Source organism: Solemya velum gill symbiont (genome assembly GCF_002020255.1).
Taxonomy (GTDB): domain Bacteria; phylum Pseudomonadota; class Gammaproteobacteria; order Chromatiales; family Chromatiaceae.
In genome coordinates this window covers 1-56,799 of the sequence record NZ_MPQG01000017.1, presented here as the reverse complement: position 1 = coordinate 56,799, position 56,799 = coordinate 1, and the positions used below count along the sequence as shown (strand labels likewise).

At 49.2% G+C, this 56,799-nt stretch carries 51 protein-coding genes, 3 tRNA genes and 1 pseudogene; 34 read left to right on the top strand and 21 right to left on the bottom strand.

The genetic code is table 11. The features are described from left to right. Positions 1 to 224 precede the first annotated feature (224 nt). Positions 225 to 989 (top strand): phytanoyl-CoA dioxygenase family protein, encoded by a 765-nt coding sequence (locus BOW06_RS10935; RefSeq protein ID WP_078453474.1) that lies wholly within the window; start codon positions 225 to 227, stop codon positions 987 to 989. Then, complete coding sequence (locus BOW06_RS10930; protein ID WP_043117442.1) at positions 982 to 1,575, top strand: GNAT family N-acetyltransferase; 594 nt, start codon at positions 982 to 984, stop codon at positions 1,573 to 1,575. The genes BOW06_RS10935 and BOW06_RS10930 overlap by 8 nt, the downstream gene beginning before the upstream one ends. Before the next feature lie 208 nt (positions 1,576 to 1,783). On the opposite strand, the gene BOW06_RS10925 is transcribed toward BOW06_RS10930, so the two are convergent. From BOW06_RS10925 to trxC, 9 genes are all read right to left on the bottom strand, one after another. Next, on the bottom strand, positions 1,784 to 2,611 hold the full coding sequence (locus BOW06_RS10925) for a universal stress protein (RefSeq protein WP_078454749.1): 828 nt from the start codon (positions 2,609 to 2,611) through the stop codon (positions 1,784 to 1,786). 195 nt (positions 2,612 to 2,806) lie between these two features. After that, positions 2,807 to 2,882, bottom strand: a tRNA-Glu gene (locus BOW06_RS10920). A 4-nt stretch (positions 2,883 to 2,886) separates the two neighbouring features. After that, the gene (locus BOW06_RS10915; RefSeq protein ID WP_043117444.1) at positions 2,887 to 3,078 is read right to left on the bottom strand and encodes a hypothetical protein; all 192 of its coding nucleotides are present in this window, start codon (positions 3,076 to 3,078) and stop codon (positions 2,887 to 2,889) included. A 45-nt stretch (positions 3,079 to 3,123) separates the two neighbouring features. Continuing rightward, positions 3,124 to 3,199, bottom strand: a tRNA-Ala gene (locus tag BOW06_RS10910). Positions 3,200 to 3,270: 71 nt separating this feature from the next. Then, the gene (gene greA / locus BOW06_RS10905) at positions 3,271 to 3,750 is read right to left on the bottom strand and encodes a transcription elongation factor GreA (protein ID WP_043117445.1); all 480 of its coding nucleotides are present in this window, start codon (positions 3,748 to 3,750) and stop codon (positions 3,271 to 3,273) included. An 18-nt stretch (positions 3,751 to 3,768) separates the two neighbouring features. Beyond that, positions 3,769 to 6,990: a carbamoyl-phosphate synthase large subunit gene (gene carB, locus BOW06_RS10900; protein ID WP_043117446.1), complete on the bottom strand. Its 3,222-nt coding sequence runs from the start codon at positions 6,988 to 6,990 to the stop codon at positions 3,769 to 3,771. Positions 6,991 to 6,998: 8 nt separating this feature from the next. Further along, positions 6,999 to 7,238 carry an HP1242/YdcH family protein gene (locus BOW06_RS10895; protein ID WP_043117447.1) on the bottom strand — a complete coding sequence of 80 codons (240 nt, stop codon included), beginning with the start codon at positions 7,236 to 7,238 and terminating at the stop codon, positions 6,999 to 7,001. 29 nt (positions 7,239 to 7,267) lie between these two features. Then, entirely contained in the window at positions 7,268 to 8,398 is a 1,131-nt protein-coding gene (gene carA / locus BOW06_RS10890; RefSeq protein WP_043117448.1) for a glutamine-hydrolyzing carbamoyl-phosphate synthase small subunit, read from the bottom strand. A gap of 115 nt (positions 8,399 to 8,513) precedes the next feature. Next, positions 8,514 to 8,954 (bottom strand): thioredoxin TrxC, encoded by a 441-nt coding sequence (gene trxC / locus BOW06_RS10885; RefSeq protein ID WP_043117450.1) that lies wholly within the window; start codon positions 8,952 to 8,954, stop codon positions 8,514 to 8,516. 195 nt (positions 8,955 to 9,149) lie between these two features. Here trxC and BOW06_RS10880 point away from each other — a divergent pair, with 195 nt between their 5' ends. From BOW06_RS10880 to thrC, 7 genes are all read left to right on the top strand, one after another. Beyond that, complete coding sequence (locus tag BOW06_RS10880; RefSeq protein WP_043117452.1) at positions 9,150 to 9,737, top strand: DUF302 domain-containing protein; 588 nt, start codon at positions 9,150 to 9,152, stop codon at positions 9,735 to 9,737. A 165-nt stretch (positions 9,738 to 9,902) separates the two neighbouring features. Next, on the top strand, positions 9,903 to 10,763 hold the full coding sequence (gene trxA / locus BOW06_RS10875; RefSeq protein ID WP_078453441.1) for a thioredoxin: 861 nt from the start codon (positions 9,903 to 9,905) through the stop codon (positions 10,761 to 10,763). 8 nt (positions 10,764 to 10,771) lie between these two features. Further along, the gene (locus tag BOW06_RS10870; RefSeq protein WP_043117456.1) at positions 10,772 to 11,077 is read left to right on the top strand and encodes a DUF1244 domain-containing protein; all 306 of its coding nucleotides are present in this window, start codon (positions 10,772 to 10,774) and stop codon (positions 11,075 to 11,077) included. Positions 11,078 to 11,087: 10 nt separating this feature from the next. After that, entirely contained in the window at positions 11,088 to 11,930 is an 843-nt protein-coding gene (locus BOW06_RS10865; RefSeq protein ID WP_043117458.1) for a glycosyltransferase family 2 protein, read from the top strand. Beyond that, entirely contained in the window at positions 11,927 to 12,742 is an 816-nt protein-coding gene (locus BOW06_RS10860; RefSeq protein WP_052132225.1) for a 5'-methylthioadenosine/S-adenosylhomocysteine nucleosidase family protein, read from the top strand. Before BOW06_RS10865 ends, BOW06_RS10860 begins: the two co-directional genes overlap by 4 nt. Beyond that, positions 12,739 to 13,728, top strand: a complete 990-nt coding sequence (locus BOW06_RS10855; RefSeq protein WP_078454748.1) for an SPL family radical SAM protein — start codon at positions 12,739 to 12,741, stop codon at positions 13,726 to 13,728. Before BOW06_RS10860 ends, BOW06_RS10855 begins: the two co-directional genes overlap by 4 nt. 53 nt (positions 13,729 to 13,781) lie before the next feature. Next, positions 13,782 to 15,254, top strand: coding sequence for a threonine synthase (thrC, locus tag BOW06_RS10850; protein WP_078454751.1), 1,473 nt, complete (start codon positions 13,782 to 13,784; stop codon positions 15,252 to 15,254). A gap of 104 nt (positions 15,255 to 15,358) precedes the next feature. On the opposite strand, the gene BOW06_RS10845 is transcribed toward thrC, so the two are convergent. Next, entirely contained in the window at positions 15,359 to 15,961 is a 603-nt protein-coding gene (locus BOW06_RS10845) for a c-type cytochrome (RefSeq protein ID WP_043117461.1), read from the bottom strand. Between the two features lie 148 nt (positions 15,962 to 16,109). After that, positions 16,110 to 16,418, bottom strand: a complete 309-nt coding sequence (locus BOW06_RS10840; RefSeq protein ID WP_043117463.1) for a c-type cytochrome — start codon at positions 16,416 to 16,418, stop codon at positions 16,110 to 16,112. Between the two features lie 278 nt (positions 16,419 to 16,696). Between BOW06_RS10840 and BOW06_RS10835 the strand changes: the two genes are divergently transcribed. Continuing rightward, positions 16,697 to 16,772 (top strand) — tRNA-Asn (locus tag BOW06_RS10835). 98 nt (positions 16,773 to 16,870) lie between these two features. Here BOW06_RS10835 and BOW06_RS10830 read toward each other — a convergent pair. Beyond that, entirely contained in the window at positions 16,871 to 20,164 is a 3,294-nt protein-coding gene (locus tag BOW06_RS10830) for a PAS domain-containing hybrid sensor histidine kinase/response regulator (protein ID WP_078454747.1), read from the bottom strand. 23 nt (positions 20,165 to 20,187) lie between these two features. Continuing rightward, positions 20,188 to 21,288, bottom strand: a complete 1,101-nt coding sequence (locus BOW06_RS10825; RefSeq protein WP_078455043.1) for an FIST C-terminal domain-containing protein — start codon at positions 21,286 to 21,288, stop codon at positions 20,188 to 20,190. A gap of 473 nt (positions 21,289 to 21,761) precedes the next feature. Here BOW06_RS10825 and BOW06_RS10820 point away from each other — a divergent pair, with 473 nt between their 5' ends. From BOW06_RS10820 to BOW06_RS10795, 7 genes are all read left to right on the top strand, one after another. Next, positions 21,762 to 22,133: a hypothetical protein gene (locus tag BOW06_RS10820; protein ID WP_043117466.1), complete on the top strand. Its 372-nt coding sequence runs from the start codon at positions 21,762 to 21,764 to the stop codon at positions 22,131 to 22,133. 53 nt (positions 22,134 to 22,186) lie between these two features. Continuing rightward, positions 22,187 to 22,651, top strand: coding sequence for a hypothetical protein (locus BOW06_RS10815; protein WP_052132227.1), 465 nt, complete (start codon positions 22,187 to 22,189; stop codon positions 22,649 to 22,651). 160 nt (positions 22,652 to 22,811) lie between these two features. Next, entirely contained in the window at positions 22,812 to 22,994 is a 183-nt protein-coding gene (locus tag BOW06_RS10810; RefSeq protein ID WP_043117467.1) for a hypothetical protein, read from the top strand. Beyond that, positions 22,991 to 23,161, top strand: coding sequence for a hypothetical protein (locus BOW06_RS13105; RefSeq protein ID WP_179115169.1), 171 nt, complete (start codon positions 22,991 to 22,993; stop codon positions 23,159 to 23,161). Before BOW06_RS10810 ends, BOW06_RS13105 begins: the two co-directional genes overlap by 4 nt. Before the next feature lie 350 nt (positions 23,162 to 23,511). After that, positions 23,512 to 24,207 (top strand): hypothetical protein, encoded by a 696-nt coding sequence (locus tag BOW06_RS10805; protein ID WP_078454745.1) that lies wholly within the window; start codon positions 23,512 to 23,514, stop codon positions 24,205 to 24,207. 513 nt (positions 24,208 to 24,720) lie between these two features. Beyond that, positions 24,721 to 26,577 carry a DNA primase family protein gene (locus BOW06_RS10800; RefSeq protein ID WP_043117468.1) on the top strand — a complete coding sequence of 619 codons (1,857 nt, stop codon included), beginning with the start codon at positions 24,721 to 24,723 and terminating at the stop codon, positions 26,575 to 26,577. A gap of 203 nt (positions 26,578 to 26,780) precedes the next feature. Then, positions 26,781 to 27,959 carry a tyrosine-type recombinase/integrase gene (locus BOW06_RS10795; protein WP_078454744.1) on the top strand — a complete coding sequence of 393 codons (1,179 nt, stop codon included), beginning with the start codon at positions 26,781 to 26,783 and terminating at the stop codon, positions 27,957 to 27,959. A gap of 448 nt (positions 27,960 to 28,407) precedes the next feature. Here BOW06_RS10795 and BOW06_RS10790 read toward each other — a convergent pair whose 3' ends face one another. Further along, positions 28,408 to 29,052 carry a protein kinase domain-containing protein gene (locus BOW06_RS10790; protein ID WP_179115414.1) on the bottom strand — a complete coding sequence of 215 codons (645 nt, stop codon included), beginning with the start codon at positions 29,050 to 29,052 and terminating at the stop codon, positions 28,408 to 28,410. 153 nt (positions 29,053 to 29,205) lie between these two features. Here BOW06_RS10790 and nirB point away from each other — a divergent pair, with 153 nt between their 5' ends. The 7 genes from nirB (at position 29,206) to BOW06_RS10755 (ending at position 37,740) form a co-directional block, all read left to right on the top strand. Continuing rightward, positions 29,206 to 31,641, top strand: a complete 2,436-nt coding sequence (gene nirB, locus BOW06_RS10785; protein ID WP_078455045.1) for a nitrite reductase large subunit NirB — start codon at positions 29,206 to 29,208, stop codon at positions 31,639 to 31,641. Between the two features lie 24 nt (positions 31,642 to 31,665). After that, positions 31,666 to 31,980 carry a nitrite reductase small subunit NirD gene (nirD, locus tag BOW06_RS10780; RefSeq protein WP_078453446.1) on the top strand — a complete coding sequence of 105 codons (315 nt, stop codon included), beginning with the start codon at positions 31,666 to 31,668 and terminating at the stop codon, positions 31,978 to 31,980. 4 nt (positions 31,981 to 31,984) lie between these two features. Continuing rightward, complete coding sequence (locus BOW06_RS10775; protein ID WP_078454741.1) at positions 31,985 to 34,189, top strand: molybdopterin oxidoreductase family protein; 2,205 nt, start codon at positions 31,985 to 31,987, stop codon at positions 34,187 to 34,189. A gap of 1 nt (position 34,190) precedes the next feature. Next, entirely contained in the window at positions 34,191 to 36,092 is a 1,902-nt protein-coding gene (locus tag BOW06_RS10770; protein WP_043117479.1) for a DmsC/YnfH family molybdoenzyme membrane anchor subunit, read from the top strand. Positions 36,093 to 36,103: 11 nt separating this feature from the next. Beyond that, a complete protein-coding gene (locus tag BOW06_RS10765) occupies positions 36,104 to 36,442 on the top strand; it encodes a TusE/DsrC/DsvC family sulfur relay protein (protein WP_052132229.1) in 339 nt (112 codons plus the stop codon). Positions 36,443 to 36,602: 160 nt separating this feature from the next. Further along, positions 36,603 to 37,061, top strand: a complete 459-nt coding sequence (locus BOW06_RS10760; protein WP_043117482.1) for a hypothetical protein — start codon at positions 36,603 to 36,605, stop codon at positions 37,059 to 37,061. A gap of 49 nt (positions 37,062 to 37,110) precedes the next feature. Further along, positions 37,111 to 37,740, top strand: a complete 630-nt coding sequence (locus BOW06_RS10755; protein WP_052132230.1) for a TatD family nuclease-associated radical SAM protein — start codon at positions 37,111 to 37,113, stop codon at positions 37,738 to 37,740. A gap of 11 nt (positions 37,741 to 37,751) precedes the next feature. Here the strand turns inward: BOW06_RS10755 and BOW06_RS10750 are convergent, their stop codons facing one another. Further along, positions 37,752 to 38,567 carry a nickel-binding protein gene (locus BOW06_RS10750; RefSeq protein ID WP_043117483.1) on the bottom strand — a complete coding sequence of 272 codons (816 nt, stop codon included), beginning with the start codon at positions 38,565 to 38,567 and terminating at the stop codon, positions 37,752 to 37,754. A gap of 224 nt (positions 38,568 to 38,791) precedes the next feature. Between BOW06_RS10750 and BOW06_RS10745 the strand changes: the two genes are divergently transcribed. Then, on the top strand, positions 38,792 to 39,355 hold the full coding sequence (locus tag BOW06_RS10745) for a YSC84-related protein (RefSeq protein ID WP_043117484.1): 564 nt from the start codon (positions 38,792 to 38,794) through the stop codon (positions 39,353 to 39,355). Positions 39,356 to 39,443: 88 nt separating this feature from the next. Here BOW06_RS10745 and ypfJ read toward each other — a convergent pair whose 3' ends face one another. Together ypfJ and BOW06_RS10735 are read right to left on the bottom strand one after the other, a co-directional pair. Next, a complete protein-coding gene (ypfJ, locus tag BOW06_RS10740; protein ID WP_043117486.1) occupies positions 39,444 to 40,361 on the bottom strand; it encodes a KPN_02809 family neutral zinc metallopeptidase in 918 nt (305 codons plus the stop codon). 141 nt (positions 40,362 to 40,502) lie between these two features. Further along, positions 40,503 to 40,937 carry a hypothetical protein gene (locus BOW06_RS10735; RefSeq protein ID WP_043117487.1) on the bottom strand — a complete coding sequence of 145 codons (435 nt, stop codon included), beginning with the start codon at positions 40,935 to 40,937 and terminating at the stop codon, positions 40,503 to 40,505. Between the two features lie 228 nt (positions 40,938 to 41,165). Between BOW06_RS10735 and BOW06_RS10730 the strand changes: the two genes are divergently transcribed. Further along, positions 41,166 to 42,107: a glycosyltransferase family 2 protein gene (locus BOW06_RS10730; RefSeq protein WP_078459498.1), complete on the top strand. Its 942-nt coding sequence runs from the start codon at positions 41,166 to 41,168 to the stop codon at positions 42,105 to 42,107. A gap of 30 nt (positions 42,108 to 42,137) precedes the next feature. Here the strand turns inward: BOW06_RS10730 and BOW06_RS10725 are convergent, their stop codons facing one another. Continuing rightward, positions 42,138 to 43,457, bottom strand: a complete 1,320-nt coding sequence (locus BOW06_RS10725) for an NDP-hexose 2,3-dehydratase family protein (protein ID WP_078454739.1) — start codon at positions 43,455 to 43,457, stop codon at positions 42,138 to 42,140. A gap of 154 nt (positions 43,458 to 43,611) precedes the next feature. Between BOW06_RS10725 and BOW06_RS10720 the strand changes: the two genes are divergently transcribed. The 3 genes from BOW06_RS10720 to BOW06_RS10710 are packed head-to-tail and all read left to right on the top strand — an operon-like array spanning position 43,612 to position 46,232. Beyond that, entirely contained in the window at positions 43,612 to 44,349 is a 738-nt protein-coding gene (locus BOW06_RS10720; RefSeq protein ID WP_078453451.1) for a class I SAM-dependent methyltransferase, read from the top strand. Positions 44,350 to 44,382: 33 nt separating this feature from the next. Further along, the gene (locus BOW06_RS13100) at positions 44,383 to 44,994 is read left to right on the top strand and encodes a hypothetical protein (RefSeq protein ID WP_078454737.1); all 612 of its coding nucleotides are present in this window, start codon (positions 44,383 to 44,385) and stop codon (positions 44,992 to 44,994) included. After that, on the top strand, positions 44,991 to 46,232 hold the full coding sequence (locus tag BOW06_RS10710; protein WP_078454736.1) for an ATP-binding protein: 1,242 nt from the start codon (positions 44,991 to 44,993) through the stop codon (positions 46,230 to 46,232). The genes BOW06_RS13100 and BOW06_RS10710 overlap by 4 nt, the downstream gene beginning before the upstream one ends. On the opposite strand, the gene BOW06_RS10705 is transcribed toward BOW06_RS10710, so the two are convergent. Further along, positions 46,229 to 46,663: a DUF805 domain-containing protein gene (locus BOW06_RS10705; RefSeq protein WP_078453453.1), complete on the bottom strand. Its 435-nt coding sequence runs from the start codon at positions 46,661 to 46,663 to the stop codon at positions 46,229 to 46,231. The genes BOW06_RS10710 and BOW06_RS10705 overlap by 4 nt on opposite strands. A 225-nt stretch (positions 46,664 to 46,888) precedes the next feature. On the opposite strand from BOW06_RS10705, the gene BOW06_RS10700 reads away from it, so the two are divergent. The 4 genes from BOW06_RS10700 to BOW06_RS10685 are packed head-to-tail and all read left to right on the top strand — an operon-like array spanning position 46,889 to position 51,902. Further along, positions 46,889 to 47,680 carry an N-formylglutamate amidohydrolase gene (locus BOW06_RS10700; protein WP_230208754.1) on the top strand — a complete coding sequence of 264 codons (792 nt, stop codon included), beginning with the start codon at positions 46,889 to 46,891 and terminating at the stop codon, positions 47,678 to 47,680. Next, on the top strand, positions 47,677 to 49,569 hold the full coding sequence (locus BOW06_RS10695) for a peptidase MATCAP family protein (RefSeq protein ID WP_078454735.1): 1,893 nt from the start codon (positions 47,677 to 47,679) through the stop codon (positions 49,567 to 49,569). The genes BOW06_RS10700 and BOW06_RS10695 overlap by 4 nt, the downstream gene beginning before the upstream one ends. Continuing rightward, positions 49,569 to 50,621, top strand: coding sequence for a glutathione synthetase (locus tag BOW06_RS10690; RefSeq protein WP_078456575.1), 1,053 nt, complete (start codon positions 49,569 to 49,571; stop codon positions 50,619 to 50,621). The genes BOW06_RS10695 and BOW06_RS10690 overlap by 1 nt, the downstream gene beginning before the upstream one ends. A 57-nt stretch (positions 50,622 to 50,678) precedes the next feature. Beyond that, a complete protein-coding gene (locus BOW06_RS10685; RefSeq protein ID WP_078454733.1) occupies positions 50,679 to 51,902 on the top strand; it encodes an APC family permease in 1,224 nt (407 codons plus the stop codon). A gap of 286 nt (positions 51,903 to 52,188) precedes the next feature. On the opposite strand, the pseudogene BOW06_RS13370 reads toward BOW06_RS10685, so the two are convergent. Further along, positions 52,189 to 53,859 (bottom strand): annotated as a pseudogene (locus BOW06_RS13370) (putative bifunctional diguanylate cyclase/phosphodiesterase). 501 nt (positions 53,860 to 54,360) lie between these two features. Continuing rightward, entirely contained in the window at positions 54,361 to 54,981 is a 621-nt protein-coding gene (locus tag BOW06_RS10670) for an alpha/beta hydrolase (RefSeq protein ID WP_078453456.1), read from the bottom strand. A gap of 369 nt (positions 54,982 to 55,350) precedes the next feature. On the opposite strand from BOW06_RS10670, the gene BOW06_RS10665 reads away from it, so the two are divergent. After that, complete coding sequence (locus tag BOW06_RS10665) at positions 55,351 to 56,304, top strand: sensor domain-containing diguanylate cyclase (RefSeq protein ID WP_078454730.1); 954 nt, start codon at positions 55,351 to 55,353, stop codon at positions 56,302 to 56,304. Positions 56,305 to 56,799 lie beyond the last annotated feature (495 nt).

Sequence of the window (56,799 nt, the reverse complement as noted above, 5' to 3'; positions counted from 1 at the left end):
TCTGGACGATTTCTTCCGGTTTGTGTCGTTTGATTCCCATTTTCGGTCCTCCGTTTTACTCATCATAAGGGTGGACCAACTTATTGGGGGAGGATCAAGAATATTTCTTGCTGTCTAATCAGGTTGGACGACCGCTACCGACCCAAAGCGGTCATTGGTTTTTCTTCTACTATCATTTTTCTATCTGATAGTATGTGTTCAACAAATGTGAATGAGTAGTTATTATGAATGTAAATACCAAGGGAACAGGCTCTAACGCAAATAACCGACCAGACAAGCAAGTTAACGTACGTGAATCTTATCTAAATGATGATTATTTGGTAATTCGACAAGCTCTTGATCAAACATGCGTTGACATTCTTGCAGGTGAATGTGACCGTTTGTCAGCCGATGAAGAAAATTTCGACCAACTTATTGCTGCCAGAAAGAACTTGGACGGCAGACTTGTCAGGGATCGACTTGATCCTTTAAGCAGAATCTCGGAAGTCTTTAAAGAACTCTCAAATAATAACGCGATCACTTCCATTGTAAGTAACTTATTTGATGGCGATTGCCATCTTTTTAAAGATAAACTTATTTACAAGCCACCTGGTACTACTGGCTACCTGCTCCATCAGGACTACACTCGATATTCCTTCACGGGAATTCCTGCATCAGACATTCTCTCAGTTATGATTCCAATTGACCCGGCAACTGAACAGAGCGGCGCAATCACTATCTTTTCAGGTTATACAGACAAAATTCTTCCGGCACCACCTGGTGATCCTTATGCAGCTGATCCCTCTGCCGTTAATTTAGATGAGGGAATTATGATCGAATTAGAGCCTGGTGATCTTTTGCTTTTCCATAGTGCTGCGCCTCACCTTAGCGGCCCTAATTTAACTCATCACCCAAGGCGTGCGGCATTTATAACGTACAATCATGGCAAGTATGGGCAGCAGTACAATCACTATTACGCTGGTCGTGAGTCTACATATAGTAATGAATAAACTTCCTTTAAATCCGATCACGCTACATGGGAAAATTAGTGTATTGCAACCAATGGAATCATGTCACCACGATGTTCTGTTTTCTGCAATCAGAAACCCGGAAATGCAGCGATATTTATTATTACCACTTGATGAAGAACGAACTTATACAGAGTGGTTTGACAACGCACTAAGCGAAATGAACCAAGGCGAATCTCTTGCCTTCGTAATTCGTGATATTGGTGAAGGCAATATTGTCGGGTGTACTCGCCTGATGAATTACAACACAATTCATTCAAGTGTCGAAATAGGCTGGACTATGATAGCTCTTGAATGTTGGAGAAAAGGTTATTCGAGGGAGAGTAAGTTACTTCTTCTATCTCATGCTTTCGAGCAATTACAGATAATGAGAGTTCAAATCACCACTGACATTAACAATAGTGCAAACATGCAGCTTCTTGAGTCATTAGGCGCACATCTGGATGGCATTCTGAGGAAAGAGCGCAGGTTACCTAACGGAACTTTCAGGGATTCTGCATATTTCAGTGTGTTAGCTGAAGAGTGGCCTAGTATCAAAATTAATAATTCTGATTGTTTTACAGTGTAATGACATTTACCTGTGACGAATGTATTGTTTTTGAAGGATAACTACCTGCCCTTCCCATTAGGCTGGATGTCCGCTTTTGGCCGGAAGTAGACAATTGGCAGGAACTTCTGAACCGACAAGAATGAACGATCACTAACGAACCAATGCGGACGCATAAGTTGCTTTGATCCGTTCTATTGATCCGTTGCATTGGTTCTCAGATACTGCATCAATGAGACATTATCACTGAAACCAGCATGCTCGACAGCAATGTTTTGGTAACACCGCCAAAAATCTTTTGCTGCAGACTTGGCGTTCCATAACCGCCCATCACCAGTAAATCGATATCATTTTCAGCAATTGCATTTTCAATGACGACGGCGACGTCCGATGTGCCTGCATAGACCCGCTTCAAGGAGACATTCACGCCATGGTGCTGCAAATGTTCCACCAGGTGATCTGCCAGTACCTCTCCCTTGGCTACTTTTTTCACTTCTGTTCTGACCACGAGAATGCTGATTTCGTCGATCTCTTTCAGTATCGGCAAGGCATCGTGAACGGCACGGGTCACTGATGGTGTGCCATCATAGGCAATCATCGCTTTACGGCATGGAACGCGATGCGCACCGATGTAGGGCATGAAAAAAACCGGGCGACCTGATAACAGCAAAACCTGCTCACCCAACTCCTGCTGCATGCTTGCATGAGGACTAGCCGGGTTGGCCTGGCGCAAGACGACCAGGTCAAAATTGCGTGCAAACTGGGCAACTTTTTTTACAGCCACCGCTGTTTTTTCAGAAATTGTGCGGCTGTCAGACTCAATTTTGTACTCTTTTGCCAACGCAATAAACGCAGCAATACGCTCTTCCGCTGCCTCTTTCGCCATCACACTACGCACTGTAGGATCTTTCACCCGGATGCCCGGGGGCACGATTGTATTGAGCGTGACAGCAGTGACTCGGGCACCTTGGCTTGCCGCCATTTGCAAGACTGTCGTTGTGCGCTCATGATTTGATTTGCCGTCATCCAGATACAGCAGAATATCCCTGTAGCTCATAATGTCTCCCAGCCTGACCGTGGAATTCCGGCAATCACCACGCCATGTGATGATTCCCGGTGAAAACCGGATTATAAAGTGCCCATTCCATAATGGACAGGATCAAGTCGCTACCTAGTAGCAGACAGGTTATGACCACGAATTGATTACTGGCATAAAAAAACCGCTTACGTTTCCGTAAGCGGTTGATCTATATGGCGTCCCCTAGGGGTTTCGAACCCCTGTTACCGCCGTGAAAGGGCGGTGTCCTAGGCCTCTAGACGAAGGGGACAAAGCTAGTTGTCCGGTCTGCTCAGCTGGGTAGCTGTCAGACCTCCAAGTGTCAGTACAAATCCGACCGGGATAATAGAGAGCAATGTAATTGCCTCGTCATCCTGATCTAACAGTAGCAATGTAAAACCTGCTACCAGTCCGATCGCAATCAGGAGAATCCCGATCACTGTTGCGACAGTTCCAGCGCGGTGCATTGTACCTGTTTCACCCCGGGAATCAAGCAATTCCCGACAAAAATTTGGTGGAGCTAAGCGGGATCGAACCGCTGACCTCAACACTGCCAGTGTTGCGCTCTCCCAGCTGAGCTATAGCCCCGGGAAGCCGCATATTATCGACACTTGACCTGTCCGTGTCAATGACTTGGGGGCTTTTTTTATTGCCCGGGCTCAGGGCTCGTAACGTACCTCGACAACCTCGAACTCACGCGTACCGCCGGGGGCATTCACCTCGACACTGTCATCCACTTCTTTACCGATGAAAGCACGCGCAATAGGTGAATTGACTGAGATCAGGCCGGTTTCAATATCCGCCTCATCCTCGCCAACGATCTTGTAGGTAATCTCTTCATCCATCGCGACATCATAGACAACGACAGTGGCACCAAAAATGACACGGCCTCCGGCATCCATTTCGGTGACATCGATAATCTGCGCATGTGAGAGCTTGCCCTCGATGTCCTTGATACGACCCTCGATAAAGCTCTGTTGCTCACGTGCTGCGTGGTACTCGGCATTCTCCTTAAGATCACCGTGCTCACGCGCCTCGGAAATCGCCTGGATCACCGCCGGACGCTTGATTGTTTTAAGAACTGTCAGTTCCTCGCGCAGCTTTTCAGCTCCGCGTACTGTCAATGGTACCTTGCTCATACTCTTCTCTTTCCCAGCTCAGCTGACTGATGCGTGTAATTCACGCAAGGTGCTGACCGTCATTTCCTGCTTGTGCTGCAATGCCATGCAAATGGCCTCGCCACCGGATATCGTCGTTGTATAGGCAACCTTGCGCTGCAGGGCGGAACGCCTGATTTCAGCAGAGTCTTCAATCGCCTGCTTGCCCTCGGTGGTATTGATGATCAGATCGATCTCGTCGTTCTTGATCAGGTCAACAATGTGCGGACGCCCCTCGGCCACCTTGTTGACACCTCTACATTCGATACCGGCCTCCCTGATGGTACGCGCAGTACCATGGGTAGCAAGAATCTCGAATCCGAGATCTATCAGGTCACGTGCAATCTTTGCTGCACGTGGGCGGTCATTGTCACGTACGCTCAGGAAAGCGCGGCCATCAGTCGGCAGTTCCATGCCGGAACCTGATTCAGCCTTTGCATAGGCCTCGCCAAAAGTTTGACCTGTACCCATGACTTCACCGGTTGATTTCATCTCCGGGCCAAGCATGGTGTCGACAGCAGGGAATTTCACGAACGGAAAGACAGCTTCCTTGACCGCATAGTAGTCAGGGATGCGCTCTTCAAGCATACCCTGCTCCTGCAGCGAAACACCCGCCATACAGCGTGCCGCAATTTTTGCCAGTTGCAGTCCGGTCGCCTTGGAAACAAAAGGTACTGTACGTGATGCGCGTGGATTCACTTCAAGGATGTAGATATCATCACCCTTGATCGCGAACTGGGCGTTCATCAGCCCAACGACGTTCATCTCGATCGCCATGGCACGCATCTGTTCGCGCAAACGATCCTGAATCTCATTTGAAAGCGTATAAGGTGGCAGTGAACATGCAGAGTCACCGGAGTGCACACCTGCCTGTTCGATATGCTCCATAATTCCGCCTATCAGAACATCCTTGCCGTCACAGATGGCATCAACATCGACCTCGATAGCGTCATCAAGAAAACGGTCCAGCAGTACCGGTGAATCGTTCGAGACAGAGACTGCCTCTCTCATGTAGCGGCGCAGGTCATCCTCTCCATAGACGATCTCCATGGCGCGGCCACCGAGTACATATGAAGGACGTACGACCAACGGGTAACCGATCTCTTCTGCCAGTACAACAGCCTGCTCGGTTTCCGAGGCAGTGCGGTTGGGCGGCTGCTTGAGAGCCAGCTTGTCGACCATTTTCTGGAAACGCTCACGATCTTCCGCGGCATCGATAGCATCAGGACTGGTGCCGATAATTTTTGCACCTGCCTGTTCGAGCGCCTCGGCCAGCTTCAGCGGCGTCTGACCGCCGTACTGAACGATAACGCCTTCAGGCTGCTCCTTGTCGATGATCTCGAGCGTATCCTCGAGCGTCAGTGGATCAAAATAGAGACGGTCCGAGGTGTCATAGTCGGTTGAAACAGTTTCAGGGTTACAGTTGACCATGATGGTCTCGTAACCATCCTCGCGCATCGCAAATGCCGCATGCACGCAACAGTAGTCGAACTCGATTCCCTGGCCGATACGGTTAGGTCCACCGCCGAGCACCATGATTTTCTTCTTGTCCGATACATCAGCCTCACACTCCTCCTCGTAGGTGGAGTACATATAGGCGGTATTGGAAGCAAACTCTGCGGCACAGGTGTCCACACGCTTGTAGACAGGACGGATATTGAGTGCCTGGCGCTTCTTGCGAACCTCGCTCTCCCTGACATTAAGCAGGTCAGCGATACGTGCGTCTGCAAAACCCTTGCGCTTGAGGTTGAACATGGTACCTGCATCCAGTGCACCCAGGCTTGAAGCTGCAATCTCAATCTCGCTCTTGATGATGTCCTCGATCTGTACCAGGAACCATGGGTCAATCTTGGTGATATCGAAGACTTCTTCAAGCGTCATGCCGCGACGGAAAGCGTCACCGACATACCAGAGTCGCTCAGGACCAGGCTGGCGCATCTCGTTTTGCAGTTTCTTGAAATTCTCCTTGGTGCCGTCATCGGGATGAATCTCGTCAAATCCGTTCTTGCCTGTCTCAAGGCCACGCAGTGCTTTCTGCAATGACTCCTGCAGGGTACGGCCAATTGCCATCACCTCACCCACTGATTTCATCTGCGTGGTCAGGCGTGCATCGGCTTTGGGGAATTTTTCAAATGCAAAACGTGGAATCTTTGTAACGACATAGTCGATTGACGGCTCGAAAGATGCCGGTGTGACACCACCGGTAATCTCGTTACGCAGCTCGTCGAGCGTATAGCCGACAGCCAGCTTGGCTGCCACCTTGGCAATCGGAAAACCGGTCGCTTTTGATGCCAGTGCAGATGAACGCGATACACGCGGATTCATCTCGATGATAATCATGCGCCCGTTATCAGGGTTGATCGAGAACTGTACGTTCGAACCACCAGTGTCGACTCCAATCTCGCGCAGTACCGCAATCGATGCGTCACGCATGATCTGGTACTCCTTGTCGGTCAACGTCTGTGACGGCGCTACTGTTATCGAGTCGCCTGTGTGCACACCCATTGGATCAAGGTTCTCAATCGAGCAGACGATGATGCAGTTGTCGTTGCTGTCACGTACAACTTCCATCTCGTACTCTTTCCAGCCGACAATCGACTCTTCAATCAGCAGTTCGCTGGTTGGCGAAAGATCGAGACCGCGCTTGCAGATCTCCTCGAACTCTTCCTTGTTGTAGGCGATACCACCGCCGCTGCCACCCATGGTGAACGAGGGACGAATGATGGTCGGGAAACCGATTGCAACCTGCACCTGGAATGCCTCTTCCATGCTGTGTGCAATCGCGGAACGCGGCATATCGAGACCGATTTTCTTCATTGCCTGGCGAAACAGGTCACGATCCTCGGCCTTGTCGATCGCTTCACGCGAGGCACCGATCATCTCGACATCAAATTTTTTCAGCACACCTTCTCGCACAAGATCGAGCGCACAGTTGAGTGCAGTCTGCCCACCCATGGTCGGCAGCAGCGCCTGCGGACGCTCCTTCTCGATAATCTTTTCAACTGTCTGCCAGTTGATCGGCTCGATATAGACAACGTCGGCCGTGTCCGGGTCGGTCATAATGGTTGCCGGGTTTGAATTAACCAGCACCACGCGGTAACCCTCTTCACGCAACGCCTTACACGCCTGCGCTCCCGAATAATCGAACTCGCAGGCCTGACCGATTACGATCGGACCGGCGCCGATAATGAGGATTGTCTCTATATCTGTACGTTTAGGCATGGAAGTGATCAGGCCTCGTGGAGCTTATGAAAAATCTCGTCTTTAAGTGCGAGACGCTCTTTTTTGAGCTGCTCGACAACTTCATCGCTGGTTGGCTCGCTGCCGTCTTCCATGCGATAGACCTGCTTGTCCAGCTCTTCATACTTCTCCATCAGTGATGAAAAGTAGTTATCACTCATCTTCAGCTTGTGCAGCTGTTCATGATATTCCGGAAACTCGGTAACAAGGGGGTGATGTGAAAGTGGCACTTGCGTACTCCTGGATAACTTGGATTAATTTATTTCTGCGACATCAGTTCGATGAAGTGATCGAAAACCGGCGCAACATCGTGCGGACCCGGGCTCGCTTCCGGATGCCCCTGAAAACTGAAGGCGGGCTTGTCGGTACGATGAATACCCTGCAGCGAACCGTCGAACAGCGACTTGTGCGTGGCACGAACATTCTCAGGCAGGCTCGATTCGTCAACCGCAAAGCCGTGGTTCTGGCTTGAGATCATCACAACGCCCTTGTCGAGATCCTGTACCGGGTGGTTTGCACCATGGTGCCCGAACTTCATCTTGACTGTCTTTGCGCCGCTGGCAAGCCCAAGCAGCTGATGACCGAGGCAGATACCGAATATCGGCTTGTCGGTTTCCAGCAACTCCCTGATTGCTTCAATCGCATAAACACATGGCTCCGGATCGCCCGGACCATTGGAGAGAAAAATACCGTCTGGAGACAGGGCCAGCACATCGGCAGCCGGTGTCTGTGCCGGTACCACGGTGACGCGGCAGCCGCGCTCGACCAGCATGCGCAGAATATTGCGTTTCACACCATAGTCGTATGCGACCACGTGGTAGTCCTGCTGCTGTGGATCGATAGCCTGGTGACCATTTTCAAGTGACCAGGTGGTCTCGTTCCAGTTGTAGATATCGCTGGTCGTCACTTCCTTTGCGAGATCCATGCCCTTGAGACCGGGAAAATCCTTCGCCTGTGCCAGCGCTTCCTCTTCAGTGAGCGCGTCACCAACCGAGAGGCAGCCGCTCTGAGCGCCTTTTTCACGCAGAATTCGTGTCAGTCGGCGCGTATCGATATTGGCAATGCCGACCACACCGTTATTCGCAAGGTAGTCCTGCAGGGACTCCTGGTTACGCCAGTTGCTCGCCAGAAGCGGCAGATCTCGGATGATCAGCCCGGCAGCATGAATGCTTTCAGACTCCTCATCTTCCGGCGTGGTGCCAGTATTACCGATATGTGGATAAGTCAGCGTCACCAGTTGGCGGCTGTAAGAGGGATCGGTAAGTATCTCCTGATAGCCGGTCATCGCCGTATTGAAGACAACTTCACCAACAGAATAGCCATCTGCACCGATGGCTTCGCCTCGAAAGATGCTGCCATCTTCCAGAACCAGAATTGCCGGTTTACTCACCGCGCCTCCCAATAGTCACGCATAAATTTCAGACATGGAAAAAGCGGGATACGCAAATTGCTTGATCCCGCTAAAACCATGTAACAGATCATGCATATTGTATGTTAGAAAGGCCTCATCGGGCAAGATTCTGTCGTGTCCAGGAGACAATTTGTGCGCTTTCCATCGCTCCCGGCTGACGAGCCACTTCCCTGCCGCCCTTAAAAAGAGCCAGTGTGGGAATACTCCGGATGCCAAGCTGCGCGCCAAGCTGCTGATTTTCTTCTGTATTCACTTTCAAAAGCCGTACTGACGGAGCCAGTTGGGCAGCAGCTGCCTCAAACATCGGTGCCATCATCTTGCATGGGCCACACCAGGGGGCCCAGAAGTCGACCAGCAGCGGAATATCGCTGCGTTGCACAAATTTATTGAAATCGGCGCCGCTAACTTCCACCGGGGAGCCGTCGGTTAAAGGTGAACGGCACTTGCCGCAGTTCGGGGAATCTCCAAGACGTGCGGCAGGAATACGGTTGACTCCGTGGCACGAAGGACAAACAAGATGAAACATATCGGACATGGTCAAACAATCATATTTTGGTATCAGAATACAATTTCATGTGGGGTGCATGGCGAGTAATATCAAGGCTTACAGCAGCAAACTAAGGGTTTTCCCTTATTCCATTGAGGTGCTCACCACCATATGATAGCTGCCTGTTTTTGACATAAATCAATAACCAAAACAAATCCAAATCATGCTGAGAGGTAACATTCCATGGGGTTAATACGTAATTTACTGACACTTATCGGCCTGGCCACTGTCGCCGGTGCTGCCTACCTGTGGACAATCATTGGTCCTGATCTTCAGGCAATCAGCAAGTTCGATCCACAGGCTAAAAATGTCTACGCGACAATGTTCAAGGGGCTGGCAGCTACTGGCAAGTCAGCCGATGCGACCGTGTGGAAAATTCCGCTAGAAGAGGATATCAGCTGGGAAGACGCTGAAGAGGCAATGCGCTTCGTAGCGAACGAACACAACATCAAAAACGTTGGAGAGCTGCCGCTCTCAGAGCAGGTCACACTGATGACAGGCGAAGAGCAACGTTTTCTGAAAATTTACCAGTTCTGTAACCCGCTCACTGCGGCCAAGATGGTCGACTACAGCGATGCCTTCTCGGCTTATCTGCCATGCCGCATAGCCATGGTTGAAGACAAGAACGGTCAATTCAATCTCTATTCACTCAACATGGATATGATGATTCACGGCGGTACACCACTGCCACCCGATTTACTGGAGGCGGCAAATGACGTCAAGACCATCATGCTCGACATTATGAAGCGAGGAGCGGCTGGCGAATTCTGACACTGGTACCATCCTGGTGAAGGCGTGACCCGAGACCCGCAAGAGGCACATCTCACGCATCAGAATACTGAATTGCCACTAACTCCCCTTCATCGGGGAGTTTTTTTGTCTGCGTAAAACCGTAAAATAGCCTGATATTGCAAAACGTTTCGAGAATTTCTGCATATGACTGATTCACCGTACATTATTGACATTACACCTGAGAACTTCGGCAGCGTTGTCGTCGAAGGCTCGATGCAGGTACCCGTACTGGTCGATTTCTGGGCCGACTGGTGCCAGCCGTGCAAGGCGCTGATACCTGTGCTGGAGAAACTCGTCAACGAGTACCAGGGCAAATTCATCCTCGCCAAGGTCAACACCGAGGAGCAGCAGGAGATCGCTGCGCACTTCCAGATCCGTAGCATTCCCGCTGTCAAACTCTTCAAGGACGGCCAACCGGTCGATGAGTTCATGGGTGCACTGCCCGAAGCAGAAATCCGCACTTTTCTCGACAAGTACATAGAGAACGAATCAGGCGGACAGCTCGAACAGGTACAGCAGATGATCCTTGAGGGCCGCACTGACGAGGCTGCAACCATGATCCAGCAACTGCTTGATGAGGATGCTGCAAACCCGCAGGCAATCATAGCCTTCGCACAACTGAAGCTGGCTATCGGTGAAAAGGATGCCGCGCAACAAGCACTTGAGAGCCTGCCGCTGGATGAACAGCAAAAGCCCGAGGTTGCCGCCATGAAGGCACAGATGCTGTTCGAAAGCGTCGCATCGACTGCACCACCCATCGAAGAGCTACAACAGAAACTACAGCAGGATGCCAGCGACAGTGAGGCTCGCTACCAGCTTGCAGCGCAACTGGTGATGCAGAATCAACTTGAAGCTGCACTCGATGAACTACTGCTTATCGTGCAGAAAGACCGCGCCTATGGCGATGATGCTGCGCGCAAGGCGATGATCCAGGTCTTCGACATCATCGGTGACCACCCGATCACCTCGACCTATCGCAGCCGCATGTTTAACTACCTTTACTGAGAAACAGCATGGACCAACAGACACAAACTGAACTTGAAGCCGCCGCCTTTCGCACTCTGCTCAAGCATCTCGACAAGCGCAAGGATGTGCAGAACATCGACCTGATGATTCTCTCCGGATTCTGCCGCAACTGCCTGTCACGCTGGTACAAGAATGCAGCAATTGAGCGCGGCATCGAAATGGACGACGACACCTCGCGCGAGGCCATCTACGGGATGACCTACGACGAGTGGAAAAAGAATCACCAGCAGCCTGCAACTGCAGAGCAGCTTGAGGCATTCAAGTCAGTAACGCCTGAAATGACGACCGAGTAACAAGAGTCGCGTGACATCAACCAGCGTCATCATTCCAACTTTCAACCGTGCAGAAACACTGTCACGGGCGATAGAGTCGGTATTGGCACAGACTCACACTGCCGATGAGATCATCATCGTCGATGACGGCTCAACGGACGAAACCCAAGAGCTGTTGACTCACTATCCACAGCTCAAGGTAATTCGGCAGCAGAACCTTGGTGTCAGTGCAGCGCGTAATCGCGGTATTGCCGAGGCAACAGGTGAATGGGTCGCCTTTCTCGATTCGGACGACACATGGCTGCCAACAAAACTGCAAACCCAGCTCACTGCTCTCAAAGAGAATCCGGACCACCGCTTCTGCCACACCGAGGAGATCTGGATTCGCAACGGGGTGCGCGTCAACCAGATGAACAAGCACGCCAAGAGTGGCGGTCACATCTTCGAGAAATGCCTTCCCATGTGTGTCATCTCGCCCTCATCGGCACTCATGCATCACACTCTGTTCGACAGCATCGGCCTGTTTGATGAATCACTGCCGGCATGCGAGGACTATGACCTGTGGCTGCGCCTGTGTGCCACTGAGCCCGTGCTTTATATTGAAGAACCGCAGATCACCAAGTACGGCGGCCACGAGGACCAGCTCTCACGCAAGCACTGGGGCATGGATCGCTTCCGTATCCAGGCACTGATCAAAATACAGCAGTCCGGGGATCTTGATGCACATCAGCAGTCGCGCGTGGCTGAAACCATTCGCAGCAAGGCCGAGATCCTGATCAAGGGCGGTCTCAAGCACGGCAATCATGAGCTGGTCGAAAACTACCGGGCATTGCTTGCGCAACAGCCAGCCCTATCAATGGAAGGCAAGACATGATCCATTTTGTTGTCGCCTTCGATGCCGAGGCCCGCCCGTTAATTGATCATTTCAAACTCAAGCGTCAGCATCATGAGCGCAGCTTTCCCGTCTATCTCGGAGAGCAGCATGCCTTGATCGTCTCGGGTGCAGGTAAAATCGCTTCAGCTGCAGCAACCGCTCACCTGCACGGCCTGACAGGATTCCAACATCAACAAGTGTGGATCAACTTCGGCATCGCCGGCCACCCTTCCCTGCCTGTTGGCGAGACGCGTCTGTGCCATCAAGTTATCGATAAACTGAGCAAGCAGGTTTTCTATCCCCAGCTGGTCATCAAGAGTCCCTGGCCGAGTGAATCTCTCTTCACACTCGATGAACCAGACGACAGCTATGCCGATGATGCTCTACTCGACATGGAAGCAAGCAGTTTCTTTGCCACTGCCAACCGCTATGCAACAGCTGAACTGGTGCAGGTCGTCAAGGTTGTTTCGGATAATGCCGAGGCACCTATAAACGACATCCCGACAAAACAGCAAATCATCGAATTGCTAGCCCCGCAAGTGGAGCAGCTGAAGCATTTCAGTGATTCACTACAACAGCTGGCGAACCAGTTACAGCCGGACAGACGTATCGGAGAGGCTGCAGCGTACTATCAGCAGAAATTCCATTTCAGCTTCAGCCAGTCAGAATCATTACGGCACCTGCTACAGCAGTGGATCGCTCTCGATGCAGCGATCAGCACCGATGAGCTGTGCCGATTTGATGCGAAATCTTCCCGGCAATTACTTGAAAAACTGCAACAACAGATTTCTGACGCGGGGCAGCCGACATGATCCCGCTGGTCTATGTCGAAGAGTCTGTACGCAATCACCCGCGTACTGAATCAATACTTGCACGGCACCCGCGCGCAAGTGTTGTTCCGATTGAGCGCTACGGCAGCATCTTTAATCACAGCCAGCAGAATTTCCGCCTGCAAAAACAGCGGCCCGCGTTGATTCTTGCCAACAAGCATGGCCACTTCGTGCAACCGGCACCCGATGCCTATGGTGTTGGCGGGAATCACAACTGGTATTTCTCGCACATGCTCAACTGCCTGTACGACTGCCGTTACTGCTTCCTGCAGGGCATGTACCGCTCGGCGCATTACCTTGTGTTCGTCAATTTCGAGAGCTTCCTTGACGATATCGACAGCAAAATAGAAACGGGTAAGCAGAACTGGTTCTTTTCCGGCTACGACGCCGACAGTCTGGCGCTTGAACCGGTCACAGGTTTCGTAACGAACGCCCTGCCCTTCTTCGCAACACGCCCGGACGCCTGGCTCGAACTGCGCACCAAGAGCACACAGGTACGCCAGCTGCTGGAGCACGACCCACTGAGCAACGTTGTCACTGCCTTCAGCTACACACCGGAAGCGACATGGAAAGCAACCGAGCACAAGGTACCGTCGATCGAAAAACGCATACAGGCCATGAAAAAACTTGCCGAAAACGGCTGGATTGTCGCACTGCGCTTTGACCCATTGATCGAGCAGGCCGGTTTCAACGACGCCTACAGTGCATTGTTTGAACAGATTTTCAGCCAGGTACCAGAGTCCATGATCCACTCGGCGACCATTGGTCCGTTGAGGATGCCAAAACAGTTTCACCGCACCATGGAAAATCTCTACCCGGAAGAATCCCTGTTCGTTTCCGGACTCGCACAGAGAAACAGCATGGTCTCCTATCCAGCGGAACGCGAGAGGGAAATGATTGAATGGGCGACGGACGAACTCGAAAAGCACCTGCCCGGAAACAAAATCTTCCCGAATTTACCTTCTTAAAGGGTTATAATCACACCCAATTTTTCTAGACAGACGTAGTGCAGGCCAACAGCATGCAATTCATTGAAACCCGTGGAAACGATGGTCAACGCCCTTTATGCGTTCCATTCTCCGACGCCATTCTCAATCCGATTTCCTCCTTTGGCGGCATCTATGTTCCGGAATCACTTCCACAGCTCGGGCTGCCTTTTCTCGAGGAACACCTGGATTCTGACTACAAAACCCTGGCGCGTGCTGTTCTCGATGCCTATGAAATCGATATTGATGCAGAGGTTATCGATGCGGCATTGAGCCGCTGTGACGACTTCGATGATCCGGCCAATCCGGTTCCGGTCGTCAAGGTCACCGACAACCTCTACGTCAGCGAGCTCTATCATGGCCCGACGCGCGCATTCAAGGATATGGCACTACAGCCATTCGGCGTGCTGCTTTCAAGCCTCGCCCAGTCACGTGAAGAGCACTACCTGATCATGGCTGCAACCAGCGGCGATACGGGGCCTGCAACGCTTGAGACTTTCAAGAATCGTGCGAACGTCAAGGTCGCCTGCCTCTACCCGGATGGCGGCACTTCCGATGTTCAGCGTCTGCAGATGGTCACCGAGGATGCCGACAATCTCAAGGTTATCGGCATTCATGGAGACTTTGATGATGCCCAGTCAGCACTAAAATCACTGCTTTCCTCAGAGACCTTCCGTGCGAAGCTAAAGGAGAAGCAAACCCACCTGTCGGCGGCCAACTCGGTCAACTTCGGGCGTATCATTTTCCAGCAGATCTACCATATCCACAGTTACCTCGAACTGGTTCGCCAGGGTGCAATCGAGCTTGGAGAAAAGATCTATCTCAACGTGCCAAGCGGAAATTTCGGTAATGCACTGGGCGGATACTATACGATGAAAATGGGGCTGCCGGTGATGAAGATCCTCATCTCCTCAAACAGCAACAATGTTCTGACTGAACTCATCAATACGGGTAAGTATGATCTGCGCGAACGTTCCGTGATAGCTACGTCTTCACCGGCAATGGATATTCTCAAGTCATCAAACGTTGAGCGCATCTTCTATGATCTCTATGGAGCAGAGCGCACAAAAGAGTTGATGCTGTCACTCGATAACGATAAATACTACGAGCTCACAACAGAAGAGACTGCCAGGCTGCAGTCGATTTTCTGTGCTGATTACTGTAATGATAAAGAGGTCAACCGCTACATCAAGCAGGCGTTCGATAACGGCTACCTGATGGATCCACACACGGCCACCTGCTTCAAGTCACACGACAGCTGCAGAGAGAAAGCTCTCAAATCGATTGTCTACTCTACCGCAGAGTGGACCAAGTTCTCACCGACAATAGCAAACGCTTTGACCGGAGAAGTCGACACCCACGATATCGACGCGCTGAAATCGATTTCGGAAGTCGCAGACACACCGATTCCTGCATTGATCAGTGAGCTCTTCGACAAGCCCATTGCGCAGGGTGCAGTGATCGACAAGGAGAATATCGAGAGCGAAATTCTCTCGTTTCTGGAATAGGCATTTTTCGCACCGGCCGGAACCATTCCTTACCTCGCAGGAAACAACAAAAAAGGGCAGCCATTGGCTGCCCTTTTTCAGTTACAGAAAACTGCGGTTAACAATTAACGCAGTCCCTGAACATATGAGGCAACAGCCTCGATTTCGGCATCTGTCATTGATGCAGCAACATCCTGCATCATTTTGCCGGCATCGTTACCACGTGCACCGGAACGGAAATCACGCAGCTGCTTGGCAGTGTACTTGGCGTGCTGTCCCTGCAGGCTGGGGAACTTGGCAGCCGGGTTACCAGAACCAGTTGGACCATGGCATGCAGCACAGGCAGCAACACCTGTAGAGGCGTTACCTGATACATACATAGCCTTACCAGCTTCAACCAGTACGGGATCGGCTTCACCGCCCTTCGCTGTCTGGCTTTCGAAATAGGCTGCGATATCAGCCATATCTTCCTCGCTCAGAGCCGCAACCATGGGAGCCATCATGGGATCGGTACGAACACCGGCCTTGAAGTCCGCCAGCTGCTTGGCGATGTAATCCGCATGCTGTCCAGCCAGGCTAGGCCAGTCAGGGTTAACGCTGTTACCATCTGCCATGTGACAGCCGGCACATACTGCTGTTTTTGCCTTACCTGCAGCCGCATCCGCCGCAAAAGACTCCACAGAAACCAATGCTGTCACTGCAGACAGCAGAATCATCCAAGTTTTCATTGCCTTACCTTACAAAATTTGTTTTGGAAAAATAATCCGGAATTGAAACAATGCGGGCACCAAATAGGTGCCCACACCGGAAAAAACGTGCGAATTCTACCTCATTTCAAGCCTGAATAACAGGCTGTCGAGGTAGTAGATTACTTGATTACTTCGGCGCCTGGGCTGAGAAATGAGCTGACAGTTCATCAATGTCCGCGTCAGACAGGGCTTTAGCCTGGTTATTCATATTGTTAGGGATAACAGCATCGGCACGCGTATCGTTCTTGAAAGCATTCAGCTGCTCTACAAGATAGGCCTTATCCTTTCCAGCAAGGGTAGGATAGCCAGGAATCGGGCTATTACCATCCTGACCGTGACAAGCGGCACAAACAGCCAGTTTAGCCGGGGCAGCGAAAGTAGGGGCAGCAATCATGGCTGAAGCGATCAGTGCAGAGGTAAGTACGATATTTTTCATAACAAGGCTCCTTAATAGACCTGAGTATTTCTTTACTTTAATAAGATAAATATTGCCCTGCAGGCGCGAAAAATCGCTCCCGCAAGGCATTCAATTTCTTTCCTGAGCCGGAATCTATCCCAGACTGAGCCTCTGGTCAATGATGATAATCAATTAGTCATAGGCGCCCGATTTCCCGGAAAAGAGGGAAAACCGACAAACCGGCGGGTAATAATTCGCTTTCAGAGGAGAATTTATGTTGACCGGGCGAACAAGAGTCCTTATTATATCGCGCTCTTTCCCCGGTAGCTCAGTCGGTAGAGCGGGTGACTGTTAATCACTAGGTCGGCAGTTCGAGCCTGTCCCGGGGAGCCATATTAAAAAGGCCCACAGATTTGATCTGCGGGCCTTTTTTCTTTGCCTGACTCAGGCTCATAATCCTTTGACCCTGGTTTAACAGAGCGTTTAATCTTCTACTGATTACTACCGTTCCTTACCGGTTTAATCCATTTTGCCAAGGTAATGAGCATGGCGTCAGGAGTTATGGGTTTCGTTATGTTATCATTCATGCCCGCATCAAGAGTTTTCTCTTTGTCACCCTTCATTGCATTTGCTGTCTGGGCAATCACGGGAAGATCGCGAAACTGTTCCTGTGCGCGTATTCTGCGTGTTGCCTCATAGCCATCCATAACCGGCATCTGACAATCCATCAGGACGCCATCGAAACTTTCTCTTGCCAATATCTTCAGTGCTTCCTGACCATTAGACGCCACTTCAGTATCAATACCATTCATAGAAAGAATGATACTTGCAAGTTCCTGGTTGACCTCATTGTCCTCTACCAGCAGTAGTCTCGCACCCTTCAACTTCTCTCTCGCATCAGCAACATCTATGACAGCCTTTCTGGAGAGACCTTTTTCAGTTTTACTATCCTCTAGTTGCTTGTCGAGGCGGACAAAAAAGTGGAAATTGCTGCCCACACCAGGTTCACTTTCGATCCCGATCTCTCCACCCATGGCCTCTACAATCTTCTTTGAGATAATCAAACCGAGACCAGTACCGCCATATTTGCGTGTTGTTGAACTGTCCGCCTGACTGAATGGCTGAAACAGTTTCTTCTGCTCTTTAGACGAGATGCCGATCCCGGTATCTTTAACACTGAAATTCAATACGTAGTCCTGCTCATTTTTCTCCTGTAGTGACACAGTCACTGAGACCTCGTCTCCTTCCGAGCTAAACTTGAGTGCGTTGCTTAAAAGATTCAGCAACACTTGACCAAGACGGGAGGGATCACCAAGTAGATGCTCTGGAATGTCTGAAGCAATGTCAGTTGACAGGGAAATCCCACGCTCAACAGCGCTGGTTTTAATAATGCTGAGGTTACTGTTGAGAACCTCCCTGATATTGAAATCCACACGCTCCAACTCAAGCTTGTCTGCTTCAATCTTGGATAAATCAAGAATATCATTCAGAAGAGAAAGCAACGCATTTGCTGAGCTGTGTGCCTTGCTGATGTAATTTGCTTGCACATCATCCAGCTCGGTGTTCAGTGCCAAATGTGTCATGCCGATGATGGCATTCATCGGTGTCCTGATTTCATGACTCGTATTCGCTATGAAAGCAGATTTTGCCTCGTTTGCTGCATCAGCCTGCTGCCTTGCGATAGCAAGAGCCCTGGTGCGAATTTCAACCAAATCCTCAAGATGGTGGCGGTGATCTTCTAGCTCCTTGACCAGTCGTTTTTTCTCTGTAATGTCCTCTTTCACCGCCACGTAGTGTGTAATCGACCCACCAGGCTGGCGAAGAGGGGAGATAATAGCGAACTCAATATACTCGCTGCCATCCTTGCGCTGATTGATAAATTCACCACTCCATGATTCGCCTTGTGTCAATTTCCCCCACATCTCAGTGTAAGTCTTTTGAAGTGTCTTACCTGAATTAAGGATACGGGGATTCTGACCAATCGCCTCTTCACGACTATAGCCGGCTGCCTTGATAAAGGCCTCGTTCACGTACTCAATTTCTGTATCCAGGTTGGTGATCACGATACTCTCCGGACTCTGCTCCACTGCCTGCGAAAGCTTGCGAAGATTTTGATCTGCCAGTTTCTGTGCCGTGATGTCAGTGAAGGTGATAATGGCGTGGAGCAATTGCCCATCGGCATCCAATTCAGGGAATGCACTCACCAGGACCCAGACGCGATCTTTTCTGGCAGGATGATCAACGCCTATCATGAGACCGCGGATCGGCTGGTGCGTGTCGAGAACACGCTGCACGGGGTATTCTTCCAACGGCATAACTGTTCCGTCTTCACGAACGAAATTCCAGACCGGGTCGATGGCGACCTTCCCCTTCATCTGCTCGACTGACAGGCCCAGAATAATCGATGCCTGCTCGTTAGCAAGAAGGATTTGAGAATCGGGCCCATGTACGACCACGCCGGCTTGTAGATTTTGAACAAGTTGCCGGAATTCTTTCTCGCTTGCTCTCAGTGCATCCTCCGACTGCTTGCGCTCAGTAATATCAAGAAACACCGTGGCAAACTGCCCCGGTCCGGGGCTAAAGGCAGAGATGTCAAAGAAACGTTGCAGAGGTGGATAATAGGTTTCAAACTGGAGCGATTCACCTGTACTCACCACATTGGTATATTCATTTAAATATGGCGGTGGGGTAATGTCATATAATTCACTTGCCAATTGTCCTGCTGCTGTATCAGCACGTATTCCGATCAGTTGCTCAAAAGCAGTATTGACATCGAGAATCCGGTAATCTATTGCATGCCCCTGCGAGTCATAGACCATTTCGTGCAACGCCACGCCCTCGGACATGGTTTGAACAAGGCTTCTAAATTTCAACTCACTCTGCTGGATTATCTCCTGTGACTTTCGATGCTCAGTAATATTATGACCAATGCCGAGAACACCAATCAGTTTGCCATCCATGTCAAACATTGGTGTCTTGGTGGTTTCGAGAAGCTCTTCGTGACCATCACTCGCAAAGGTTATCTTCTCTTCATTGACAGAAGGCGCACCTTTCATCATGGCTTTTCTATCATATTCCCGGAAGAAATCGACAAGCTCCGGATCAAGAAAATCATAGTCTGTCTTGCCGACAATCTCAGCCTCGGTTGCCCCAAAGAACTCTTCAAAACGTTGATTGCAAGCGAGGTAAACCCCGTCAGGATCTTTTAACCAGACCAGGTCCGGTAGTGTCTGCACCAACGTCTTCAGGAAACCCTTTTGATGACTGAGCTCGCTTTCCGACTGAACGAGTTTTTCATGATCTATTTCACCCATGATGGAACTTTCAAGTGTTCTTAGTACTGGCCTCAGACTATTAAACAGTCTTTCTTGAAATAGATCCTCAATCGCAGTGCTCATAACCAGCACGCCATTATGAGACAGTGGATATACGGCAAAAAATTGATCCGTTACATTGTAACAACTGCTTAACTCAGCATGCCCTGGTGATCCGGGTGAAATTACAAGCGGATTCAGTTTAATAGACAAATCCAGGATGACCTTTTCAACATCTCTTGTTGCTGTTACAGATTGGACTTTTGGCACAGATGACAGCAAATAAAACCCCTGTGCGTCAGGATTCATCCACCAGACTGAAGCGCTTGTCAGATTGTAACGCGACATCAATACACTCAAGAAACGTTTTGATGTGTCATCCGGTCCCACTGACTGCCCTGTAGACAATGCCAGCTCATAGAGACGGAGTAACTCTTCCGTCAGGCTCTCGGATGGAATAACGCGATTCATATGCTGGTTCTCGTCATGGCGGGCTAAGAGTAAGCCAGAGAAATAACAAATGTCTTATTGTAAAACTCAAGCTTTGCGCTCTTATTCCCACATATTTCACCAATTGCAAGCACACCTTCAGCCTGTGTGTCTGTAAAACTATTCAACACCTCGTCAACAGCATTCAATTCATTCTCCAGGTCATCTCCGAGCATTAGTGCTCTTGAAAAGCAGTCAGAAACAAAGCAACTGGTCACCCCGGAAGTGTCGCTACACTCAGCAGTTGCCTGCCGCGCCGCATCAATCAGGGTGAATTTATCGCCTTCAGAAATATAGATGGCAGAATTCTCAGCCACCTGTGACAAGAAAACAATATCATCTGCAGGGTTAATATCGATAGGGACCCTGACAACATCTTCAGCAGCCTGCTTGCCAATAGTGATCGGATACCTGGAATTGATGTAGGGAAATACCGGCTTGTCTTTTAACTCAGGTGCGAGCTTCTCAACTTCGTTTCTGTAAAAGCTCCCTGCTGACTCCCAGTTCAACTCACTGATCATGTTTCCATTTGTTTGCGTTGCAATAAATGGACCTGCCACGCGACTCCACCCATGCTTGACCCTGTTATTAGTTTTATCCGGTAATAGTACTACGAGTCCGCCAGATGGAATCATTCCTTCACCAGCAAATATCGACTGCTCAACTCGCAAGTCATGGTATCCGGCTCCTGCACCTGCATAATTGATCTGCATACCGAAATGACTATAGATATCATCAAGAAAACCGTTCACATTCGGTGCCAGGCAGTCGACAAAAACGAGAGCACTTCTGAAGATATCAATATTATATGTCAGGAACTCTTCCTGCCAGTTACATGAATCCTCGGTCAGTGTTGCAGTAACCACCGCCGCTTGCTCCGGCAAGGGAATCGCAATCGCCCCTTTATCCTTGGACCGTGCTCCCTGAATAAGACCAGGGAAAATACCTCCATAGAGAAAGAACCCCCTGGCTGTTGCAGCCGACAGTAACTCGGGCATCTTGTCAGCATGCTTTTCCGATACATATAACAACCAGTTAGAAGTATCAGGATGTTTTCTGTGCAGAGTCTCAAGCAACTCATCAACTGAATTGAAAGGTAGATACATTAAATACTCCTTACTGATAGCTTTACAGCTGCTTCATTGACATTCTGATGAATTCTATACTGCCACATTTTGAAGCGTTTACTATAAAATTAAAAGAAGGGGCACACTGCAATCGATATCAAATCATGCCTCAGACGTGATTCAGGATGCCATGAACGGTGACACCTGCAAAACTACACCCAGGTGTAGGTCGTCAAAGCATATGGGACCACTTGAGCTAATTTCTAAGAGATACTTTTCTGCTCATAGCCGCTCCAGTTTAGCCTGCTAATCGCAGGTTTTGTACTTTTCTCTGTGTCATGGTGCGGGACTTGATGACAGCCCGCTGATCCAGAGTCTCATTTCTCCTCCCATAATAAACATCAGCAGGACTTTCGTGTAACCCACACAAAACAGAATTCCCACCCCACACCCGCCTTGGATCATCCTCGGCGGGTTTTCTTTTGTCACAACCACACAGGAGCACCACCAATATGCTGCAATTCAAGCACCCCTCAGACATCTCTCAACTCTCTCCCACCGACCCCGCCCATCTCACTATCCAAGACCTCATCTCCCGTCTCATCACCCCGCTGACCTCACCCGAGGGCATCTACGACCACGAGGCATACGGCTGGATTGTCCTCATCCAGGAAGGCGATCTCGAAAACCCTCTGACGGACATCTGGCCGGACGGCGAGTGGACCCTCCTCAACATACCGTGGGAGGGCATTCTGCTTCGAGACGGCTTCTTCCAGGCGATCTACCTAGCCAATAATGATTTTGGATTGGTCTTCGTCATACCGGACGAGGAATGGCTCACACCAGAGGCACGTTCCATGTTGGAGGAACACCTTGATCCATGATCCTTAACGCGGAGACCTGGGTATCTTATTTGATTACACACAGGAGAAAATCCATGCCCGATTCAATCAAAAATCTCAAAACCTTCAAATGCCCTTCCCTTTCAGGCAAATCCACCCTCACCTACCATCTCGGCTGTGACGAAGAACAGAAAGTCTATGTTCGGATTTACAACAACACCGGCAACGGCTTCTTCTCGAAAGAATGGGTCTCGCTCGATTTGGTCAATGAAGCACTCAAGAATGCTGCCGAACCGATCACCTCAATCGCCTTCTTCAAGCTGTTCAAACGCCAAAGTGTCAATACACCCTCCTTCCTGCTTGCGGCGCTCAAGAACGAGAAGCTGGTACAACCCATCAAGGGAAAACAGCGATGTCACGAACTGGCCGATCCCAAGCCCTTTCTGGGCAAGATGCAAAAGCTGATGTCATCCAAGACGAAGCCCAAGACCGTCAGGAAAAAAGCTCCCATGAAGAAGAAGGCTGCAGTATCCAGGAAGAAAACCGCCAAAACCGTCTGAGAAATATCTCGTAACCGAGTAACACGAAGCGCCCTTCCACAAATCCCAAGAAAACACTCAACTTTTTCTATACGTCCTTTCTGCACTGAACAATGGCGATCCTATTTCGCCCCTCAGTAACTCAATCATTTCCAACACTTTTCATCTTTTCGGAGAAACCATGATCACAGCAACGCTCTTGTTTTCGGCAATTGCACTCCTTCTTTTTCCTGTGACACGTCTGTACGGCTTGCTTGGCTTTACGGCTCTCACTTACCTCAATCCCATTCTCATGCTCAGCATCACAGTGCTTCTGGCATGGGGCTACTACTACCTGAAATTCAAAAAGAGGATCATTCCATGAACTATCAAGACTACCTTTCCGATGCGCTTGAACTGCTTTCCGCCTGGAACCTGCCTGACGATGAATTCACAGACGCAGTGAACGATCAAGCAAAACTCATGGCGGGATATGATTTCGATGAAACATGGGGAATGCATGTCGATAATCCCTACTCTTCTCACTACTAGCGCACTAGTACTTCCTCCCACTCCCTCCCAGTCCTTCCTTCCAAGCAATAAATCAAGACAGACATCAAAGCCGATTCACGTCGGAGGCTTTCTTACGTCTGCAATATTCCGGGGTGACGCAATGTTGCCCCAATACTTTTTCTTTTCTTTTTCTATCTCCACTCACAGGCATTCACAATTACTACTGCAACAGATCGTAAGAACAGTGAAACTGATTTGCCATGGAAGGCCTTTCACATCCTCTTTATTGGTAAATATGCCTTGGCACACAGGGATATAATCTGTTGAAACTTCTCTCATAACACTTCACTATCCTTGTAATATTGGCAATAACTTCAGGGAAACTCTTCGTGATTAAAATCCTCATCAAAAGCGCATCGGCCATTCTCACTCGCACTGCCATGCTTTCAATAGTATTGGTGCTTCTACTCCTCTCAAACATCCTTTCCCTGACCAATTATTCTTTCCATGCGGCACTCTATGGATTGCTGGAAACAACCCCTTATACGAAGACACTGAAAGACACGCCCACCTCACGATACAGAAAAGTTATAAAAGATAACGACATTCTAGTAGACGACAATTACACGTTGGCAAAAACCACAAGATCATTTGAGAAGCAGGCTGAATTTGAGCGTCGTCAAAATAAAATTTTGGATGGAAAATACAAATCCCTTGTTAAGGACAACGAGAAGATCATTGAATCGAAACGTGTGCAAACCGAAAGAATCGAACATACTGCAAATAAAATTGCAAAACGCACTGCACGCAATGCGGCGTTGAATGTCTCATCAGTACCTTTTGAAGTCATTCCTTGGATTGGCATCGCCACTATCGCCACTGTGACCCTTGCTGACATTAACGCAGGATGTGAAACGGTAAAAGACGTAAATAACCTGATGAATGATCTTGGCCTTGCTACTAATAATGACGATAAAAAGACAGTTTGTGGCTACACTGTTCCGACTGTAGGCGAACTACAAAAGACAGCGATAGAAAAGAAAGATGAGTACATTGACATCTTAAAAGATATATTGACCTGGTAATTCGCCTGCGATGGAGAATCCTGAAATCAGATATATCACGCGTGACCGATTGATCCCCTGCACCTACACCCCCACCCCCTGACTTTTTCCCACTTTATCCACTGCCGCACACTTCTAGGTGGTAAAAGTGGGTTTTTCAATGGGGGGATGGGCAGTCTTTCTGTAAACCTACACCCTTCGCATTTCATTCTCTACACCGGCACCTAGAGATCAGTATGGACCAATTTTTTCCGAACATCATCACTGTCGCCTGTGTCTGTCACAAATGACCAGAATAAGTCATCAACGTCTTGTCTCCAAGCAATCGGCATGCCCACCAATCCCTGTAATGCATATAGCGAAAAGAAATCTGGAATCATTTTCCGCATTTAATTGACATTGCATTTGATAAACATAATAATTGGCAGCAGCTGAAATCTCAGCTCACTATTGATAGCCCTCATCCGTTACCCCTATCTCGACGGATTCCAAAAGTGTTAACGCACCCCGGTGCACTAGCATGGAATACGTACAATGCTTCCTGAAAAAAATTCCGCTGCATCAGCAGCAAATATCAAAATTGAAGAAACTCAGGCGACTGAGCAACCGTCTGACACGGACATCACTGTAACCGACAAGTCATCACAAGATAATCTCCCCGATACGCAAGCATCAGAGAAGAAGGACGCGATCGATTCACCGATCAGTATCCCCGCTTCAGAACCTGGTGAAGTCGAAGGAACTACATCCACAGCAGTTGAAAGTGACACTGATGATGTACCTACAAATCAAGACTTGATCGATACAGCCCTTCAGACCATTGAACGCGCTCTGGACAAGGCACCTGATGACAGTGTTGTGGTATTCGAGGGCCCGGTCATCGGTTCAATGGCCACACTGCGTCAACTCAGCATGGCGAATTATCAAAATTGTCGTGCCAAGTTCAAAAAGGCAAACAAGGCAATCTCCGTTTTGGCCATTGACCATGAAGTCGAACAATTTCTTCAGCAAACTGAGCTACCTAGTACCCATCATGCTTTTGCCAGTGCACTGATTCAATCACAGACATTCGATGGCCATGCACCTGTCAGCCATAACGGACAACTGTATGCGTTCGATCCCATCTCGGGAATGTGGAAACCGATCACTGTGGATCATCTTGCACGTCGGGCTGCAGAAAGGTTCGACGGTCGCAAAAACTGCGATCGGACCAATGATTACAAGAATATCGCTGAGCATGCCATTACGCTGACTGCAGATCCTGAGTTCTTCGATAATGCCCCTGTTGGTCTGGCATGCCCTGACGGCTTCATCAGCATACAAGATGGTCAGGTCGTAACCCAGCTACTGACAGCCGATCATCGCCAACGTGTCCAGATCGACTTCACACCCACAGAAATTCCGACACCCCAGTTTGACGAATTTCTCGATGAGACATTTCAGTCCGATGTTCCAAATGAGAAAGATCAGCAAATCACTCTGCTTCAAGAAGTTGTCGGTGCATTGATGCTTGGCATTGCCCACCGGTATCAGAAGGCCATAATTTTCTATGATCCATTTGGTCGTGCCGGCAAGGGTACACTCGAACGATGCATACGTGAACTGGTCCCGAAGGAATATGTCACGGCAATCTCTCCATTCAACTGGGGAAAGGAATATTACCTGGCCTCTCTTGCGGGTTCGCGTCTCAATGTGGTCGGTGAATTAACTGAACAGGACTCGATTCCATCGGCGGCATTCAAAACCGTGACGGGTGGTGACTTGCTCACCGGCAGGCATCCAAATCATCGTACGATTACGTTTAAGAATGAAGCGGGCCACCTGTTCATGTCGAATCACCTGATCAACACACGTGATCACAGTGAGGCTTTTTATACCCGATGGCTGATCATTGAGTTCCCTAACAGCAGATTGCGATCTGGCCTTCCGATTGACCCATCCCTGGCAGATAACATCATCAAGAGTGAGATGCCCGGTATCGCACACTGGGCGCTTCAGGGAGCGATGCGTTTGCTGGATCGACAAGCCTACTCCGGTTCGATTGCCCATGACCGTTTGATGGCCAAATGGCGTCACACGGCCAACTCTCTTGAGGAGTTCATTCATGAAGAGTGTGAACTCGGCGACATGTCACTTTACGTTAAACGTTCAGACCTCTATAGCGATTATAGCGACTGGTGCAAGGAGAATGGGCGCAAGCCATTTGCCAAAGGCAAGGTCAGGGAACTGCTTGAGCACAATATCGGTTTGGGTATCACGCACAGCACCCTGAACGGCTATGAGGTGTTCCGTGGTGTCCGCATGAAGGAGGAGCCTGAACAGACTCGATACAACGCGCCACAGGCCAACACAGGCGATTCTGATACCGACGTAGATGATTTTGACTTCTAAGTGACAGCAAGTGTCTCCGTACCTATCCCGACAGACCGCATTCGACCCCAAGTGGGGAAAGTGGGTTTTTCGGGGTGGGCCGGGGTCCTGCAACCGGTAGACATACCGTGATTCTTATCTGGCCGGAGAGCGATATTTTCGACAGCCCCAGGCCCGATAAAAAATCCACCTTTACCACTTCAATTTCCTGAAAGGAGAACAATATGAAGATAGACCTGACCCAGGACATGATCGATCAAGGCTTAACTTGTCCTGTTGGTAAAAGAAAAATTGAATACTGCGATGCAAAGGAGGTGCCCGGGCTCTATGTACTCGTGACCTCAAGTGCATCCGCAAATTCTTCGTACTACCTGCGCTGGAAGCAGCACGGCAAGACGAAACATACACGGATTGCACGCGTGACCGATATTATCCTGGCAGAGGCACGTTCAAGAGCTTTGACATTGCGCAGAGAGATTGCCACCGGAAATTTAACGGAAGAGCGGGAGCAGAAACGCAAGCAGCAGATGACGTATTCCGATCTGTTTGAGGAGTATGTGACCTACAAGCGCCCTTTCAAACGATCCATCGGCAAGGACATTCAGTTCTACAACCTGCGCATCAAGGCAAGGTTTGGATCACGCTTGTTATCAAGCATCTCCCGCCATGACTTGCAGAAATTCCAGGCAGACCTGATCAAGGAGGAATTGTCAGAGGCGACTGCCGATTTGTATTTGAGGCTCCTCAAGCACTCCATGTCTTTGGCTGAGCAATGGGAGTACATCGAGAAGTCACCAGGAAAAGGCCTGAAGTTGTTCAATCCCGACAACGCGGTGGAAAATCACCTCAGCAAGGAAGAACTGAAGCGCCTTGTAGATGTCTTGATGAGTGATGAGAATCGACCCGTCTGCCAGATTGTGCTTTGGTTGCTTTCAACAGGGGCCAGGCTTAATGAGGCGCTAAAGGCCCGTTGGGAGCATATCGACAGGAATAAGCGCCAATGGACCATTCCTGCCACAAATGCGAAGTCAAAGCGTTCGAGAGTAGTACCCCTCAATGACACCGCGATGGGTATTCTTGAACAGCTTGAGACCGAGGGTCAGCATGAAACCCTGTGGGTCAATGCCAAAACCGGTAAGCGATACACCACGATCCAGAAAGTCTGGCAAAGATTGAGATTGAAAGCAGGCCTGCCCCACTTCCGGCTTCATGATGCGCGCCACAGCTTCGCAGCAATGGTCGCCAATGATGGAACGACTTCGCTCTATGCTATCGGTACACTGCTTGGACACAAGTCGAATGTCAGTACCCGCCGGTATGCAAAATACTCAAGTGACACCCTGCAATCGATATCGAATCATGCCTCGGATGTGATTCAGGATGCCATGAACGGCGACACCTGAAAACTGCACACAGGATCAGAAGCAAGGATGCTTCATGGTCCACCTCCGCCACTCTCCAGGACATTCGGCGTCTGGCTTAGGGGTGATCATGGAGTGGTACGGATCGCGTCACACTGGAGCAGACGGGGGCAATTCCCGGCTGCCGCGCAGATCGCTCAATGTTCGCTTTTCGGTTCGTGTGGAGAAAAAAGCAAGTCGTTGTTCTTGTTCTGTTTTTCAAAATACCTCGGTAGAAATCAAAATCGAAAGTTCGATATAGGTTCGTTTATGTCTAACCGCCATGACCGCATCGGAAAACCAATCAAAATTCTTCAACTTACTGGTACCGTCTGCGACTGTATCGGGTTCTGTTAATCACTAGGTCGGCAGTTCGAGCCTGTCCCGGGGAGCCATATTAAAAAGGCCCACAGATTTGATCTGCGGGCCTTTTTTCTTATCTGGTTCATACTCAAATATAGACTCTCACTCCCTTGGCCCTCATGGTTTTAACAAACAGGAGCAGTATCAACAAAAACTCCAGCACTGCGACGACCTGCCAAAACTTCAGGGGGTTTCGCTGCATAAGGGGCTGGGCCTCTTTTTTGATCAGGCGCTGGTTCGGCTTGGTAAGATCGCTGACAAATTCAGACAGAAGTGTGTAGCTCTTTGCCGGATTGGGATCAACTGCTTTCCTGATTGCATTATCAATCCACTCAGGCACGGAACTGTTGTGCTCACTGGCCGGTGTACAGTTGAAGCGCTTCTTATCTGCAAACTGTGGAGTGACCTCCCCGTATGGCAGTTTTCCGGTCAGCATTTCGTAAGCAATAACTCCCAGTGAAAAAATATCGGAACGATTAGTCCCGCTTTCGCCCTTGAAATATTCAGGTGCAGAATAGTTCGCAGTGCCAAGGATATGTGCATGCTCAACTGGCGTCTTGATTTCGGCCAGGCCGGCAATCCGGGCTGATCCAAAATCAATGATCTTCAACGTGTTATTCCGGTCGATCAGGAAATTTGGTGTGTCATCTCCATTCGGTGCATCGCCCGCAGCCCCCTTGCCACATGGTGGTGCACTCGTTTTGTAGCACTTGACGCACCAACTTTTATGCAAGCGCAAATTAGCTCGCACTAATATTGTGCGCTTATACATGGGTCATAAGGTTACTTCGTTATAAGCCCCCTGTTAATAGATGTTGGCATGGATGCTGCATATACAAATGAAAAAGCAGGCTTAGGCCTCACATATTGAGGAGCATACGACCAAATGAAAGAGAATCTCGTATTAATCGGTAACGGCATGGCTGGCATGCGCACAATCGAAGAGTTACTGAAACTGGCACCGGAAAAGTACAACATCACTGTTTTCGGTGAGGAGCCATACGGTAACTACAACCGCATCATGCTCTCCCCCGTACTCGCCAATGAAAAAACCATTGACGAGATCATGCTCAATGATGAGCAGTGGTACAAAGATAATGGCATTGGCTTACTGAAAGGTATCGAGGCGACCGAGATTGATCGGGTTAATCGCGATGTCGTCGGCTCCGATGGCACACGCGTTCCCTATGACAGACTGATCATTGCAACGGGCTCCACGTCATTCATGCTGCCACTACCGGGCGCCGATAAATATGGTGTGATCGGTTTTCGTGATATTGTCGATGTCGACACTATGGTCGAGGCCTCACAACAGTTCAAAAAAGCCGTCGTGATCGGTGGTGGCCTGCTTGGCCTTGAGGCTGCAAATGGCCTCATGAAACAGGGCATGGACGTCACGGTAGTTCACCTGATGGATTCCCTCATGGAGCGCCAGCTCGACAAGCCAGCAGCTGCAATGCTGAAAAAATCACTTGAAGAGCGCGGCATGAATTTCCTGCTGGAACATGTCACGGACGAAATCCTCGGTGAAGAGCGTGTCACTGGCCTTCGTTTCAAGAATGGTGAAGAGATCGATACTGACCTGGTCGTCATGGCCGTCGGTATCAAGCCCAACTTCACACTGGCGCAGGAGTCCGGTCTCCATTGTGAGCGTGGCATCGTCGTCAATGACACCATGCAGACTTTTGATCCGAACATCTATGCAGTTGGCGAGTGTGTTCAGCATCGTGGCACGACCTATGGACTGGTTGCACCCCTGTTTGAACAGGCCAAAGTAGCAGCTAATCATCTCGCCGAGTACGGCATTGGTCGCTACGAGGGCACTGTCACATCAACCAAGTTAAAAGTGACAGGCATTGATCTTTTCTCGGCAGGCGATTTTACCGGTGATGAGACAACCGACGAACTGGTATTTCAGGACAAGGCCACCGGCACCTACAAGAAACTGATCGTCAAGGACAACCGCATCCTCGGCAGTGTCCTCTACGGTGACACGGTCGACGGCACCTGGTACTTCCAGTTGATGAAGGAAGGCACTGATATATCGGCATTCCGTAACACCATCCTGTTTGGCCAGGCACACCTGGGTGACTCCGGTCATGGCGAAGAGACACGTGTTGCCGCGATGCCGGATGATGCCGAAATCTGTGGCTGTAACGGCGTCTGCAAGGGCAATATTGTCAAGGCAATTACCGACGACAAACTCTTCACATTGGATGATGTTCGTTCACATACCAAGGCATCAGCCTCCTGTGGTTCCTGTACCGGTCTGGTTGAGTCCCTGCTTGCGCATACAGTCGGCGGAGATTACGAGGAAGCACCCAGCAAAAAACCCATGTGTGGCTGTACCAGTCATACGCACGAGGAGGTACGCAAGGGCATCTTTGAGCAGGAATTGAAAACCATGGATGCTGTTCGCAGTTATTTTGGCTGGACAACACCCGATGGCTGTCCGGCCTGTCGAAATGCCCTGAACTATTACCTGCTGAGCTCATGGCCAATTGATTACCAGGATGACCCGCAGTCACGTTTCATTAACGAGCGTGCTCACGGCAACATCCAGAAAGACGGCACCTACTCGGTTGTACCTCGCATGTTCGGTGGCCTCTGCACGCCTTCAGACCTGCGCACAATTGCAGACGTTGCAGACAAATACGAGGTGCCGGAGATGAAAGTGACCGGCGGTCAGCGAATCGATATGTTCGGCGTCAAAAAGGAGAACCTGCCGGATATGTGGAAGGACCTGACGGATGCAGGTTTTGTCTCCGGCCACGCTTATGGCAAGGCAATGCGAACAGTAAAAACCTGTGTCGGTGATACCTGGTGCCGTTTCGGCACACAGAACTCAACCGGGCTGGGTGTCAAACTCGAAGAACTCACCTGGGGCTCATGGATGCCTCATAAGTTCAAACTGGCTGTCTCCGGCTGTCCGCGCAACTGTGCCGAGGCCACGATCAAGGACTTCGGAGTTGTCTGCGTTGATTCGGGATATGAACTCCATATCGGTGGTAACGGAGGTATCAAGGTGCGTGTTACCGATCTGCTCTGCAAGGTTGAAACTGAAGAGGAAGTGCTTGAGTACTGTGGAGCCTTCTGCCAACTCTATCGTGAAGATGCTCACTACCTGGAGCGCACTGCCCCCTGGGTTGAACGTGTCGGTCTTGCAAAGGTCAAGGAAGCGGTTGTTGACGATGCAGAACAACGTAAAGCACTTTACGAGCGCTTCAAAATATCCCAGGTGGAGCCTCAGAAGGACCCCTGGAAGAATGTCGCTGATGGCAACAACACTGAAGAATTCACGCCAATCAAGTTGGCTGGCTAAGCAAAGATATTTGAGAACAGAATAATGAATGACTGGACAGCAATTACAAAACTCAACGATATCCCGAAACTCGGTTCACGAATCGTCAGGACTGATAGTGTCGATATCGCAATCTTTCGTACCAGCGATGACCAGGTCTTTGCCATCAGGGATGCCTGCCCGCACAAGAATGGGCCTCTTTCGCAGGGAATCGTGCACGGCACCAGTGTCACCTGCCCGCTGCATAACTGGAAAATCGATCTTGCCAGCGGTGAAGCACTTGGTGCGGACTCGGGGTGCACCAACACCTACGAGACCAAGATAGAAAACGAAACAGTCTATCTGCGCAGCCCAGGGTAATCTCATGCTCTTTGGTAGAGGAAAGAAGAATCCTGTCAAGATGGCAGACAAGGGTGTCGTCGAGTGGAAGTACGCCACTTGCGGCTACTGCTCGACAGGCTGTTCAATTGAGGTTGGTCTCGACCAGGCAGGCACACCGGTAGCTTCCCGCGGTGTTGGCGGCGCTGATGTCAACCGTGGAAAATTGTGCCTCAAAGGGCTGTTCGAACACGAGCTGTTTGAATCGGCAGGCCGCGGTAAAGAGCCACTGATGCGTAATCACTACCACGAAAACTGGCAAACAACTGACTGGGATACTGCTCTAGACAAGGTTCACGATGGCATCCGCGAGGTGCAGGAGAAGTATGGCAGGGACTCTGTCGCCATTATTTCGACAGGCCAGATGCTCACCGAGGAGTTCTACACACTCGGCAAGTTGACTCGTGGACTCATCGGCACCAACAACTATGACGGCAATACAACCCTTTGCATGTCATCCGCTGTCTCCGGTTACAAACGCTCGTTCGGCTCTGACGGCCCTCCCGGATGTTACGAGGATTTCGAGCATACCGACTGCCTCATCGCCTGGGGCTCGAACCTGCCTGAACAGCATCCAATCATCTATTGGCGTCTCAAGGAGGCGATGGAAAAACGCGACTTCCCGCTGATCGTGGTCGACCCGCGTGTCACCATGCTGGCGCAGAACGCGGACATGCATCTCACCATTACACCGGGAACAGACGTTGTACTGCAGAATGCACTCATGCACGTCATCCTCAAGGAGGGGCTCGAAGACAGGGACTATATCGATGCGAATACCAATGGCATCGAGGAGCTTGAAGCGGAAGTTACCAACTATGATCCGGTCACCGCATCGAAAATCTGCGGTATCGACGAGGACACTATCCAGAATGTAGCACGCCTGTTTGCGAAAGCCGGCGCTGCCATGCAGATCTGGACCATGGGCATCAACCAGAGCACACATGGCTCTGATGGAGTGGTTGGTATCAACAACCTCGCCCTGATTACCGGCAATATCGGCAAGCCCGGCGGCACCAGTCTCTCCATTACCGGACAGTGCAACGCCATGGGAACGCGCGAGTGGTCGTCTTGCTCAGGGCTGCCAAATTACAGGCTGCTGGAAAACCCACAAGACCGTGAAGATGTCGCAAAATTCTGGAATGTTGATCCCGAGTTCTTTCCGAAGAAGCGCGGCCTCTACCAGACTGATATCTACCCTGCGATTGAGACCGGCCAGATCAAGGGACTGTGGCTGATTGCTACCAACCCGATGAGTTCGCTGCCGAATACGGCACGCGTTCGCAAGGCGATGGAGAAACTTGAATTCTGTGTTGTGCAGGACTGCTACGAGGACACTGAAAGTGCCCAGTATGCACACATCTACCTGCCTGCCGGGACATGGGCGGAGAAAGAGGGCGTCATGACCAATACAGAGCGTCGTGTCAATGTCGTCAAACCGGTCACCAGGCCACACGGAAACTCCAAACCCGACTTGTGGATCTTTAACCAGGTCGCTAAACGCTTTAACAAGGAAGGAAAAGTCACCTTCCCTGATGCAGCCCCGGATATTTTCCTTGAGATGGGAGAGCTCTCGAAAGGCCGTCTTGCCGATATTTCAGGTATGACGCATGAGAAAATCGAGCACAACCGCGGCATCCAGTGGCCCTACACCGATCAGCAGGCCAATCGTGGTGAAGCACCGCCAAAAGGCGGGAAGCGTCTCTATACAGAAGATGCAACCTTTCGATACCCGGACGGTAAGGCCAAGCTGATCCCCCTGCCCTTCATAGACAACAATGAAGTGCCTGATGAGAAATTTCCCTTCTGGCTTAATACCGGGCGCCTGATCGAGCACTGGCATGGTCGCACCAAGACCGGAAAACTTGGTAACAACAACAAGTACAGCCCGATCCCCTTTATCGAACTCAACCCTGATGCGGCTGCTGATCTTGGCATCAAGTCGGGTGAATATGTTCGCCTTGTATCACGCCGCTCTGATGCCATTGTCATGGCACAACTGACACAGCGGGTTGCCAAGAACATGATCTTTCTGCCATTCCATTTCCATGACTGCGCCAACCGCCTGACGCTAGGTCTGCTCGACCCGCATTCACGGCAACCGGCATACAAACAGTCTGCGGTGCGTATCGAACGTATCAAGGATCAGAAAGCTGCGGCAAAACTGAGTATGGAAATGCGGAAATTCTGACATGTATAAAGTAAGAAGCGATGAACCACAGCACGAGTTTCTGTGGGATAAAGAGACGAAATCACATAACCGTTACGGTAAATCTATCGACACCGTTGCGGATAATACCGATCTGCGTGAAGAAAGCCTGCAGATTAATGGTGAGGAAGCCGTTGGTGATAATCCGAACCGTTACAAACAGCATGGCTTCTTTTTCACTGCTGACAACTGCATCGGCTGTCATGCCTGTGAGGCAGCCTGTAGCGAGAAAAATGACAACCCGGCACATATTGCATTTCGTTCGGTCGGCTTTGTTGAGGGTGGTAGCTTTCCAGATTACCAGCGCATCAATATTTCGATGGCCTGTAATCACTGTGACGACCCGGTCTGCCTGAAGGGGTGTCCGACGCGTGCCTATACAAAGTTCGCCGAGTATGGCGCCGTATTGCAGGACCCGGACATCTGTTTCGGATGTGGCTACTGTACATGGGTGTGTCCCTACAATGCCCCGCAACTGGATCCTGTAAAGGGACAGGTATCCAAGTGCAACATGTGCGTAGACCGCCTCGAAGTGGGACTCAAACCGGCATGCGCTGCAGCCTGCCTGGGTAACGCGCTTGATTTTGGCGTAATTGAGAATATTCCAGAGCATCGAACACAGGCAAAAACCGAGATCCCCGGTTTTCCACGCACAGATATCACAAATCCGAACATCCGCTTCCAGCAGACGAAAACGACGCATCGAGTCATGTCGCGCGTCGACTCGATGCCACTCAAATATCAACGTGATGATGCCGAGGGAAAGTTCGAACCGGTCGTCGACAAGAAACACGGTGAAACTAAGTCATGGGGCTGGAGCAAGCTGCTGCATTCACATGAAAATGCACATGTTATTTTCACCCTCAGCGTGCAGGCCGTGATGGGCATGTTCCTGTGGCTGGTGATCGCTCCACTGGTGGAATCATTCACCGCCGGCAGTGCTATTTCATCGATTCACTCATCAATAGCACAGCTACCGTTGATGCTGGTGATGCTACTGATGATGGCTTTCGGCCTCTACAAGCTAAATATGCACCTTGGCAAACCACACCGCTTCTACCGTGGCTTCAATAACCTGCGCCATTCACCGGTCAGCCGAGAGATCGCCGGTGTATCGCTCTTCTTTGCAAGCCTTGTCGGCTATGCCCTCTTTGCTGTTGTCGACATCCCCTACGGTGATCTTGTTTCACAGCTGTTTGCAGTAACTGGAATGATCGGATTCCTGGCGGGCTCCTGGTACATGTACAGGCTCTACCGCATTCCTGCACGACCCTTCTGGGATCATTGGCAGACGGCAACCGGTTTCTACGGCACCATGCTGAGCCTGGGAGGCACACTCTTGTTGCTGGTAACTGCCTTGAGCGGTGGTGCAACCTCGCAGTTCATCACGCTGGTAGCCATTGGAATTGCTGCCGGTCTCATGCTGGAAGGCATCGGTCTCTATGCACATAGCAAGTACCTTGCTGCCACTTCAAACGAAGGTGCAGCTGCCCATTACACGCAGACGACCGAATTCGGTTACAGCTATCTGCTACGCAACCTGCTGCTTGGCCTCAACCTGCTGATAGCAGTGGCAATCGCTGCCACGGGCTCATTGCCACTGTTTTCGCTTATTGGCCTTGTAACCTTGGTAGTGATGGCATACACCGGGCGTATTCTCTTTTATGCGCTGGTGATCCCGACAACCATGCCCGGCGCATTCTTCTGGAAGAACAAGGGATTTGTCGAACATGCGCGTGAATCAGGACTCGCAGATATGCAACAACTCGGTGTTGCCTATGAACGCCACCACAAGTTCCGTCTCGATGAACTGGTCCAGACCATCAGGGAGACCAGTATCAAAGACATGGGAGCACATGTTGCCCGTGTCGTCACAGGCCGCTAGGAGAAATCAGTATGATGCAAATTAACGGAAAAGAGATCCCGCTTGATAATGAAGGCTACCTGCTGGACCCAAAGGACTGGAACCAGGATGTTGCTGAACAACTGGCCCGGACACTTGAAATAGAGATGACCGATGACCATTGGTTTGTAGTCAAATATGTTCGTGATCATTACGACCTGACAACCTGCATCCCGGAAACACGCCATGCTCTCAAAGAGATGAAAAATACTCTTGGTAAAGAGCGGGCTACCAGGAAGTATCTCTACTCCCTCTTCCCTTATGGCTATGGGCAAATGGCCTGCAAGATCGCAGGCATGCGCAAACCACTGAAACTGTTACTCGATTTATAACAGCACGAAAGAAAAGGCCCGCAAACAAATCTGCGGGCCTTTTGTATTATCTGTTCCAGGCGCCATCTCCAGCTCTTTTATTCACCTTGTTAAATTCGAGTTATAATCACACTTCGGCATCCATGCCGCCTTCGATAAGTCACGACTAAGGGTTGGAATAGTGAATCGTCTCCTCAAGTCCTTCAAAAAGATTACCTTTGCAATGTGGCTGATCGCTGCACTCTTGACCACAACTCTCTCCCTTGCAGCCTGGAGCATACAGATGTCCGCCACGGTTGCCACGATGACTGCCAATGCTGCTGCGACAGCCATTGCGCATAGAAAAGCTTTGACCAGGGCCGTAATGAAAACCAAGGCAAAAGCACGTTTACGCAGGGCGATTGTTGCCATTCCAATAGTGGGAATTGGTGCAGCGTCGGCCTTCGAATTTAGCGAATACAAGGAGTGGAAGGAACAGCATCCGGAAAAAAATTACACCGACTACGCTTGTGAGATTAGTCAATTAACCAGCGAGATCGTAGATGAAGTACTGTATGAGTTACCAGGCAATCTAAAACCGTCCCCAAGGTTTGTACAGGAACGAATATCAACCTGTCCAGACAGGGATATTGTGAACTGAATGAGTAATCACAGAGACGAATGAACCGATTCAGAGAAGAAACCTGATTATGCCAGACAGCCAACCGACGCTCACTCAACAACTGCATACAGTTGCCTATGAACTTCATGGTAACTGCTACCTGAACATCACCAGTCGTTGCACCCTGAGATGTGACTTCTGTCCCAAGCACAATCGCACCTGGGAAGTTCAGTCATATGACCTTCATCTTGAGCATGAACCCACTACCGGGGAAGTTATTGAGGCCATGGGTGATCCACGTGGTTACAAGGAGATTGTTTTTTGCGGTCTTGGTGAGCCGACCCAGCGTCTTGATGTGTTGCTGGAAATCGCTGCGTACGTCAAACAATACGATATCCCTGTGAGGATCAATACTGATGGCCTCGCCAACCTCCTCTATCATCGTGATATAACCGGGGAGATGGCCACAGTTGTAGACAAGTTATCGATCTCGATGAATGCCCAGAATGAGGAGCTATATATCCGGCACACCCGGCCAAAACTGGACGGTGCCTTTGATGCCATGCTCGCTTTTTCTGCCTGCGCAAAAAATGCCGGTATGAATGTTTCAATGACCGCAATTGATGGCCTGAAGGGCGTCGATATTCCCGCATGCGAGCGAATTACCGAAAGGATTGGTGTCGATTTCCGCCGCAGGGTACTGGATGAAGTGGGTTAAGAAGCAATACCCTAGCAGACAGCAGAATATATCTGCACCGCCTGCTCGAAGCCTTTCGGTGTTACACCACCTTGTGACTCAAAGGCTACCGAGCCATCGCCGTAAAGCTCCCTGACATTTTCCGCAATCAGAACCTGGCCAGGTTCTGCATGAGAACAGAGTCTGGCAGCCAACTGTACTGATGTACCAAACAGATCGCCATGTTCCTCTATCGGTTCACCGGCACTCAGGCCAATACGCAAGTAGAGCCCATCCTCCGGATTCTCTGTATTGTGCAAGTCGAATGCCTTTTGAATGGAGATGGCACATTCAATCGAGTTGGGAACGGAACTGAAAGACGCCATGATTCCATCGCCGGTATGCTTCACTTCATGGCCATCATACTCTCTCAGTTCATTTCGAGTGAGAGCATTGTGCACATGCAAAAGATGAAGGGCCCGGGTATCGCCATGCAATGTCGTCATCAGTGTTGAGTCTTTCAGGTCGGTAAACATAATGACCCGAAACGCACTGTCTATCTCGGGCTCAGATGAAGTATTTGTCGGCACTGGATCTTCCACTCTGCCCAGAAAGGCCTGGACAATTCCCGGATCGACCTCGATGATCTCATGCGGGACTGAACCATGTGCTTCATCATGCGCAGATTGAATTGCCTCCTTGTTTGGCGCATCAACCAGGCAGAAGGCCGAACAGCGGGCCTCATCAAACCAGTAGGTAAGAAATTTGACGTGATGCTTGTCCTGGATTTGCAGGTCCTTCTCATGCGCATCCGCAATGGCACTTCTTTTGGCATCTTCAATGAAATGCCTGTCCATAAAAATTGGCATGCAAAGTCTCCTCAATATTTGATCGAGTCCCTATCAAGGATAGGAGATATTTCACATTTCTGTGCCAGAAAACAAGAAATCTTGTAGTAACTGGAATATTAGTAAATAAGAGCTTTACCACGCATTACTTAATGTAGCGCGGCTCTTTAGTTGTGCTACCTTAATATGTAAACCTAATACATAATGAATGGTCTAATAATTACCAAGAGATAGGAGAGAAAAAAATGAAAAGAATTGCATATCTGATTATCGGCCTGATTTTATTCATGCCGACGACCAATGCCTTCGCAGACAAATATCAAGATACGATCGGTGTGTTTAAAGCTGCCGTAGAAAGTAGTAAATACTTCAAAAAAAGTTATGGCTATGCAGTCTTCCCAACGATTGGCAAGGGAGGAATCGGTATAGGTGGTGCTTATGGCAAAGGTCGTGTCTATGAACAAGGGACATATGTAGGAAATACTGATGTCACTCAGGTCACAATCGGTTTTCAACTGGGTGGACAGGCATACAGCCAGATGATTTTCTTCAAGGACAAACGTGCCTTCGATGAGTTCACTAGTGGTAACTTTGAATTTGGCGCGCAGGCTACAGCCGTTGCCATCACGGCAGGTGCTTCTGCTGCGGCAACAACAACCGGTTCTTCCGCAGGTGTCAGCGGTGGGCAACACGATGCGACAACGACTGGTCACTACCACAAGGGCATGGCAACTTTTACAGTTGCGAAAGGCGGCCTGATGTATGAAGCCAGTATCGGCGGACAGAAGTTCACCTATTCGCCAAAATAAATAGCCTGGCTGTATCACAGCATAATCAAGCCGGTCATCTCTCGACAGAGAATGACCGGCTTTTTTATATAGCTACAACATGCACCGATTAATTCATTACTGAAAAAGTGTCGCAACCCTTGAAAGTGCCTTTCTTCAAACCGATCTTGAACCACCTCACCCTCTGTTCAGAGCTTCCATGAGTAAATGAGTCCGGTGTGACATATCCTTTTGCCTGTTTCTGCAAGCGGTCATCACCAATCGCACTTGCTGCAGCAAGCCCCTCTTCAATATCACCGGCCTCTAGCAGTTGTCTTGATTTATCAGCATGGTGCGCCCACACACCCGCAAAACAGTCTGCCTGCAACTCCTGCATGACTGACAGTCTATTTGCATCAGTTTTATTCACTCCCTGCTTTGCCTTTTGAACCTGTTGCGAGATTCCGGTCAGCGTCTGTACATGGTGGCCAACCTCGTGGGCAAGAACATAGGCCTGGGCAAAATCACCGGGTGCGTTATGTCGCTTGGCAAGATCATCGTAGAAGCCGAGGTCAATATAGACCTTCTGATCAGCCGGGCAATAGAATGGGCCCATCTGGGCAGAGCCAAATCCACAACCGGACTGCACTGCACCACGATAGAGAACAAGGCGAGGCTCCTGGTACGTATTCCCTGACTGCTGAAAGATCTCATGCCAGGTCTCCTCTGTATCGGCGAGGACAACGGATACAAACTCTACCAGCTCTTTCTCTTCCGCACTCTGGCTGACTGTCTTGGAAGGTGTCTCTTGTTGCGTGGTCTCAAACGAACCACCACCCAGGATCTGCTGCAAATTCCCGGTAAAGAAGCCGAAAGCCAGGATTGCAACGACAGCAATCATGGTCCCTTTAATACCCAGAAACCTGATTGCAACAGGCAGCAGCCTGAGAATACCCCCGTCGCCTCCGCCAAGCCCTCTCATTCCGGCTGTGCGCATGCCACGCCTGTCTTCGACATTGCTACTACGCCGATTTGTACGCCAACGCATCAGGAGGCTCCTTAACTGATTAATATCTACTGTGATTTTACGTTGTTGTTATACGACTTGAAAGAGACTGAATGCAGACAATATATCACGCATAATGTCGCGTTATTTAGATAGCGACGTAAAAATAGGGATAACGGGATCTTAAAGGGATTTCAGTTTATGCCAGCTGTCGATCAACTTGTCGGCAAAAACCTGGAGCGGTGTTCTTGGTTCAATTCTCATCGACAGTCGCTGCACCATATCATGGGGAAGGTGATCAATAACACAGCGAATCAGCCTCTCCCTGTCCTCATGATCCGACGTAAAGGTCGATGCCGCACCCGAGGCATCAGTATCCTCATAGCGTGCAAGACGGTATCCGCTTTCATCAACCAGAATGCGACAGTAGAAATTCTCGCCGTCGCATATATGAATATCACCATTGGGTGCCAGTTTCGGTTCAAGCTCAGCCAGGTCCTTCATCAGCTTCTCAGTGAGGTGCCTCGCACGAGCTGCACGTCGGGTACTTCGTGCCCTATGCCTGACAGCCTCAAGCTCAGCCTTCTCTTTCCGAAGTGTGTCAATTAACAGGCTCATTTGTGTCTTCTCCTGCCAATGCATATACAGCCTAAATCACATTGACAGCACCACAACCATCTCTGTGGCAACTGTTAGCAGGTTCTGTCTATATTTTAAACCAAAGAGGAGTTATCCGGGGAAAAGTGCCTTTCAGCTGATAATCTGATACTATAATGACGTTAATTCGGCTGAAGAGAAGCTGCTTTAGATCGCTTTAGATTGTGTTGTCATACATTTAACATCTTTATGAAATCAAACGAAAAACCTCCACTAGTTACCATTGCTCTCCCGGCTTTCCGCCAAGAGTCTTACATAGGACAGGCGATTGATAGCCTGTTGAACCAAACCTACTCTAACCTGGAAATATTGATTTCAGATGATGCATCCCCTGACGGAACTTTCGACATAATCAAGGAAAGACTGCAAGGCTACGATGGCAATCACAAGGTGATTGTGAACCGTAACACCAATAATCTCGGCATAAGTCATTACAATAAAATAATGGCTTTGTCATCTGGAGAACTGGTTGTCATTGCTCATGGTGACGATATTAGTATGCCAGAGAGAGTTGCTACTATCGTCAGTGCCTGGCAAGAAACCGGGGCAAGCTTGATCGCTAGTAATGCAATTCACTTTATAGATCCTGCTATAACAAATCAGGAAGAGGCAACTAAACCCTGGCGAATGTTTGATTCTGATATTCTGCCCGATAACAGTCTGCTCTCTCAGGCCAAGAATGGTCGGAGCAAGAATATCGCCGGGGCTACCCTCGCCTGGACTCGCGATGTATTTGATATTTTTGGTGATATTGATCCTAATCGATCGGCGGTAACAACTGACTGGATACTGCCATTCAGGGCAGCACTACTCAATGGTGTTCATTATATTGATCACCCGCTACTCAATATAAGACAGCATCACGGGCAGAAATTCAGGCGCTGGATTGCATTCTCTGAGAATGAGGATGCGTATGCCGAAAGTTTCTTTGGCAATCATTTAATGCAGCGTCATTACATGCTGGATACCCTTGGCCTGGCGGCAAAAAAGAGTCTCATAAGTAAAGACGTTTACAAACAAGCAAGCTCGTTATTAGTCCAGGCCATTATTCTAAACATGGACAAGTGGAGCAATATCAGAAACAGGTTACTTAACCAGAATATGCGCCCAGTTTGGACACCAATTGAATAAGAGCAATAGCTGACACTTTGACAATGCCGATCATTTCAAACCAAGAAGGAGAGAAGCAATGCAGCGTAGTTGGATGGAGCAACAATTCGAGAGATTAAGTAATCTCTTGAGTTCACTTACCCTGGCCCAGTAATAGCTCGATGAATCAATTCCAAAATACTCTTGTCTCCCTTCAATCAAGATGATCTCGTAACCGTTGATATCCCTGTAAAATCGACCACCCTCTTCCGATTCAGTGGTATTAAGCAACAATTGGGCACCCTCTGAGTCGAGGTAATCATCAAAGCGGTCCTCATGCTCATCAGCATGTTGTCCAGGATAACGTAGAAAGCTTGGGAATACTGCAGCACCAGTTACAAGCCCGGTTTCATTGTGTACATCTAAAAGCAATTCCAGCAAACCATCGCGGATCCGGCAAACCAGGACAGAACGTCCTTTAGAATGACTATTAATCAATGGCTGTTGCCACTGTTCAACCTCCCTCCCGGGTGCTTCTACATGAAACATTTCAACAGAGAAACCCTGGCTCGAATGGACATCACTCCATTGATTGTCGGTGAACTGCCAGTTTTCCAACTGCTCAAGGTTGCAGAAGCTAATGGGCAGAGAATGAGAAGCTATTTTTGCGGTTATCTCACCAATCACTGAGTCACGAACAGGAGTTCCGAGACTGGCACGAAGAAAGGAAACAAATGTGCTGGAGCCCACATCACGTGTTTCCAACACTCTTTCCCAGGGCATGACAGAAATCATTGAGCGCAGGTCTGTATCCAACAACAGGCTCTCAGTGACAGCTTCCGGTACTAATGATGCTGGCAGCCAGTAATAATTTTCCTGAGATATGACATCTATGTTTGCACGAACATAGTTAAGACGTTTCGTTTTATGAATATAGCGCTCGCCAAGGTCGAGTTGTGTTGATTCACAGACAGATTGGCTACCGGGCTGGTATGAGAAGAAAAACTCCAGGTATGGTGTCGATCGCCCACCATGTAATCGTTGATAATTGGCCGGTGTTGACTGAACTGTCGGGCCAAACTGAGCCATCCCCTCATTGCCTGGTTCCGTACGTGCCTGGATCAGGAAACTGGTTTCACCTTCAATACTGGATTCGAGTAATCCATTAAACGCGGACTGAGGCTGATAGAGATAAATTCGGCTAACGAGTCTTTCATTTAACCTGCCAACACCAATTAGATCAAAATATCCATGAGATTTATGCTTGAAGGCTCCCTTTTCAAAATCCCACGCCTCGCACTCACTGAACTGTATTTTTCGAATAGAAAAACCACTCTTCCGACTTTCAAGAGCTGACTTCATACTCGAAACAGAGGGAAGTTTATTTCGCATAACACTCTCATTACCAGGTCAGTTCAGAAAATAACTGTTCACAAACCCTAGCGATCTTTTATGATTCAATATGCCATGTCACGAGTGTTTATGAACTTATTGAATAATGATATCACTCATCATATTCACATCATATTCGTTAATATAAAATCATATGAAACAAAGCTATGAAAAAATATTTCACTCAAGGGCAAAGCCGTACGATGAAGCTATGAGGCGCTTTCCACATGCACGTGATGAAGAATTCAAACAGTTGATCGATCGCGTGGTGCTCAAGCCCGGGATGGTAGTAGCGGATGTGCCTGCGGGAGGAGGATACCTCAAGCACTATCTTCCTGATGAATGCCAATTACTTTGCCATGAACCATGTGCAGGTTTTAGCGAAAGCCAAACACTTCATACTCCCACCCCTTCATTGCTCCCCCTGCCCTGGAGTGATTCAACAGTAGATGTTGCCATGAGTCTTGCAGGGGTACATCATATGGATGATAAGCGCCCATTGTTCAGGGAGTTATACAGGACCGTGAAAGCAGGTGGTTATTTTATATTGTCAGACGTCGCCAGGAACTCTGATGTTGCCATTTTCCTGGATGATTATGTTGGAAAATTTAACAGCACTGGTCACGAGGGAAACTATTTAGATGACGCCACCTTAACCGAACTGAAAGAAACCGGTTGGACTATAGAGTCGACAGAAAACAGTCATTTCCACTGGAAGTTCTCAACTCTTCTGGAAATACCTGAATTTTGCAACATGCTATTTGATATCTCTAAACCAGACACTCATAGCTCAGTTGATGAAATTGAATCCTTCCTGCCGATCGATAAGTTACAGGACGGCAAATATGGCCTGAGGTGGCAGTTAATGACGGTAGTCGCAAAAAAACTGTAGTTTAAATAATCTGATAGATATTTCTCCGATTATATGAATCCAAAAATAGAACTCTTCCATGGCCCAAACAAGTTTGCTGACTCTGCTGGTGCAGTCGTTGAGTTTGAACCGCCATTTAACGAAACTTTGTCTGCCGATAGTATCGACAAGCAATGGAAAAAACTGGATAGCCATCAAGGTAGAAGTTTGTGGACAGGTAATCAACCTGAAAACGAACTCTCTTTCGTCGATTTGTATACCGAAATCGTGTCATATTTCCGTCAACCGGTGGCAGTCTGCGATCACAAGTGCATCTCCGGTTATCAAATCGGGAATAACCAAAGAGCATGGATTTTTCTATGCCATACTCATTCGAATACAGCGAACTTGATTCTTCGTTCTTCCATGGCTCTGACCAATGAGATTTTCTCATTAATTGTCACGGGACACCCGGGCATCAACAAATTAGTACCTAACCCCATTGCTAATCTTCAGCGACAAGTAGCGAACCTGCATTACTCCAAGACAGCCAATATATTATTGACCGTCGCTCTCTCAAGAGGCATTCCTACCTATCCAATTTCTCTGGGGGCAATATCTGGCAGTATGGACAAGGCAGTCTTGGTAGACACTACCGCTCTGCAGCCGATGAATTTGACTCGTTGACTGGAGATATACTGTGTAGAAACAAAGTCTACTCAAATGAGTTAATCAACCGCCTCGGTTTTCCTGGCGTTGTTCATGAAGTAGCCAGAAACCCCGACCACGCAGCCAAAATAGCCGCTCTAATTGGCTATCCCGTGGTAACCAAACCAATATCTGCAGGAATGGAAAAAGGAATCACCACATCAATAGATAATCCTGATGAGTTAGTCGCAGCATTCAAACTGGCTGCGAGCATATCCCCCCGCGGCGTCATCATTGAGAAGTACGTAAAAGGCACTGATCACAGGTTAGCGGTCTTCGGCGGTGAACTATTATGGGTAATGGCAAGATATCCTGCACGGGTCATTGGCGACGGTGTACATTCTATCGCCACGCTGATTGGGCAAGAGAACTTACGTCGAAAGGGAGACATTGACAAAAAAGCCATTATGCAGGATGCCGCAATGGATGAACTGCTTGCGAAAATGGGACTAAGTTACGATTCCGTTCCCGCACCAGGCAAGGCGATTAACTTGCGCAGTGTCGCCAACGTCTCAATGGGAGGGACGATGGAAGATGTGATGCCTCGTATTCACCCGGATAATCGATACATGGCCCTGGCAATTGCGCGCGCTTTTCGTATGAACGCCATCGGAATTGATTTCATCACAGAGGACATTAGCAAGTCATGGAGAGAGTCATCGTGCGCTGTCATTGAAGTCAACCAGACTCCCGGAGTATTGTGCTATATACGTGCAGAAAAGCAGTTGAACAGAATGTTTCCGTCAGGCAATGACGGAAGGATACCTACAATACTGCTTATAGAAGCGCCCCCCGAATCAGCCAAGCAGGTTGCTACATTATTACAGGATGCCAATCTGTGTGTTGGCCAGGCAACCGCATCACAAACTTTTCTCGGCAAGCACCCCAGGGGGAAATCGTCTGACACTCTGAATGTCCGTGTTAACTCGTTGATTTTTGATCCTGCATGCGAAGCACTTGTGGCAAGCGCAAGTAAGGAGGGTATCGTTCAGGATGGACTCCCTCTAGACAAATTTGATTTCGCACTGATTCCCGGCAGCCTGCCTTCAGAGATTGCAGATTTTATCCGAAAGCATTGTTCTCAAGCCGATTACCTGGAACACGGACAACCGCTGAGCGAATCGATGCAAAAGACTCTAAACGACCTGGTTTTGAGGTATCGATCCAACCTGGCAGGATCGCCGCATTCTCGATTTACCTCAGTCACTTCGAATTAAGATACAACTTGTTCAAACGTATCCGTAGGGATCAGTAAAAGAGCAAGCCATATCAGTGTACCCACTCCATTTGAGAACTGTGCTGACACCAGCAAGGATAGAGCGATACTCAACAGGATGATGACCAATACACCCCACCAGCCAGGCAGGCCGATATCACGAATGCGTTTGGCGTATAAATTCATATGGGCAAAACTGAATAGCAACATGACAATGCCCAAGCCTATAAATACCGGTATCGAAAAGCTGGCGAACAGTTTTTCCTGTGCTTGCTGGAGATTGCCACCCATGAGGTGCTCTCCAGCGCCAATAGCAGCCACCATGAGAACAAAGATAGCAAATGCGAATAGCCACAAAAGGATGGTGTAGCCAAGAAATTGAAGTCGCTGAAGCCTGCCGTCATGCAAGTCCTTAAATAATACCTTTAGCACCTGAACACCTTTTGAATATTTTTATTCCAACTCAGATTGAGTATATGAGTGGAAAACCCTCATGTCCATGTTGACTATACTTAACTGATTATCAGCTATAAGGAATCATATAGATTTCCTATACTATTAGTAGATATAGAGAATTTTTGACCGGGGGCAACCGAATCGCCCATTGGCTGGTCATGTAGTGCTCAAGCATCCTGACCGGCTATAAAAGGAAGAGGCATGCTCGATAACAAAATCTGGATAGAACACTCCGGTGAAAGTCCGCTCATGGCGACTGCTATTCATGCCGGGCACAAAGTCCGACACGAATTGCTGCCACTGCTCGCCCTGAGTGATGCTGAACGCGCACATGAAGAGGACCCTTACACGGACTACCTTGCCAAGGTCGTGCCTACCTGGCTGGTTCCTGACCACTCACGTTTTGAAGTAGACCTGAACCGACCTCGTGACGAAGCTGTCTACACGAGCCCCGAAATGGCCTGGGGACTTCACCTGTGGAAAGAGCCTCCGGGACAGGAGCTGATCAACCGCTCTCTGGAAGAATATGACGACTTCTATGCGGAGTTGAGACACCTGCTGGACAAAATGGTGGACCATTTCGGACACATCGTTGTGTTCGATCTGCATGCATACAACTATCGACGCGCAGGACCGGAGGGACCGCCCGCAGACCCTGCCGGAAACCCGGAAGTGAACGTGGGAACAGGCACGATGATAGATCGAGAGCGTTGCCTGCCGATCATTATGCGCTTCATTTCCGATCTGCATGCTTACGATTTTCTCGGCCGACATCTTGATGTGCGTGAAAACGTCAAGTTCAAGGGCCGACAACTGGCCGGGTGGATTCATAACAACTACCCCGACAGCATCTGCGTGCTCTCGGTTGAGTTCAAGAAATTCTACATGGATGAGTGGACAGGCGTTGGCGATATTGATCAAATCCAGGCAATACAGGACGCCTTGAAATCAACGATACCCGGCATTCTGGAAGAGCTGAAGAGAGTCCGATGAACACAAGCTCAGACTACATTAGTGATGCGCTCATAGGCTCCGTAACCAATGCCTTTCAACGTAATAAGCCTGTACGGGAAAAGCTGCACGATGGCGGACGTATTCATATCGATCGCCAACTGCCGTTCCTGGCGTTATATCGACAGCCCGCAACGTACGCCGACCTCGGCACTGAACGCCTGTTGCTGGGTGAGGCCTCATACATACTGGCTAGTGGCAGGCCTGAACACCATGCATCGCTAGCCAGGCTGATAAAAGAAATTCTTACCATCCAGCACGAAAAATTCGGTGCCTGCCTGCTGCTGGAACTCTGGTCCGGTGAAGAGGTCAATGACGAAACACGGAAACCGACCTTTCGTATCATTGCACCCCGGCACGGGGTATCGGCGGAATTTCTGGATGAGATGGAAAACGCGCTGCTGAATGCCCGTATCGATGACTCTGTCACAGAGGTGACAATCAGCTACGAGGACGAAATCAATCCAGCGCAACTACCGCCATTGTTAACAGGGTTGGAACTCGAGCAGCTTGACTGTCTGCACGTCGGGCTCGAAGTCAGACCCATCTACCGCGATGAAGACACCAACACACTACTGCCGTTTCGCCTGCGCAGGTTTCACCACACCCTTGCCCACGAACTCAAGCGTACCTTCTTCGCCTTCGCGCGTCATTGCACCCCATTGAGCCCCGAGCATCACCTGGAACTGGGTCAGCGTTCAATGACCCGTGTGGTTTACGAAACAGATGAAATGCTAGCCCAAATCAGTAACCGCTTTGACTTACTATTGCATGTCACACCAACTAATGCACAGGCTGCGTGGCAAGCATTCGAGCACTCGAAGTTTAAAGATCCACCTGGATTCCTGTATCGCCCTCGCAGTATCGATCCTGACCTGATGAAGCGCGAACTCTTTAGCATTCCCCTCGAACGGATCGAAGATCCGACGCTGGCGCATATCTTTTCCCAGAAGCGGGAAGAGCTGGATCGACAGCTCACGTTGGTTGCCGATCGCAATAGCAACCGTTTCCTGCTCGGCAGTCGCCAGCTGTTTGGTGATGTCGATGATGAATTGTTGCAACTCGCAAAGCAGATGCTTGGCATGGAGATAACCAACTACGACAGCAGTAGCGATGCAGATTATATGTCTGCCTCAGAGTTCGCAGAATGCGCACGACAGGAGATCGAATATTACCGGCAACAGGATGCCGCCCTGCCCGCGCAGGTAGAACTGCGTGAGGATGTGCCAGGAATCATGGTATCAAAAGGCAATTTCCTGGTTGGCACAGATGCAAAAGTACCGAATGCAAGAGTCAAGGCCACACTTGCGCATGAAATCGGCACACATGTGCTGACCCACTACAATGGCAGTCAGCAACCCTTCCGGGAACTCTATGCAGGCATGGCAGGTTATGAATCCATGCAGGAGGGCCTGGCCGTACTGGCAGAATATCTTGTTGGTGGCCTTGGGCAGTCGCGCCTGCGCTTGCTGGCATGCAGGGTATTGGCCGTACACATGATCACCGAGGGCGCTGATTTTATCGAGACATTCCGCAGCCTGCACAGGAATTACGAGGTTGATCCTTCGACTGCATTCACAATCACCATGCGCGTATTCAGAGGCGGCGGTTATACAAAAGACAAGGTCTACCTGCAGGGACTCGCACAGATTCTGGGCTACCTGGTTCGCGGCGGAGACCTGGAGAGTTTGTATCTTGGCAAGATCAGTTACGATTACCTGCCGTTGATCGAGGAACTTCAGTGGCGACAGGTACTGATAGCACCACGCTTGCGTCCGGCATTCCTCTTTGATAAAGCTGAAACAGCCACACGACTCGAACACCTGCGCCAGGGAGCAACGGTAATCGACCTGATGAAGGAGGTCTTGTGATGCGCCTTGCGATGGTCGTTAATAATATCAACACCGAGGTGTCAGACTATACCACCACCGTCATGGCCATGAGGGCCACGAACATGGGGCATGAAGTCTGGTATATCGATGTAGCGGAATTCGACTATGCCCCCGATCATTACGTGTATGCACGCGCACGGCGTGTACCTGATAAAAAATACCGTTCCCTGCGCGTGTATCTTGAGTCTCTGCGTAGCCAGTCGGCTTACCAGGAGCGTATCTGCGTCACAGACCTGGATGTTCTGATGTTGCGCAATGACCCGGCAGAAGATGTCATGGATCGCCCCTGGGCACGCCTGGCAGGCATTAATTTCGGGCGATTGGCCATGCAGCATGGTGTTATCGTATTAAATGACCCCAACGGCCTGACCCATGCCGTCAACAAGATGTATCTGCAGTACTTTCCTGAAGAAGTCCGTCCACGAACTTTGATTAGCCGTGACAAAGATGAGATCAAGGCTTTCATCGATGAAGAAGGCGGACGTGGTGTCCTCAAGCCCATCACTGGGTCCGGGGGCAGAAACGTCTTCCTGGTTCAGCCGGAAGACAAGCCCAATATCAACCAGATGATCGAGGCCGTCTCACGCGAAGGTTATGTCATTGCACAGGAATATCTTCCCGATGCAAGCCATGGTGATATCCGCCTGTTCCTGATGAATGGTGATCCGCTATGCAGCAAGGGCAAGTACGCAGCTTTCCGCAGGCAGCGTAAAAAAGGTGACTGGGACATGCGCAGCAACATCACTGCCGGTGCCGTGGCTGTACCGGTGCAGATTGACGAGACCATACTGGCACTGGCTGAATCTGTGCGCACCAAGCTGATACAGGATGGTATGTTCCTCGTCGGCCTGGATATTGTCGGTGACAAACTCATGGAGATTAACGTCTTCAGTCCCGGTGGACTGATGAGTATGGGGCAGATGGAAGAGTGCCATTTTTGTTGTGAAATCATCCTGTCACTCGAACGAAAAGTCGAGTACTTGCGTAACAATCCCGGTAGTTTCGACAACGTGAAACTGGCAACACTATAAGGATGTCTAAATGTGTAATCACCCTGTAAACATGATCGTACTTTCAACACTCAGTCGATGAACATAAAAACAGACACAACCAGATTACGACGCGCCCTGGGGATCCCCCTCCTGGTCTTTTACGGCCTGGGTGTAACGATAGGCGCCGGTATTTTTGCACTGATTGGTGAAATCGTGCGATTGGCTGGCGACCACGCACCCCAGGCATTCCTGCTGGCAGGTCTGATTGCCGGGGCAACCGGGTGGTCTTATGCCTTGCTGGTCAGTGTCTATCCGCGTGCCGCCGGTGAAGCTGTGTTCGTCAAGATTGGAATGGGAGCGATGGCCGGAAGGATAGTTGGCCTGGGTATTACCTTAACCGCCATTATTTCCAGCGCGGTCGTCTCAATCGCATTTGGTGGGTATTTGGGCACACTTCTGCCTATTCCACAGACAGTGATGGTTCTCGGCGTACTACTGGTGTTATCAATAGTGGCATGGATGGGTGTGAAACAGAGCGTGATTTTCGCGGCCGTCATTACGGTACTGGAAGTCGGATCACTTATTGTAATCGCCCTTTCTGGAGCCCCCTTGTTGACAGATGCACCTTTGTTATTGAAGGTTGTGACGCCACCCTCGGATGCCGTAGCCTGGGCGGCGGTATTCTCAGCAACCATTATTGCCTTCTTTGCCTTTATTGGCTTTGAGGACATGGTCAATATGGCAGAGGAGACAATTGATCCGAAGAGAGTCATGCCCAAGGCAATTATCCTCACCCTGCTGATCACAGTGGTCTTGTATGCACTGATTTCTACAATTGCAGTTGCATTACCCGACCGCGAGGCCCTCACCAGCAGCAGCGCACCACTCGCGGTACTTTTCGAAGCGGTAACCGGATTGAGCGGAAAGCCGATTGCGGTGCTTGCCTCCATTGCAATGGTCAACGGCATCCTGATACAGATCATCATGGCCAGTCGCGTGACCTACGGAATGGCTCGTGAAGGCTTGATTCCCTCATGGTTTGGCAAGGTTGGTGAGCAACGCCGCACTCCAGGACGTGCGATTGCGCTGGTCACCCTGCTGATTGTGATACTCGCCCTGGGTTTCCCCCTGGTTCACCTGGCACAGGCAACCAGTATCGTCATCCTGGTGGTATTCACCTCGGTCAACCTCTCCTTGTGGATTATCGGCAGTCGGCAAGAGACGGCCACAGTCTTGAAACGTTGGCGTTATTGGGGTGTGGTTGGTGTGCTTATGTCGTCGGGCCTGCTGATTGCAGAGGCTTGGCGCATGCTGACCTGATTTTGACGGGCCATTTTTCAGCTATTTTGATTATCAGTTTCGGGAATGTCCCATCCAAACCAGCATCAGACTCCTTTGCAATATCTGCTCCCCGTAATTTCTCAATCAAACCAGCAGCAGAATCTCTCAGTAGACAACAGGCAGGACATTCTGAACCAACCAGGCTAAACAGCAGCTAACGACCCAAAGCAGACATTTAACTTGCTGACTGCTCTACCAGCTATCATGATATGAAGCGTGAACTGAGCGATGGCTGGGTTACACATGACCGATTTCACAGATAAGTTTAGATTTCTCGCTGCAGTAGGATCGTCACTTTTTCTGGTGGTATAGGTTGACTGTATATATATCCCTGAACTATGTCACAACCTTGTTCGGTCAGCATTGCCATCTGGGAAATAGATTCCACACCTTCAGAGATGACATCTAATCCAAGAGTGTGGCACATGCGTATGATTGCTGAAACCATAGTGGCCACATCAGGCTGATGTACGATTTCTTTCACAAATGAACGATCAATCTTCACAGTATCAATCGGAAATTTCTGAAGATAACTTAGTGAAGAGTAACCTGTTCCAAAGTCATCAATGGCAATATGTACCCCTAATTTTTTCAGATCAACAAGGATGTTAAATGCTCTATCTGCATTTTGCATTAGAGATGTTTCAGTGATCTCAAGCTCCAAGTGGCTAGCCACAATATCGTGTCGGTCAATGAGTTCTTTTACAAGTGAGACCAAGCCATGCATATGAAAACAATGGCTAGAGATATTTATACTAAGTTGAGGAATCGACTTCAAGTTCGTAACTAGATCTTTCCAATCAATGATAGCCTGCTCGATCATCCATTCAGTCAAGGGAATGATCAGACCGCTTTCTTCCGCAACTGGAATAAACTCATCGGGAGAGATCGTACCTCTTTCTGGATGTGTCCAGCGAGACAGCGCCTCCAGACCTGTTAATCGGCCATTCGATAACGAGTACTGTGGTTGATAAAAAACCACAAGCTGTTTGTCTTGGATCGCATGGCGCAGATCTGATTCTACCTGAAATCTCTGCGTAGCCCTGTCTGATAACTCTTGTTTGAAAAAATAATAGTAGTTCTTGCCACGTTCTTTTGCCTTATACATGGCCATATCAGCATGCTGGATTAATATCGAAGCAGTTTTCGCGTCATCCGGGAACATACTAATGCCAATGCTGGCACTGATTGTTAATTGACGGCCATTGATATTAAAAGGCGAATCTAACACCATTAATAGCTTTTGTGCGATTCGTGCAGCATCTGTTTGGCTATGGACTTTTTCCACCAGGATCAGGAATTCATCACCTCCGAGCCGACTCACGACATCAATTTCCCGAAGACTCTCTTTCAACCGTCCGGCAGCTTCTTACAGTAACAGATCACCAGTATGATGACCCAGACTATCATTGACATGTTTGAAGTTATCAAGATCTAAAAACATCACTGAAAGGCAGTCAGATTGTCGCTTTGCATTTTGCAAAGCATGTTCAAGCAGTTCCTGAAAAAGGTTACGGTTAGGTAGAGAAGTTAGTGCATCATGATTAGCTTGATACTTAAGCTTTTTCTGGGTGTCCTTTATGGAGCTGATATCTGAGAAAATAGCCACATAGTTGATCAAGCTTCCTGCACTATCTCGCACCTCGCTGATGCTTTCCCATACTGGAAATAATTCTCCATCTTTTTTTCGGTTCCAAATCTCACCCTGCCAAGAACCTTCCGTCTGAACCTGTTCCCATATTTGACTGAAGAAATTTTCATCGTGCTGATATGATCTTAGAATTTGGGGATTATTCCCCACAATGTCATTCTCAGAAAACCCGGTTAGCTCTGTAAATGACTGATTGACAGACAAGATACGGCCTTTATGATCAGTGATCATGATCCCGTCCCTCGATTGTGCATAGACTGCTGCTGCGCGACTCAAATTTTCCATCATTTCCAAGCTGGTTTGTTCCTTGCGCCAAAGAAGCCAGGTTGGAAGAATCAATGACAATACTACAAAAAAGGACGTGGTATATACATAACGCCACTTTTCATCATTTGATTCTTCTCCTAATGTCGAAAATAAAAAAGGTTCTGCCCAGAATTCCCATAATATAGAGAGACTGAAAACAGTAAGAACTACTGCGATAAATAGTAATAAGTATGGTGATCGATCTGCATATTGATTTTGCATAGTACCGCCAACATTTGAGATGGTCATAATATTTCCACTAGGCGGGAAACTTTATACTTATGTGCAGATACTTATACCACAATATCTACAGCCTACTAAATTGCAGTCAACTAAAAAAAAAGAGAGTTTTTGACACAATATTTGATGACACTAAATGTCCGCTTCTGGCCGAAAGCAGTCATTTGTGGAGTTCCGATACAGCCTCTCAGGTTAAACGGCTACTAACGACCCAAAGAGGACATTCTGATTAATGTCCAATTATTCATCTTTATTTATTTCAGACTTCAGCCAATTCACAACAGTCTTAACAAGCATATCTTCATACCCGGCATAAGAGTGATTTGCTCCTGAAATTTGCACTTGCTTGAATGTTGAAGAAATCATTCCACGACGGCTTTGTGCGGCACTACGGTCTCTCTGATCGCCACCAGCCCAAATGTCTAATACTGGAAGTTTTACTTTTTTCAGGCTTGATTTACATGAAAGAACTCGGGGACCATTATTAAAGCACCCAGCAACAATTAGCCCCATAAATGCTTCATCATCATATTCTGCAGCATAAGCAGATATCATTCGGCCTCCCATGCTGTGACCAAGTAGATATATTTTTGTTACACCTTTCTCTTCTTTTAGAAATTTAACACCTTCATTTATCGTTGCATATGCTTCAGGGAAATATGCGCCATAAGCATCCCAGGATGTTCGTTTATTTGGCATTTGCAAGGATAGTGTGTGATAACCAAGGCTTCGATGAACACCCTTTCGGAGAGGATCAACCACCTTAGATGTTGGATTCAGTTCGATACCGTGAGCAAGAACTAGTGCAATTTCACTTTTGCCGCCATCAAGATAAGCTGACTCTGCCGGCATATCAGCCATCAATAAGTTGGATGGTCCGACCAGAATTAATATGAATAGCGATAATGAAAAGTACACTTTCAGATTGCCTCATGTAACGCTTTCTCAATGTAATTTTAGTACATATTGTTTGGATTATTTGTCCGCTTCTGGCCGAAAGCAGACCTTGGTGTAGTTTTTCTGCTTAACCACGCTGAACGACCACTTACGACCCAAAGCAGACATTGGGGTTGTAACATGAAAGAGACTGTCTTTAAGGTCCACTTACAACTCTGAATAGGGCATCCACTAGGGTGTTCAGATGTATCCTTCCCCCCTTGAACAGCAGTTGTGATGCTATATTAGTCTTATGTCGACAGGAGTCACAGAAACAACTGGAAGGCAAATTTCATGCATGTTACCAATGACGAAACTTTCTATATATCTGTTCTAAATTCCCTGACTCAACAGATCGCCGTGATTGTTGAGCAGGGGCTTGTTCAATGGGTCAACCACTCATGGAAAGCCTTTTCCGAGGAAAATAGAGGCCAACCCGACAAGACCTGGCGCAATACGAATTACATACGCGTCTGCAGCGATTCAGTGGAGAACGGCGATCAAGATGCCGTCGATGCCCTAGCTGGAATTGAAGCTGTCATCAGAGGCGAAGAACCGATATTCTATTTTGAATACCCCTGCCATTCGCCGGACGAGCAGCGATGGTTCATGATGCACATCCGTCCGCTCGACCAGAATGTGCTTAAACATTTCGTCATCACGCACCAAAACATCACAGAACGCAAGCTGGCCGAACAACGGGTCGAAGAAATGGCTGTGCTAGATGGCCTGACAGGCATCGCCAACCGCCGCCACTTCGATGACTTCCTAAAAACCGAATGGCGGCGCGCTCTGCGCCTTGGTCACCCCGTGTCCATAGCGCTACTCGACATCGATCACTTCAAGCCCTATAACGATAATCATGGCCACGTGGCAGGGGACGAATGCCTGCGCCGCGTGGGCAAGACCTTGAAGCACTTTTCCCGCCGCCCTGGCGACTTGGTGGCACGTTACGGCGGCGAAGAATTTGCCATAATTCTCGGCGACACGGGGAAAGAGGTCGCCTGCCAACTAGCCGAAGAAATCCGCGCTGCCATCCTGGCACTGGACATCCACCATGAATACGCCACCCGGGCCAAGTGCGTTACCGTTAGCATCGGCGTCGCTACCCTACGCCCAGACGCACAATCGGACATGTCCCCCTTGGACCTCATCAATGCAGCAGACCAGGCTCTCTTTGAGGCCAAAGATAGAGGCCGCAACCGCGTGTGTGTTCAAAATGGGCCGACAGGTAACATTTCGACTTAATATCCGGACCCGCATCTCAACAGTTGATCGTATAAGTGTCAGCGTGTTGAATTGACTAAACCATTCCTCTCGTGTCACCTTTTTGACGAAAGCAGATATTAAGAACAAGCAGGAATCTATAACCAAATTGAACGTCCGCTTCTGGCCGAAAGCAGTCCCCCACTTTATGCAAAAAAATGCCCCGGTGTCTGCGCCGGGGCGAAATAGGAGGAATGCTCCTGGAGTGTAGTGACTGGCAACAAGAGATCATTAGAACTTGACGCCAGCCTCCAAGGGAATAATTACATTATATTAGTTTTTGCTAATTTACTCCATTGATATTTCTCAAAAAATTATAAAGATATTGAACTTCATCTGTCGAATAAGTCGTTTTCCACTATGATGAGTGACAGCTTCTGGCCGAAAGCAGTCGTTCAACTTGTCGACTGACCTATTACTCTCTTAAGAGTGAAGTGTGAACTGAACGGTGGCGGATTAATAGCCAAACCGACTGTG

Coding starts and splice junctions, on each gene's coding strand:
- BOW06_RS10935 (WP_078453474.1), top strand. CDS start 225: ATGAATGTAAATACCAAGGGAACAGGCTCTAACGCAAATAACCGACCA.
- BOW06_RS10930 (WP_043117442.1), top strand. CDS start 982: ATGAATAAACTTCCTTTAAATCCGATCACGCTACATGGGAAAATTAGT.
- BOW06_RS10925 (WP_078454749.1), bottom strand. CDS start 2,611: ATGAGCTACAGGGATATTCTGCTGTATCTGGATGACGGCAAATCAAAT.
- BOW06_RS10915 (WP_043117444.1), bottom strand. CDS start 3,078: ATGCACCGCGCTGGAACTGTCGCAACAGTGATCGGGATTCTCCTGATT.
- greA (WP_043117445.1), bottom strand. CDS start 3,750: ATGAGCAAGGTACCATTGACAGTACGCGGAGCTGAAAAGCTGCGCGAG.
- carB (WP_043117446.1), bottom strand. CDS start 6,990: ATGCCTAAACGTACAGATATAGAGACAATCCTCATTATCGGCGCCGGT.
- trxC (WP_043117450.1), bottom strand. CDS start 8,954: ATGTCCGATATGTTTCATCTTGTTTGTCCTTCGTGCCACGGAGTCAAC.
- BOW06_RS10880 (WP_043117452.1), top strand. CDS start 9,150: ATGGGGTTAATACGTAATTTACTGACACTTATCGGCCTGGCCACTGTC.
- trxA (WP_078453441.1), top strand. CDS start 9,903: ATGACTGATTCACCGTACATTATTGACATTACACCTGAGAACTTCGGC.
- BOW06_RS10870 (WP_043117456.1), top strand. CDS start 10,772: ATGGACCAACAGACACAAACTGAACTTGAAGCCGCCGCCTTTCGCACT.
- BOW06_RS10860 (WP_052132225.1), top strand. CDS start 11,927: ATGATCCATTTTGTTGTCGCCTTCGATGCCGAGGCCCGCCCGTTAATT.
- BOW06_RS10855 (WP_078454748.1), top strand. CDS start 12,739: ATGATCCCGCTGGTCTATGTCGAAGAGTCTGTACGCAATCACCCGCGT.
- thrC (WP_078454751.1), top strand. CDS start 13,782: ATGCAATTCATTGAAACCCGTGGAAACGATGGTCAACGCCCTTTATGC.
- BOW06_RS10845 (WP_043117461.1), bottom strand. CDS start 15,961: ATGAAAACTTGGATGATTCTGCTGTCTGCAGTGACAGCATTGGTTTCT.
- BOW06_RS10840 (WP_043117463.1), bottom strand. CDS start 16,418: ATGAAAAATATCGTACTTACCTCTGCACTGATCGCTTCAGCCATGATT.
- BOW06_RS10830 (WP_078454747.1), bottom strand. CDS start 20,164: ATGAATCGCGTTATTCCATCCGAGAGCCTGACGGAAGAGTTACTCCGT.
- BOW06_RS10825 (WP_078455043.1), bottom strand. CDS start 21,288: ATGTATCTACCTTTCAATTCAGTTGATGAGTTGCTTGAGACTCTGCAC.
- BOW06_RS10820 (WP_043117466.1), top strand. CDS start 21,762: ATGCTGCAATTCAAGCACCCCTCAGACATCTCTCAACTCTCTCCCACC.
- BOW06_RS10815 (WP_052132227.1), top strand. CDS start 22,187: ATGCCCGATTCAATCAAAAATCTCAAAACCTTCAAATGCCCTTCCCTT.
- BOW06_RS10810 (WP_043117467.1), top strand. CDS start 22,812: ATGATCACAGCAACGCTCTTGTTTTCGGCAATTGCACTCCTTCTTTTT.
- BOW06_RS13105 (WP_179115169.1), top strand. CDS start 22,991: ATGAACTATCAAGACTACCTTTCCGATGCGCTTGAACTGCTTTCCGCC.
- BOW06_RS10800 (WP_043117468.1), top strand. CDS start 24,721: ATGCTTCCTGAAAAAAATTCCGCTGCATCAGCAGCAAATATCAAAATT.
- BOW06_RS10795 (WP_078454744.1), top strand. CDS start 26,781: ATGAAGATAGACCTGACCCAGGACATGATCGATCAAGGCTTAACTTGT.
- nirB (WP_078455045.1), top strand. CDS start 29,206: ATGAAAGAGAATCTCGTATTAATCGGTAACGGCATGGCTGGCATGCGC.
- nirD (WP_078453446.1), top strand. CDS start 31,666: ATGAATGACTGGACAGCAATTACAAAACTCAACGATATCCCGAAACTC.
- BOW06_RS10775 (WP_078454741.1), top strand. CDS start 31,985: ATGCTCTTTGGTAGAGGAAAGAAGAATCCTGTCAAGATGGCAGACAAG.
- BOW06_RS10770 (WP_043117479.1), top strand. CDS start 34,191: ATGTATAAAGTAAGAAGCGATGAACCACAGCACGAGTTTCTGTGGGAT.
- BOW06_RS10765 (WP_052132229.1), top strand. CDS start 36,104: ATGATGCAAATTAACGGAAAAGAGATCCCGCTTGATAATGAAGGCTAC.
- BOW06_RS10755 (WP_052132230.1), top strand. CDS start 37,111: ATGCCAGACAGCCAACCGACGCTCACTCAACAACTGCATACAGTTGCC.
- BOW06_RS10750 (WP_043117483.1), bottom strand. CDS start 38,567: ATGCCAATTTTTATGGACAGGCATTTCATTGAAGATGCCAAAAGAAGT.
- BOW06_RS10745 (WP_043117484.1), top strand. CDS start 38,792: ATGAAAAGAATTGCATATCTGATTATCGGCCTGATTTTATTCATGCCG.
- ypfJ (WP_043117486.1), bottom strand. CDS start 40,361: ATGCGTTGGCGTACAAATCGGCGTAGTAGCAATGTCGAAGACAGGCGT.
- BOW06_RS10735 (WP_043117487.1), bottom strand. CDS start 40,937: ATGAGCCTGTTAATTGACACACTTCGGAAAGAGAAGGCTGAGCTTGAG.
- BOW06_RS10730 (WP_078459498.1), top strand. CDS start 41,166: ATGAAATCAAACGAAAAACCTCCACTAGTTACCATTGCTCTCCCGGCT.
- BOW06_RS10725 (WP_078454739.1), bottom strand. CDS start 43,457: ATGCGAAATAAACTTCCCTCTGTTTCGAGTATGAAGTCAGCTCTTGAA.
- BOW06_RS10720 (WP_078453451.1), top strand. CDS start 43,612: ATGAAACAAAGCTATGAAAAAATATTTCACTCAAGGGCAAAGCCGTAC.
- BOW06_RS13100 (WP_078454737.1), top strand. CDS start 44,383: ATGAATCCAAAAATAGAACTCTTCCATGGCCCAAACAAGTTTGCTGAC.
- BOW06_RS10700 (WP_230208754.1), top strand. CDS start 46,889: ATGCTCGATAACAAAATCTGGATAGAACACTCCGGTGAAAGTCCGCTC.
- BOW06_RS10695 (WP_078454735.1), top strand. CDS start 47,677: ATGAACACAAGCTCAGACTACATTAGTGATGCGCTCATAGGCTCCGTA.
- BOW06_RS10690 (WP_078456575.1), top strand. CDS start 49,569: ATGCGCCTTGCGATGGTCGTTAATAATATCAACACCGAGGTGTCAGAC.
- BOW06_RS10685 (WP_078454733.1), top strand. CDS start 50,679: ATGAACATAAAAACAGACACAACCAGATTACGACGCGCCCTGGGGATC.
- BOW06_RS10670 (WP_078453456.1), bottom strand. CDS start 54,981: ATGGCTGATATGCCGGCAGAGTCAGCTTATCTTGATGGCGGCAAAAGT.
- BOW06_RS10665 (WP_078454730.1), top strand. CDS start 55,351: ATGCATGTTACCAATGACGAAACTTTCTATATATCTGTTCTAAATTCC.